Source organism: Shewanella sp. MEBiC00475 (genome assembly GCF_005234075.1).
Classification (GTDB): domain Bacteria; phylum Pseudomonadota; class Gammaproteobacteria; order Enterobacterales; family Shewanellaceae; genus Shewanella; species Shewanella polaris.
The window spans coordinates 2,595,213-2,652,883 of record NZ_CP039928.1 but is presented as its reverse complement, the minus strand read 5'-3'; the positions used below and the strand labels follow the sequence as shown (position 1 = coordinate 2,652,883).

At 41.0% G+C, this 57,671-nt stretch carries 51 protein-coding genes (2 of these 51 cut by a window edge); 26 read left to right on the top strand and 25 right to left on the bottom strand.

The features are described from left to right. Positions 1-208 carry the 5' end (the start) of an arginine N-succinyltransferase gene (locus FCN25_RS11710; RefSeq protein ID WP_137224962.1) on the bottom strand. 524 nt of this gene lie to the left of the window's left edge, so the window shows 208 of its 732 coding nt (coding positions 1-208); its start codon is at positions 206-208; the stop codon falls past the left edge of the window. 246 nt (positions 209-454) lie between these two features. On the opposite strand from FCN25_RS11710, the gene FCN25_RS11705 reads away from it, so the two are divergent. Both FCN25_RS11705 and FCN25_RS11700 read left to right on the top strand, forming a co-directional pair. After that, a complete protein-coding gene (locus tag FCN25_RS11705; protein WP_137224960.1) occupies positions 455-2,032 on the top strand; it encodes a S41 family peptidase in 1,578 nt (525 codons plus the stop codon). Continuing rightward, on the top strand, positions 2,032-2,418 hold the full coding sequence (locus FCN25_RS11700) for a hypothetical protein (protein ID WP_137224958.1): 387 nt from the start codon (positions 2,032-2,034) through the stop codon (positions 2,416-2,418). The genes FCN25_RS11705 and FCN25_RS11700 overlap by 1 nt, the downstream gene beginning before the upstream one ends. 92 nt (positions 2,419-2,510) lie before the next feature. On the opposite strand, the gene FCN25_RS11695 is transcribed toward FCN25_RS11700, so the two are convergent. Continuing rightward, the gene (locus tag FCN25_RS11695; RefSeq protein ID WP_137224956.1) at positions 2,511-3,239 is read right to left on the bottom strand and encodes a hypothetical protein; all 729 of its coding nucleotides are present in this window, start codon (positions 3,237-3,239) and stop codon (positions 2,511-2,513) included. Between the two features lie 169 nt (positions 3,240-3,408). Here FCN25_RS11695 and FCN25_RS11690 point away from each other — a divergent pair, with 169 nt between their 5' ends. Next, complete coding sequence (locus FCN25_RS11690; RefSeq protein ID WP_137224954.1) at positions 3,409-3,660, top strand: DUF2999 family protein; 252 nt, start codon at positions 3,409-3,411, stop codon at positions 3,658-3,660. Positions 3,661-3,869: 209 nt separating this feature from the next. Beyond that, positions 3,870-4,769, top strand: a complete 900-nt coding sequence (locus FCN25_RS11685; RefSeq protein ID WP_137224952.1) for a DMT family transporter — start codon at positions 3,870-3,872, stop codon at positions 4,767-4,769. 175 nt (positions 4,770-4,944) lie between these two features. Here the strand turns inward: FCN25_RS11685 and FCN25_RS11680 are convergent, their stop codons facing one another. Then, positions 4,945-5,466 carry a DUF1993 family protein gene (locus tag FCN25_RS11680; protein ID WP_137224950.1) on the bottom strand — a complete coding sequence of 174 codons (522 nt, stop codon included), beginning with the start codon at positions 5,464-5,466 and terminating at the stop codon, positions 4,945-4,947. Positions 5,467-5,773: 307 nt separating this feature from the next. Further along, positions 5,774-6,289 carry a hypothetical protein gene (locus FCN25_RS11675; RefSeq protein ID WP_137224948.1) on the bottom strand — a complete coding sequence of 172 codons (516 nt, stop codon included), beginning with the start codon at positions 6,287-6,289 and terminating at the stop codon, positions 5,774-5,776. Between the two features lie 347 nt (positions 6,290-6,636). Between FCN25_RS11675 and FCN25_RS11670 the strand changes: the two genes are divergently transcribed. After that, positions 6,637-7,278, top strand: a complete 642-nt coding sequence (locus tag FCN25_RS11670; protein ID WP_137224946.1) for an excalibur calcium-binding domain-containing protein — start codon at positions 6,637-6,639, stop codon at positions 7,276-7,278. A gap of 101 nt (positions 7,279-7,379) precedes the next feature. Here the strand turns inward: FCN25_RS11670 and FCN25_RS11665 are convergent, their stop codons facing one another. Beyond that, a complete protein-coding gene (locus tag FCN25_RS11665) occupies positions 7,380-8,435 on the bottom strand; it encodes an AraC family transcriptional regulator (protein WP_254693634.1) in 1,056 nt (351 codons plus the stop codon). A 103-nt stretch (positions 8,436-8,538) separates the two neighbouring features. On the opposite strand from FCN25_RS11665, the gene FCN25_RS11660 reads away from it, so the two are divergent. The 4 genes from FCN25_RS11660 (at position 8,539) to FCN25_RS11645 (ending at position 12,405) form a co-directional block, all read left to right on the top strand. Beyond that, the gene (locus FCN25_RS11660) at positions 8,539-10,005 is read left to right on the top strand and encodes an NAD(P)/FAD-dependent oxidoreductase (RefSeq protein WP_137224944.1); all 1,467 of its coding nucleotides are present in this window, start codon (positions 8,539-8,541) and stop codon (positions 10,003-10,005) included. Positions 10,006-10,063: 58 nt separating this feature from the next. Beyond that, positions 10,064-10,837, top strand: coding sequence for an SDR family oxidoreductase (locus tag FCN25_RS11655; protein ID WP_254693633.1), 774 nt, complete (start codon positions 10,064-10,066; stop codon positions 10,835-10,837). A 40-nt stretch (positions 10,838-10,877) separates the two neighbouring features. Continuing rightward, on the top strand, positions 10,878-11,927 hold the full coding sequence (locus tag FCN25_RS11650; RefSeq protein ID WP_137224942.1) for an alpha/beta hydrolase: 1,050 nt from the start codon (positions 10,878-10,880) through the stop codon (positions 11,925-11,927). 199 nt (positions 11,928-12,126) lie between these two features. Next, positions 12,127-12,405, top strand: coding sequence for a DNA polymerase III subunit epsilon (locus tag FCN25_RS11645; protein ID WP_137224940.1), 279 nt, complete (start codon positions 12,127-12,129; stop codon positions 12,403-12,405). Positions 12,406-12,490: 85 nt separating this feature from the next. Here FCN25_RS11645 and FCN25_RS11640 read toward each other — a convergent pair whose 3' ends face one another. Next, positions 12,491-13,243 (bottom strand): class I SAM-dependent methyltransferase, encoded by a 753-nt coding sequence (locus FCN25_RS11640; protein WP_137224938.1) that lies wholly within the window; start codon positions 13,241-13,243, stop codon positions 12,491-12,493. Between the two features lie 401 nt (positions 13,244-13,644). Then, a complete protein-coding gene (locus tag FCN25_RS11635; protein WP_137224936.1) occupies positions 13,645-14,049 on the bottom strand; it encodes a hypothetical protein in 405 nt (134 codons plus the stop codon). Positions 14,050-14,332: 283 nt separating this feature from the next. Here FCN25_RS11635 and FCN25_RS11630 point away from each other — a divergent pair, with 283 nt between their 5' ends. Then, a complete protein-coding gene (locus FCN25_RS11630; protein WP_137224934.1) occupies positions 14,333-14,821 on the top strand; it encodes a TIGR00645 family protein in 489 nt (162 codons plus the stop codon). A 169-nt stretch (positions 14,822-14,990) separates the two neighbouring features. After that, entirely contained in the window at positions 14,991-15,302 is a 312-nt protein-coding gene (locus FCN25_RS11625) for a hypothetical protein (RefSeq protein ID WP_137224932.1), read from the top strand. Between the two features lie 127 nt (positions 15,303-15,429). Here the strand turns inward: FCN25_RS11625 and FCN25_RS11620 are convergent, their stop codons facing one another. Continuing rightward, positions 15,430-15,666, bottom strand: a complete 237-nt coding sequence (locus tag FCN25_RS11620) for a helix-turn-helix domain-containing protein (protein ID WP_137224930.1) — start codon at positions 15,664-15,666, stop codon at positions 15,430-15,432. A gap of 220 nt (positions 15,667-15,886) precedes the next feature. Between FCN25_RS11620 and FCN25_RS11615 the strand changes: the two genes are divergently transcribed. Next, complete coding sequence (locus FCN25_RS11615) at positions 15,887-16,912, top strand: nuclease-related domain-containing protein (RefSeq protein ID WP_137224928.1); 1,026 nt, start codon at positions 15,887-15,889, stop codon at positions 16,910-16,912. A 48-nt stretch (positions 16,913-16,960) separates the two neighbouring features. Here the strand turns inward: FCN25_RS11615 and FCN25_RS11610 are convergent, their stop codons facing one another. From FCN25_RS11610 to FCN25_RS11600, 4 genes are all read right to left on the bottom strand, one after another. Next, positions 16,961-17,863: a hypothetical protein gene (locus FCN25_RS11610; protein WP_137224926.1), complete on the bottom strand. Its 903-nt coding sequence runs from the start codon at positions 17,861-17,863 to the stop codon at positions 16,961-16,963. A 67-nt stretch (positions 17,864-17,930) separates the two neighbouring features. After that, positions 17,931-18,086 (bottom strand): hypothetical protein, encoded by a 156-nt coding sequence (locus FCN25_RS20920; RefSeq protein ID WP_167496057.1) that lies wholly within the window; start codon positions 18,084-18,086, stop codon positions 17,931-17,933. 396 nt (positions 18,087-18,482) lie between these two features. Then, positions 18,483-20,123 carry a chaperonin GroEL gene (gene groL, locus FCN25_RS11605; RefSeq protein ID WP_137224924.1) on the bottom strand — a complete coding sequence of 547 codons (1,641 nt, stop codon included), beginning with the start codon at positions 20,121-20,123 and terminating at the stop codon, positions 18,483-18,485. 57 nt (positions 20,124-20,180) lie between these two features. Further along, on the bottom strand, positions 20,181-20,471 hold the full coding sequence (locus tag FCN25_RS11600; RefSeq protein WP_124015245.1) for a co-chaperone GroES: 291 nt from the start codon (positions 20,469-20,471) through the stop codon (positions 20,181-20,183). A 211-nt stretch (positions 20,472-20,682) separates the two neighbouring features. Here FCN25_RS11600 and FCN25_RS11595 point away from each other — a divergent pair, with 211 nt between their 5' ends. Both FCN25_RS11595 and FCN25_RS11590 read left to right on the top strand, forming a co-directional pair. Next, positions 20,683-22,119, top strand: a complete 1,437-nt coding sequence (locus FCN25_RS11595) for an MATE family efflux transporter (protein ID WP_240778396.1) — start codon at positions 20,683-20,685, stop codon at positions 22,117-22,119. 90 nt (positions 22,120-22,209) lie between these two features. Then, positions 22,210-22,590: a hypothetical protein gene (locus FCN25_RS11590; protein WP_137224922.1), complete on the top strand. Its 381-nt coding sequence runs from the start codon at positions 22,210-22,212 to the stop codon at positions 22,588-22,590. 101 nt (positions 22,591-22,691) lie between these two features. On the opposite strand, the gene FCN25_RS11585 is transcribed toward FCN25_RS11590, so the two are convergent. Continuing rightward, positions 22,692-23,312 carry an FxsA family protein gene (locus tag FCN25_RS11585; protein ID WP_137224920.1) on the bottom strand — a complete coding sequence of 207 codons (621 nt, stop codon included), beginning with the start codon at positions 23,310-23,312 and terminating at the stop codon, positions 22,692-22,694. Positions 23,313-23,532: 220 nt separating this feature from the next. Here FCN25_RS11585 and cutA point away from each other — a divergent pair, with 220 nt between their 5' ends. The 6 genes from cutA (at position 23,533) to FCN25_RS11555 (ending at position 30,334) form a co-directional block, all read left to right on the top strand. After that, positions 23,533-23,859, top strand: a complete 327-nt coding sequence (gene cutA / locus FCN25_RS11580) for a divalent-cation tolerance protein CutA (RefSeq protein WP_137224918.1) — start codon at positions 23,533-23,535, stop codon at positions 23,857-23,859. Next, entirely contained in the window at positions 23,856-25,706 is a 1,851-nt protein-coding gene (locus FCN25_RS11575; RefSeq protein WP_137224916.1) for a protein-disulfide reductase DsbD, read from the top strand. The genes cutA and FCN25_RS11575 overlap by 4 nt, the downstream gene beginning before the upstream one ends. A gap of 186 nt (positions 25,707-25,892) precedes the next feature. Further along, positions 25,893-27,557, top strand: coding sequence for a cation:proton antiporter family protein (locus tag FCN25_RS11570; protein ID WP_240778398.1), 1,665 nt, complete (start codon positions 25,893-25,895; stop codon positions 27,555-27,557). A gap of 171 nt (positions 27,558-27,728) precedes the next feature. Beyond that, complete coding sequence (galK, locus tag FCN25_RS11565) at positions 27,729-28,871, top strand: galactokinase (RefSeq protein ID WP_137224914.1); 1,143 nt, start codon at positions 27,729-27,731, stop codon at positions 28,869-28,871. A 25-nt stretch (positions 28,872-28,896) separates the two neighbouring features. After that, on the top strand, positions 28,897-29,931 hold the full coding sequence (locus tag FCN25_RS11560) for an aldose epimerase family protein (RefSeq protein WP_137224912.1): 1,035 nt from the start codon (positions 28,897-28,899) through the stop codon (positions 29,929-29,931). Continuing rightward, positions 29,921-30,334, top strand: a complete 414-nt coding sequence (locus tag FCN25_RS11555) for a DUF2391 family protein (protein WP_137224910.1) — start codon at positions 29,921-29,923, stop codon at positions 30,332-30,334. The genes FCN25_RS11560 and FCN25_RS11555 overlap by 11 nt, the downstream gene beginning before the upstream one ends. A 156-nt stretch (positions 30,335-30,490) precedes the next feature. Here FCN25_RS11555 and FCN25_RS11550 read toward each other — a convergent pair whose 3' ends face one another. Next, on the bottom strand, positions 30,491-30,928 hold the full coding sequence (locus FCN25_RS11550; protein WP_137224908.1) for a hypothetical protein: 438 nt from the start codon (positions 30,926-30,928) through the stop codon (positions 30,491-30,493). Between the two features lie 414 nt (positions 30,929-31,342). After that, positions 31,343-32,347, bottom strand: coding sequence for an NAD(P)H-quinone oxidoreductase (locus FCN25_RS11545; RefSeq protein ID WP_137224906.1), 1,005 nt, complete (start codon positions 32,345-32,347; stop codon positions 31,343-31,345). Positions 32,348-32,541: 194 nt separating this feature from the next. Between FCN25_RS11545 and FCN25_RS11540 the strand changes: the two genes are divergently transcribed. The 3 genes from FCN25_RS11540 (at position 32,542) to FCN25_RS11530 (ending at position 36,460) form a co-directional block, all read left to right on the top strand. After that, the gene (locus FCN25_RS11540) at positions 32,542-33,333 is read left to right on the top strand and encodes an ABC transporter substrate-binding protein (protein ID WP_167496058.1); all 792 of its coding nucleotides are present in this window, start codon (positions 32,542-32,544) and stop codon (positions 33,331-33,333) included. A gap of 167 nt (positions 33,334-33,500) precedes the next feature. Beyond that, positions 33,501-35,954, top strand: coding sequence for a M1 family metallopeptidase (locus FCN25_RS11535; protein WP_137224902.1), 2,454 nt, complete (start codon positions 33,501-33,503; stop codon positions 35,952-35,954). After that, a complete protein-coding gene (locus tag FCN25_RS11530) occupies positions 35,954-36,460 on the top strand; it encodes a DUF6702 family protein (RefSeq protein WP_137224900.1) in 507 nt (168 codons plus the stop codon). Before FCN25_RS11535 ends, FCN25_RS11530 begins: the two co-directional genes overlap by 1 nt. Positions 36,461-36,630: 170 nt before the next feature. On the opposite strand, the gene dauA is transcribed toward FCN25_RS11530, so the two are convergent. The 8 genes from dauA to FCN25_RS11490 form a co-directional block, all read right to left on the bottom strand. Continuing rightward, positions 36,631-38,364 (bottom strand): C4-dicarboxylic acid transporter DauA, encoded by a 1,734-nt coding sequence (gene dauA, locus FCN25_RS11525; RefSeq protein ID WP_137224898.1) that lies wholly within the window; start codon positions 38,362-38,364, stop codon positions 36,631-36,633. A 212-nt stretch (positions 38,365-38,576) separates the two neighbouring features. Further along, entirely contained in the window at positions 38,577-39,830 is a 1,254-nt protein-coding gene (locus tag FCN25_RS11520) for a HAMP domain-containing sensor histidine kinase (protein WP_137224896.1), read from the bottom strand. Next, positions 39,830-40,516, bottom strand: a complete 687-nt coding sequence (locus tag FCN25_RS11515) for a response regulator transcription factor (RefSeq protein ID WP_137224894.1) — start codon at positions 40,514-40,516, stop codon at positions 39,830-39,832. Before FCN25_RS11515 ends, FCN25_RS11520 begins: the two co-directional genes overlap by 1 nt. A 17-nt stretch (positions 40,517-40,533) precedes the next feature. Then, positions 40,534-43,731, bottom strand: a complete 3,198-nt coding sequence (locus FCN25_RS11510; RefSeq protein ID WP_137224892.1) for an efflux RND transporter permease subunit — start codon at positions 43,729-43,731, stop codon at positions 40,534-40,536. A 3-nt stretch (positions 43,732-43,734) separates the two neighbouring features. Then, positions 43,735-44,943 carry an efflux RND transporter periplasmic adaptor subunit gene (locus FCN25_RS11505; protein ID WP_137224890.1) on the bottom strand — a complete coding sequence of 403 codons (1,209 nt, stop codon included), beginning with the start codon at positions 44,941-44,943 and terminating at the stop codon, positions 43,735-43,737. Further along, entirely contained in the window at positions 44,933-46,336 is a 1,404-nt protein-coding gene (locus FCN25_RS11500) for a TolC family protein (protein WP_137227390.1), read from the bottom strand. The genes FCN25_RS11505 and FCN25_RS11500 overlap by 11 nt, the downstream gene beginning before the upstream one ends. A gap of 257 nt (positions 46,337-46,593) precedes the next feature. Next, positions 46,594-47,973 (bottom strand): sigma-54 dependent transcriptional regulator, encoded by a 1,380-nt coding sequence (locus FCN25_RS11495; RefSeq protein ID WP_137224888.1) that lies wholly within the window; start codon positions 47,971-47,973, stop codon positions 46,594-46,596. A gap of 8 nt (positions 47,974-47,981) precedes the next feature. Then, positions 47,982-49,943, bottom strand: a complete 1,962-nt coding sequence (locus tag FCN25_RS11490) for an ATP-binding protein (protein ID WP_137224886.1) — start codon at positions 49,941-49,943, stop codon at positions 47,982-47,984. Between the two features lie 405 nt (positions 49,944-50,348). Here FCN25_RS11490 and FCN25_RS11485 point away from each other — a divergent pair, with 405 nt between their 5' ends. Continuing rightward, positions 50,349-52,139: a flavocytochrome c gene (locus FCN25_RS11485; protein ID WP_137224884.1), complete on the top strand. Its 1,791-nt coding sequence runs from the start codon at positions 50,349-50,351 to the stop codon at positions 52,137-52,139. Between the two features lie 339 nt (positions 52,140-52,478). On the opposite strand, the gene FCN25_RS11480 is transcribed toward FCN25_RS11485, so the two are convergent. After that, the gene (locus FCN25_RS11480; RefSeq protein ID WP_137224882.1) at positions 52,479-53,945 is read right to left on the bottom strand and encodes a DASS family sodium-coupled anion symporter; all 1,467 of its coding nucleotides are present in this window, start codon (positions 53,943-53,945) and stop codon (positions 52,479-52,481) included. Positions 53,946-54,086: 141 nt separating this feature from the next. Next, a complete protein-coding gene (locus FCN25_RS20915; protein ID WP_175405858.1) occupies positions 54,087-54,257 on the bottom strand; it encodes a hypothetical protein in 171 nt (56 codons plus the stop codon). A gap of 307 nt (positions 54,258-54,564) precedes the next feature. Between FCN25_RS20915 and FCN25_RS11475 the strand changes: the two genes are divergently transcribed. Both FCN25_RS11475 and mprF read left to right on the top strand, forming a co-directional pair. Further along, positions 54,565-54,972: a VOC family protein gene (locus FCN25_RS11475; protein WP_137224879.1), complete on the top strand. Its 408-nt coding sequence runs from the start codon at positions 54,565-54,567 to the stop codon at positions 54,970-54,972. Positions 54,973-55,590: 618 nt separating this feature from the next. Next, positions 55,591-57,671: the 5' portion of a bifunctional lysylphosphatidylglycerol flippase/synthetase MprF gene (gene mprF, locus FCN25_RS11470; protein WP_137224877.1), read on the top strand. The gene runs 475 nt beyond the window's last position; 2,081 of the gene's 2,556 nt are visible here — the first part of the coding sequence; the start codon lies at positions 55,591-55,593; its stop codon lies off the right edge, out of view.

Below are 57,671 nucleotides of genomic sequence, written 5' to 3'. Positions count from 1 at the left end.
GAGACAGTTTTTGATCCAATTTTTGCTCTTCTTTAGCATTTAAGCTGACCGGAGTAAGCGGTGACGGGAAGATATAAGTGCGGATAATAAAAAAAGTTAATCCCACAGTTACCAGCATGGTTGCTAAAATAATCAACAACAGTTTGACCCCAGATGCACCACCCTGCAGACGATGCGGCGTGGAGAGATTATTTAATGAAGCTAGCATTGGCTGCCCTTTTTATTTTATGTTTATTCATCATGGTAATGTCCTCATGGGTAAAACAGCAAATATAAACGTAAAGACATAACCGATGATGTTCTATTTCATGGCAATGAAGTTCTAAATATTAACATGAGAAAATATTCACATTTGGTTAAAAATTGAGTTACAAATTGAGTCAATTGTAATAAAGTTGTCAATCAAAAGTACATAAACCAACCCGTTTATTTAGAGTAAAATAAAGGATTATTAATGCAGTTACTCTCAAGCAGTATCTTAACTCCATTCATTATTGGCGCTAGCCTATTGTTAACGGCCTGCAGTGGCGGTGGTTCATCGGATAGCACCAGTTCATCAGATCCAGATGATAGCTCTAGCTCACCTCAATGGGTTGCCGGCCAATTTGCTAGCTACTCGACCTTAGCCGAACAATGCAGTGTGCCATTAACCCAACAGCTATGGTTACGATCATGGAGCAATGATACTTACCTTTGGTACGACGAAATTATTGATCGCGATCCTGCACCATATAGTGTGGCAGAATATTTTGAATTACTTAAAACGGATGAGCTATCTGACACTGGTAACCTCAAAGACAACTTCCATTTCTCAATGTCGACAGAAGAATGGGAATCACTTAATGGCTCAGGCGCCTCAGTTGGCTATGGCATGAGTTTAAGTTTACGAAATGCTTCTAGCGGTGTAACAAGACTAGTGACTGTGGCATATAACGAACCAAATACGCCAGCCAGTGATGCTAATGTTAGTCGTGGAGCCATTATTATTGCTGTTGATGGTGTTAGCGTAGAAGATGCCAATGACACTGACAGTATTGCAATCTTAAATGCGGGGTTATTCCCAAGTATCAGTGGCAAGCAAACCGAGTTTATTGTTCGTGATTTGGATAGCCAAACTGACCGTACCGTAACGCTAACAGCAGACACTGTCGTGTCAACGCCAGTACAAAATACCAGAACTATTGACACAGCTAACGGTAAAGTAGGTTATTTGCAATTTAACTCACACATAGCTACCGCGGAAAAAGGGTTATACGATGCCATCACGACACTCAGCAACGCACAAGTTGACGATTTAGTATTAGATATTCGTTATAACGGCGGTGGTTTATTAGCCCTTGCCAGTCAATTGGGTTACATGATTGCTGGTGACGAAGCCACAAATAACCACATATTTGAACGTACCAGCTTTAACGACAAATACTCGACAATTAATCCGGTTACGGGTGAGGCATTAACGCCGATGCCGTTTTACCCTGAATCAATCGGATTTAATACTTCATTACTGCGCAGCGGGTTATCACTGCCTACATTAAATCTTAAACGCGTATTTGTGCTAACCACTCCAGGTACTTGTTCTGCCAGTGAAGCCTTAATGAATGCCCTTCGCGGTATTGATATTGAGGTCATTCAACTTGGCGATACGACTTGCGGTAAACCTTACGGTTTTTATCCTACAGATAACTGCAATACTACGTACTTTACCATTCAGTTTAAAGGCGTAAACGACAAAGGCTTTGGTGAATATTCTGACGGATTTGTGCCTTCGACTAATCCAACAGTCGACAGCGAGGTTCCAGGTTGTGTGCTAGCAGACGACTTTGAACACGCATTAGGCGATACCAACGAAAGATTATTAAGTGCAGCATTATTTTATCGCGACAATAACAGCTGCCCGGCGACGGCAACCGCCGTAGCGCGCGCACCAGCACGCAACACCTTTGTTGACCCAGGCTTTATGTTACAAGATATACGTAATCAAAATGTGTTAAAAAACAACCGTATTCTAACGCCATCGGCTTTGGAGCAATAATGCTTAAACGGTTAATGGGAGTCATAAGCATATTGACTATAGCGGGCTGTGTTGCCACCGAAAGTGAGGCACAAGCTCCATTGCAAGCTGCAACGCTAACAAACCCGAATAGTCAAACCCATGCTGAATTACAACAAGCAATAGCCAGCTTGCTCAGTGCCAGCGGTGTCATCATTGCCGACAACGCTTTTACTCAATACAGCCAAGAGGTCATTGAACGTGCACCGCACAAAGATGCTAATGGCTTATTGATCATGGGGCGCAGTACCGAGATGCCTGATGCAATACAGATGTTAAAACAAGGCGACAACTGCCTGTTGCGCCATGTACAAAGCGGCAACACCACAACCTTATTGCAAACACGCTGTAAGGTTGAAAAACAATAGTTAACAGCGAATAAACACAATTAAAAAGGCCAGAACACATCGCAATATGTGCTCTGGCCTTTTTCGTTAACATGATGGTTTACAACGCACCTTTAGCCCGCAACACGATAAAGCCACATGCCACCTTGATACAACAAACAAACCCCTACACCCATAGTAAATAAATAGGCATACATAAAACCAATTGCACCAGCAGAACTATCATCATCAGAACGAATTATCACACCACTACTGAGATATAAAATAAACACATTGAGAAAAGTACTTAACACAAAATAATCCGCCATCGCGGGAAGCGCGCCACCAATAAAGCTTAATATAAGTAGCAACACCCCACTAAGCTCTTCCTTTGGCGTAAATTTTTTCTCTAATACGCGGACGAATATCAACACTAACATCGCGGCTAAATAATAAAATGACATTAACAACGCAGAATAAATCCCTTTTGGCGATGTGATTATGTCAAAGATTGATACAACCGATGTAGAACTTGAAAAAGCGTCAGCCACAAGATAACCAAAACCAACCAATATGAACCATGAAACCGTTAATGAAGTTAAAGCACCAAGAGCAATGGGGGGATTAGCCTTATGATTAATCATTTTGGCCAACACAATACCAACGAGAGCCACCCCAATCAACAAGCCTAACGCAGACCAATATTGGTCTGTGTAAAATAAAGACAAGCTAGGAGGAAGTACAAGAAATGATTGATAAAATTCGTTATATTTAGTGGTAACAGCAATATTTTTGAAAAAAGCGAAATACACAATTATCAGCTGCAAAATAATAAGAACAATGCAAAGGGTGACAATATCCATATAAAAATCCGGGTAAATTAACCAAACATACAGCAATGCACTATATCGAGATGCGTACAAACATCAATGGCTTAAATTCAGAGAGTAACTACGACAGCCATCTTGCACCATAGAGTGCAAAACGTGATAAAATATTGCGTTTCTCACATCAACCATACAAGGTAACGTAATGAATCCTATTCTTGCCATCTTCAAAGAACACAATATCAGTGACGTACAAATTAATGAGCTGTTCCAGACGTTAACTGAAAACCCATTTGCAGCAATGGCGACGATTGGTCAATTAGGCATTCCTGCGGATAAATTACAAGAGTTGATGGGCATGGCGATGCAAAACCCTGCCTTAATCAAAGAAGCTGTTGTAGAACTTGGCTTAGATTTTTCAAAAGTTGAAGCAGCAAAAGCCCAGTTACAACCATAGTTACAACCATAATTACAATTATGATAAAAAGTGTTACTACGAAAATAAGACGACATTATTGAATAATACACGCACAAAAACGGCCAGCGTCTTAAAAGACACTGGCCGTTTTAATCTATCTACCAACTATCGTTATTGATTATTTTCAAAAATTGCATTTATCTTTAAATGAAGACAATAAATGTAATAGGTAGAACGCTAAGGTTTTTATGAATATTTTACTTGCCATGATCCCTGCATTTTTTTGGGGTACCACTTATGCGATGACTCAGCTAACCTTGCCTGAGTGGCCAGCATTGTTACTCGGTGCTATTCGTGCGCTGCCTGCAGGGCTGATTTTACTGGCAATTAAACCTAGCCTACCGAATAAAGCTGACTGGTCGATTTTGATTAAGCTCGGCACCATTAACATTGCCATATTTTTCAGTTTAATTTTTATCATGGCACTAACGCTACCGTCTGCTATTTCTGGAATAGGGATGATTTCAGTGCCAGTTTTCGCGATGTTATTTCATTGGATAGTCAGTAAAAAACGCCCCAACCTGCTACAAGCACTTTCTGGAGTGATATTAATTGGTTTAGCTTGGATGCTGTTTGACCCAAGATCCATCAGCTTAAATCCCATTGGATTAGTCGCAATGCTTGCTGCAATCAGTTGCATTATTATCGGTAGCACAATGACTAAAGCGTTAGGTTCACGCATTCATTGGTGGACGATACTCACTTGGCAATTGATTATCGGCGGCATATTACTATTCGTTTTTTCTGGAGTTCAGGCACTATTTTCACCGGAACAATATATCAATGTTGTCAGCCAATTTAGTCTGACTAATGGTTTCGGCATTAGCTGGATAATCTTGCTCAACACTGTACTGGGTTACAGTATGTATGTGTGGTTACTGCAACGTATGTCAGTAGTCGACTTCACTTTTGGCGGCATTGCCAACCCGATAGCGGGCATAGTCTGCGGCCTAGTATTAATGGGGGAATCATATACTCCAAATCAATATTTATTGATGAGCGGAATGATTTTAGCCTCTATCGCGCCAACATTAATTCAGTTGTTACGCCAAAGAATTATCACATCGAATGCCGTTAAGATTAAATAAAAAAGTGGTTATTCAGCAGAATCATAGACAATGAAATAAAACAACAATGCCCAAAAGCTAACGTAAAAAGCAGGTCAATATATTGCTTAAACGGTGGCTTCTGGGCACAGATATAAAAGGATAAAAACGCTATATAAGCTTATTTATCCTCAATAGCCGCTAATGGGTATCTTTGTTAAATCACCGGGACTTTATAAGGCATCGCGCCTAAGTAGTCTTTTTTGCCCACTTCAACACCGTTGTGGCGTAATATCGCGTAGGCCGTAGTGATATGAAAATAGAGATTAGGAATGGCATGCTCAATAGCAAATTCATAACCTGTTAAGTATTTACCTGCCCAACGAGGTTGTGACACATGGATAGTGGCAGCATGAGCGAAGTCGGCCTCGCTAAAACCATTAAGATACTCAATGACTGAAGCAATGCGTTGGCGCAACTCTTCAAGCGTCATTTCAGTGTCATCATGCTTAGGCATAGTGTCTAGCTGACCTGTTAATCTGGCAACACCGACTTTAGCCGTGTCACAGGCGATCTGGATCTGACGAATAAGATTAAATTGATCTGCCGCTAAGCGAGAGTTCAGCAATACAGCCATGTCGACCTTTTTAAAAGCGGCAAATGCCTCGGCCTTATCAAGAATATTATTTAAATTATTCAGCATCTTGCTGAATTGCACTACAGTTAAATCGTACAGCATGGCAAAGTCCTCAATGAGAGCTGCAAATTAGCAGCGCTTAGATAGTTAGTGATAACGCACAAAATGACAACTTAATTGGCACTATTTAAGCCTCGTTAGACCATTAAACCCTGCCCAGAGACTTTTGCCAACAAAACTACAACGGGGCAAACTCAACAACACACTTAGCAAATAATTACAGGCCATCATATTGTTGATATTTATCAGGTCATATTTTTTCAAGATGTAACTTACTGGCCTCAAATATGACAGTAAAAAGGCTGTCATAATTCATATCTCGACCGATTTATACTCAACATTTTCGCGATTAAAGCAAGGCTCTTAACTTATTTAATGCATCAACAGAGAAGCCTTGGTCATAAAAGTAAATTACTTTACCTTGGGCATTTATGAGCACAACTCGAGAATTATTGGGATTTTGATTGCCGGTAAAAGCTTGTACTTGTTCGCCATCTTGGTAGACAGTAACAACGCCTTTCCAAAGTGGTTTAGGTATGCCTGCACGCATGCCATTATTAATCAAGGTACTAAACATTCTAGGAAACAATCCCTGTATTGTCGGCACCTCATAAACCGCTACTTGAGTTTGGGTCATATCTAAACCAATCAACCAGCGATCAATATCAAACTGTGAATCTTGCTTGTAACCAATCAATAATAGCGCCATTTCTCCTTTTAAGTCATCAGGCAAGGTCATAGACTCTTTTTCAAGAGTTTGGCCAGACACAGACGGAAAAACTTGTCCCGTAATAGCCTGATTAGGATAACTGGTACTGCAAGCACTCAGCAGCAATAAGCTGGTAATCATTATTAAAAAACGCATGGTTAAGTCCTTTTGATAAATAGTCGATCTCTTTATACGTAGCCAAGTTGCTAAAGGATTTTTTATAGCAATAACTTATCGCTTTATTTTCAGGTTCAAATAAACAGCTGACATAATGGCCTAATTAAGTACGCCTATATCACCCTAAAAACTGGCTTTGAGTTTGGCCGATATAGACTCACTAGGCTTACTTAATTGAGTTAATCGTTAGCCAATTTTTATCATCCTACTTATGGTTAACTTAATCAAATAACTAGCTTAAATACTGCAAAAATAGTTATTATAGAGCCGATTTATGAAGCATGATTTTTATTCACCATAATTACCATCAAGGAAAAAATATCGCCATGGAAAGAGGCACCTTAGTCCGCTGGAACAATGATAAAGGTTTTGGTTTTATCAAACCAGAAACCGGCAATAATCAAGATGTGTTTATTCATATTTCAACCCTAAAACACATGGCAAGAAAGCCCATTGTTGGCGATGAGATACTGTTTCATCGCGAGAACCAGCCCGATGGCAAAGTCAAAGCCGTAAAAGCCAGCATTGAAGGTGTCGCCGTTATTGCTAATCGTCAACACTCATCAACAAATAACACCACTAGCTCCCCGCATAGACGCAGCCAAAGATATAATAATCATAGCACCAGCAGCCCAATACTCGGCCGTTTACTCATGTTGATAATCCTGCTTGGGGTTGGTATTTTCGGTTATAAACAATATGAGAAAATGACCACTGCCCCGATACAGCAACCCGAGACGACTCGAGAAGTCTTTCGGGAAACCGAGCAAGATGTGCAATATACACCAGTTTGGCGAACCAAAGAGCCTGATTCAACACAGCAGAACTTTCGTTGTGAAGCAGGTAAAATACACTGCAGCCAAATGCGCTCATATGAAGAAGCAACCTTTTATAACCGTAACTGCCCTGGCACAAAAATGGACGGTGATCATGACGGAATTCCGTGCGAAATGCAGTTCAATAAATAAATATTAAAGAATGGAGTCATTGAAAACAGATTCTGGTTTAACAGCCGCTTGTTCTAAATTATTGGTATAAGTCTTTAGACTTCTAGGCCTAAGGCTTGAGGTTATCGCGAGCCTTTACCTATATTACACCAGTGGCTATAACTGTTTTTTTCTTGTTTACGATACTGGCTTGGGGTCATATTTTTACAGCGCTTAAAGCTATGGCTAAAATTAGCCCCATCACTAAAGCCTAAGCGCTGCGCAATTTCATCAAGTTGCATCGGCGTTAATAATAGCGCTTCTGCAATACCAAAACGTACATCGTCACGCACTTGGCGCCAACTGGTTTGTTCTAGTTTTAGTTGGCGATGCAAGGTGCGAGTCGTGCGAGCTAAATGATGTGCTATATCTTCCATTGATGCTGTTAAACCTAAATGTACTAAGGTGTCTTTTACTAACTTAGCGTTAGGTTTCCAATTTTGCTTTTGTTGCAGTAGCTGGTTGCATTGCGCTTCACATAGTCTGGCGGTGGCTTCATTGGCTTTTATTAAAGGCAAATCTAATAGCGGGGTTAATCCAGAAAAGCCGTTATAGCTGGCATTGAATTGGATCTCAGCACCAAGCTTTTGTTTTATATCCTCGATTAACAAACCTGCTGGCTGAGGCGACGTAAACTGCAATTTTATCGGCAAGTTGTTACTGTCAAAAACTTCTCGTTGGATCATGGCAGCGCCCAACATGTCTCTGACTAATACCAGTTCGCCTAACTCTCCGGGAATGTCGCATGCAAACCTTAAGGATAAATCATCTTTACGCTCAGTGAGTGTTATTTGCGAAAAAACATAGGTTAAATCTAAATAACGAAGTCCTAGCTCAAGCGCCTTTCTCACTGTGCTACTCGCCAGTAGGGCATAGCCCATGATGCCATAACTGGTCAGGTGATAACGGCAACCTAATTCCATACCGACCTTGAATGGGCATGCAGTATTCAGCATTAGGTTATTTAATATCTGTAATTCTTGTTTCTCTTCAACCTGTTGCTCGTGATCGGCTAATTGGCTACTCGCCAATCCTGACCCTTGCAGCAAAACATCTTCGATAATACCTTGCTCAATGCCATAGGAAACAATAATTTGCACACTGCTAATACTGCGAAATGTCATTACTACGGCTGCCATGTCTTAAAATCACAAATATACGTCTATTTAGCGCGTAGATCAATCAAGCCTTATTTCCTATGCTGGATAGGTAAACAATTTGTTAACAATAATTGAGGGCCTTATGACCCAAATAAAAAGAAACCCTTCAGTTGTCATCATTGGTGCAGGTATGACGGGTATCTTAATGACCATCAAACTGCGTCAAGCCGGTATTACTGACATTGTCGTGCTGGAGAAAAAAGACTGCGTGGGCGGCACATGGCGAGAAAATACCTATCCAGGGGCGGCCTGCGATGTACCTGCTCACATGTATACCTATTCATTTGAACCCAACCCAAATTGGAGCCGTTTTTTTGCCCATGGACCCGAAATTAAACAATACTTCGAACACGTGGCAGATAAATATGATGTTAAACGAGACATTCGTTTTAACGAAGCAGTTACCGATGCACACTATGCCAATGGCAAATGGACGGTAAAAACCAGCCAACAGCAAACTTACATCGCCGATTTTATTGTGTGCGCTACCGGTATTTTGCATCATCCGCAATTTCCAGATATTCCCGGATTAACCGATTTTAAAGGCGCTACATTTCATACTGCCCAATGGAACCATAACGTTGACATATCGGCCTCAACTCGGGTTGGGGTAATCGGTACTGGGTCAACGGCCGCACAAGCTATACCCGAATTGATTAAGACTGGTGCTAAGGTCTCGGTTTTTCAGCGCACACCACAATGGTTAATGCACCTCCCCGATTTTACCTTTTCAAAAACCAGCCGAAAACTGATGACTCGCTTTCCTATCATTACCAAAATTCATCGTAATACGGGTAAATTTTTTCTAGAACACTTTTTTACCAAAGCCGTCACTGGACACTTTATCCAAAAGCATGTGTTAAATTTTTTATGTAAAGCCAACTTACGATTAAGTATTAAAGACAAAACCTTACGCGAAAAACTGCGACCTCATTATCAAGTGGGTTGCAAACGGGTCATTATCAACACCACCTTTTATAAAGGTATTCAAAAACCCAATGCAGAGTTAATAACAGAGGGTATAGAGCGCATTACTGAAACGGGCATTATCACTAAAGACGGTAAACACCATGACCTCGATGTGTTGGTGTTATCGACAGGTTTTAATGCATTTAATTTTATGCGCCCCATGAATCTCATTGGCCGCAACAATCTGCATATTGATAAAGCTTGGGCCCATAAAATCAAAGCCTATCGGTCTATGTTACTTAGCGATTACCCCAATTTCTTTTTAATGCTCGGCCCCAACACACCTATTGGTAACTTCTCCGTTATCGCCATGAGCGAGGTTCAAACTGACTACGTGATCAAATTGATTGATAAATGGCGAGACCATGAATTTGATGAGTTTGAAGCCAAGCAACAAGCCATTGACGAGTTTAATGCCTACGTAAAGGAAGGGTTAAAAGGCACCAGTTGGGTTGGTGGATGCCAAAGTTGGTATTTAGATGCCGATGGCGACCCAATTTTATGGCCCTATACCTGGCAGCAATGGGTTGATGAAATGAAACAACCGCAAATGGAACACTTTACTACCCGTTCATTTTAGTTGGCTTATCCACCTTTTCACCCGTACTGATTAACTCATACTAGAAATAACCAGGTTTATGATGAATAAAAACACTATATTTATTACCGGCGCAGCTTCCGGCATTGGCTTAGCGACTGCAAAACACTTTCATAAAAAGGGTTACTGGGTCGGCATGGCCGACATCAATTTGGCGCAATTAACACAAGCCACCGAAATATGGGATAGAACTCGAGTACGGTTGTTTCAGCTAGATGTCAGTGATTTTTCACAAGTACAACACGCTATGGCTAAATTTTGTGCTGAACATAATGGTTGCTTGGCAGTATTAGTTAATAATGCCGGCATATTGAAAATAGGTCCCTTTGAAGAAATTTCTATCGAGCATCATCAGCGCACGTTAAGTGTCAATGTCATCGGTGTGATGAATCTATGTCATGCTGCATGGCCATATTTAAAAAATAATGACACCAGTACTATTATCAATATGTCTTCAGCCAGCAGCGATTACGGTGTACCAGAATTGGCCAGCTATTCCGCCAGTAAATTTGCCGTAAAAGCACTGACCGAAGCACTGGAACTAGAGTGGAAAAAGTATGGCATAAAAGTATGTGATGTTATGCCTCCCTTTGTGGCAACCAATATGCTTAAGTCACAGAAAAACACCGCTAACGTCATGCAACGACTCGGCGTTAATATCACCGCTGAGCACGTGGTGACAGTAATTGATAAGCAAGTAAAACACCCTAAAACCCATAGAACGGTCAGTATGGTCTATGGGTTATTGCATCGCCTAAGCAATGTGTCACCGGCTTATATTAATCGCCTAGCGATGAAGTTTTTAAGTCGATAAAGCATGTGGTTCTAATAAGATACTAAAAAGGCCATAGATAATGGACAACACCAACAAGCCAGCAGCACAAGATGAACAACTACAAGGCGAACAGCTACAAGCGCCTAAGCTTGAAGCTAAACAATTACTGGCCGCCAAGTTGTTGTCATTAGCGCCGTTATACCAGTTGCCTGTAACATTATTCAGATATGTATTTCTAGCCATGGACCGAATGCTTGGGCTGACTAAAATTGAAATGGATAAGGTGATTAATTTAACGGTTCCAGTGGGCACTGGCACGTCGAATATGAGCACTCAAAACACCAGCGATAGCAGCAGCTATACGACAATAAAGCTTCGCATCTACCATCCTAGCGCCAACAAACCGCAAAAAACCTTAGTGTACTTTCATGGTGGCGGCGGCGTTATTGGCAGCATTAACACCCATGATCGCTTTTGCCGCTATCTGGCTAAACATAGCAACATGAACATTATCTCCGTAGATTACCGACTGGCCCCCGAACATAAATTTCCAATCCCGATTTGTGATGCCATCGAAGCGTGGAACTATATCAATACCAATCATCAACAACTTAATATTAATCCACAACACATAGGCGTAGGAGGTGACAGCGCAGGTGGATATCTAGCGTGTATTCTCGGTTTACATTCACTGCAAACATCACTGCCAGTACAGGTAAAAGTAAAACCTGCATTTCAGTTTTTAATCTACCCAATGGTAGATTTACAAGGCTTAACCGAGTCTTATCGCCGTTTCAATAAGCAGTTAATACTCACCCGCGATTTAATGGATTATTTCAGGCTGCATTATTTACATTCTCTCGACCAAGTCACTCTGCCATTAGTGAGTCCACTACTAGCAAAAGACATTAGCGAATCGCCAAAAAGCTACATACTAACCCTAGGTTACGATCCATTAAGGGATGATGGCATTGCATATGCGCAGCGCCTAAAAGCGGCAGGCATCAACACACAACACCAGCATTATAATGATTGCATGCATGGCTTTATTTCAATCACAAAACTCAGCGCGCGCGCCAAACAAGCCACTCATAATATAGCTATGGCATTAAACAGCTTTAATGATTAATCGTAACAAGTAGCGGGAAGCACAACCGGCTCTATAACTTGCCAACAGAAGATAAAGTTTACTCCGACGCCATGTATTACAGGCTAACAAGCCAACTTATGCTAAAATGCGCCGATCAGCTTTATAAATGTGCATTAACACTCATTTGTTTGACTGAGCGTAGTGAACCCTACCGTGATTAACTAATGAGGATACAACAATGAGTAAGTTAAATGCCGAAGAGCGTAAAGCTCGAGATAACGAACGTTTTTCACAGCGTGTTGATGAGCGTAGAGTAAAAGGCGAAGATGTCGTTGCATACGCACTGGCCAATGATAAAGCGTTTAAGTTTCTGACCAAGACAGAAAAACACAGCTTTAAAGAAAGAAAAATAGAACTTGAAGAACAAGTAAAGGTTAAAGCCCAAGAACGACTTGAGCTTAAAAACCAGCAAGAATTAGAAAAGATTGAAGCAGAGTTTACTGCTACTGAAGAGTAAAACCCATCAACAGCCATTGTTAATAATGATGGCTATTCAAATGAGTTTACTCTGCCCTATTCTGCGGCTAATCGCAAAAACCTAATCACTCAATCTCGCGTTTCACACACACAAACAATGCATTGCCAGAATCCAGATCCCACGGGATGATTTTGTCGTAATCGTGCTCAAATATATGAATATCGAAATACGGACTTAACAATGCGTTAAGTTCAGTAAAGCTAGTGGCAACCATCGCATGAGAATCTTGCCATAACTGCGTTGCATCAAACTGGGTTTTACCAATGCTTAAATTGAGCGATTGCATGTCACCTTCACCGCTGTAATGCCAACCCGATTCAAACACAAACTGACTACCATCAAATTCGGCACTGTGTTTCACCAACGCCTTGTTATTGATTTTATGTTTATCAACAGAGTTAAAACAAAACAATCCGCCAGAATTTAATGCGTTATGCACACTGGCAATACAAGCTTTAAGTGCCTCGGTTCCCGCAGAGTAGTGAATGGAGTACAAAAAGCAGGTAATCAAATCGAGTTTTTCTTCAACATAAAACTCAGTCATATTTTGTAAACTAAACTGCGCCTCAGGACAACGACGCATAGCAATATCAAGCATAGGCTGATTAATATCGAGCCCACTGCTTTGAAAACCTAAATCGATAAAATGCCTAACATGTGGCCCAGTTCCACAAGCTAAATCTAAATGTTGTTTACCATTGTTTCCCAAAAACTGGTGTAAGCGCGCTACGCTATTGCTTTGTTGTTGGTAGTTAATATCGCGACACATTAAATCGTAATAACCGGACAAGTCGGTATAAAGGGCATTAGTAGACATAAAGTTGAATCTAAGGCTTAGGCAAATTTAGGGTGGCGCATCATATATCAAAACGCACGATTCCGGAATGAGAAATCGCTAGCAACTAATAAGGACTTAAACAAATTAGAAAATAATTTATTCTGCCTCCGCATGTTCTGTCGTATAAACCACTATGTAGAAGTGTAGCAACATACACTTTTTGCGGGAATAAGCCTCAAACCAACCATGAAGTGTAACTTCATACACTATTTTCTGCTGCAGGTATTAAAAAGCCCCGATACTATTAAGTATCGGGGCTTTCTTAAATGAGGGGCAAAACAACGCAATTATCACCGATGTCGACCCAATAAAAGTGGGTTCTCACTTACTAAATCACTGAATCGCTCACCTAATCACTGATAGCAATCACGCTAAAATGACTAACGTACCCATCGCATAAGCTCATTCGCATCTATCACCGCAGGCTGTCTTTTAATTAGGGTTCCCGCTGAGTCAAACAATAATAGCTCTGCAGCACCAGCACGATGTTTAGCAATGAACGCATCTCCCTCAGGAGTCGCTACACGTGCAAGCAGAAAAAACACATTATCGCCAAGATGATCTCGAGCTTCATTCATCTGCTCAGTCTGACTGATACTCGAAACAAAGTTAGGATCATAAACAAATACCACCGCAGGTTTACCCGTACCGATTTGTTCGTGGGTCGCTTGAAACCCCTTGGGCATCATAGTTAGCAGCAGTCCAAACAACAACACTATGGCTGCAATGACACTTATCGTAATCCAAGGCATTTTACGAGGCGCGTTTGATTTATGTTTATCCATGATGATAGGTCTTCCTTTTAAATGTTTAATTACATAACCAAGCAACACAGTGTAGTCAACCAACCTGAGGCCTAGATTAAAAATTGCCGAGACAAATAGACAACATATTATTTTAATAGCAATTTAGTTATTCTGACCACTATACATCATACAAAGTATACAGATGGCACATCATCAAGCTTGCCACAGTATCTTAGTGCAGTTAAAGTTCATTTTGTTATTATATTAAAATAAGTAGATCAATTGATTTATAACGTATTTTATCTGAAGGGTTAAATTTTTTATGGAAAAAGTGTTTGAACGATTGATGTATGCATCGCGCTGGATCATGGCGCCTATTTATTTAGGATTAAGCCTAATCTTATTCGCCTTAGCCGTGAAGTTTTTCCAGGAGATTTTTCATGTGCTACCTAATATCTTCACGATAGGTGAAGTAGATTTAGTACTGATCACACTATCACTCATCGACATTACTTTAGTCGGTGGCTTGCTTATCATGGTGATGTTTTCAGGTTATGAAAACTTTGTATCACAGCTTGATGTGGGTGAAAATAGTGAAAAACTCAACTGGCTGGGCAAGATGGATTCAGGCTCGCTAAAAAACAAGGTAGCAGCGTCAATTGTCGCGATTTCATCCATTCACCTACTTAAGATATTTATGAATGCCGAAAATGTCTCAAATGACAAAATCATGTGGTATCTACTCATCCATATCACGTTTGTATTATCGGCCTTCGCCATGGGATATCTGGATAAAATTACCCGCAAGTAATAACTGATTGAGTTGTGCTGACGACATAGATGAATAGTGGGGGAAAGTTTATTCTGGCCCCACTTATGCCACTTATGATTACGAGTATCAGTTGATATAGAGGTTAAATAAGCAGGTAATAAAGTTGAACTAGTCCCTGCTGATATTAAGTTTTTTAGGAGTTATTAAGATGTTTTTTTGGATAATATTATTTGCTGTTATTTATTTCGCTATGAAGGCTGTTTTTAACAATAAAAAGAAGAACGACCTACATTTAGCAAAATCTACAGTACAAAAATGCCGTATTTGTCCTGAATGTGCTGAAGGCATAAAAGTAGAGGCTAAAAAGTGTCGCTACTGTGGTTGCTCACTAATGCCATGTACAGAAGAAGAGTTGACTAAAATTGAGGAAGCCTATTCTAATGAATTACACAAACTAGAACATGGCGATATAGAGCAACCAGTTAATAAAAAATATCAAAATCCTGATGTTTGGAAGTAGAGCAAAATAGTAGCATTATAAACTATTTGTGAAATCACTGAATTCCCAGACAGAAAGTTTACACTGACCCCACTACTTACAAATAAAAAGCCCTGATACAGCATCAAGGCTTTTTGTTTACCATTGATTAGTACCACACTTTAGGATCAGCGTCATTATTCTGCTCTACATTAATACGAATCCCCAGACCATAAAGAATTTTGAACACTGTCGAGATATAAACATCATTACCTTTTTCGGCACGGATTAACGTCTTTTTGGTCACGCCACACAGCATCGCCGCCACATCTTGAGTCAATGCCGCGTTGTTTCTGGTTTCTTTAATGAGTAAACCCAAGGATTGTTGATTGAGTGGAGATGTCATAACGTCAGTCCAAAGTGCATTTTGCTACACTTTAGCTATGAATGCTTTATATCTCAACAGAAAAGTGTAACAACCTACACTTTATTGTGATTTACCATATTGTCACAAGTAAAGGTGTAAAATTGCACCCTGCTTTTAAAAATAACACTGGCTTTTTTATCAGCATCATAGATATTATGAGATTGATTATTATCAAGTTATGAATGGATGCTGTTGGTAAATGATTCTTAAAACTAAAACACTGCAAATGACCAAAACACCGCAAACGATTGCGGGTCAAAAACAAGAACAGGATGTGGCCTTCTTCTTACGTCGCGCATTTAAAGATCATCCCGAAGTTCTGGTTATCAACGACTTCAAATTCAGCTTTAACGATGAAACGGCTCAAATCGATCACTTGATCGTGTATACCTATGGCTTCGTGCTAATTGAATCAAAAAGCATAAAAGGTCACGTTAAAGTAAACAACCAAGGCGAATGGACACGCAGCTATAACAGCCAATGGTCAGGTATGTCTTCGCCCATTAAGCAAGTTGAGCTGCAACAAGCCTTGTTGAAAGAAATGCTCATGCATCATAAGAGTGAAATATTAAGCAAGTTACTGGGTATAAAACAACAAGGCTTCAATGGACGTTGTTGGCACTATTTATGTGCAGTATCCAGTAATGCTGTCATCGACCGGAAAACCATGCCCAAAGAGATTTCGGACAAACTGTATAAAACCGAATTTTTGGTCGATGAACTCAAAAATATCATGAAGCTTAAACACAAACTGATCCGTTTGGTCAGCGTCACCGACACTCGACCAGACTTTAGTCAGCAAGAACTCGATTCAATTGGCCAATTTCTTATTAGCCAACATATCGATTCAAATATTCAGCAAGTTGACGGTGCACCGGCACAACTAAAACAAATCCAGCCGATACCAAAAAGACCAGAGCTTAAATCAGCGTTAGCGCCGACTAATCATCTAGCTCAATCTAATGCCACAATACTTGCACCGGTAGCCGCATTAGCACCAGACCAACACCCCATACTAAGCTGTAAATATTGCGGTGAATCAACACTATATACACCGATGCATGGCAAATTCGGTTACTACATCAACTGTAACCAATGCAGCAAAAATACATCGATGAAACAACCATGCCCACAATGCCAGAGTAAAAATACCAAAGTCACTAAGCGCAAAGAAACCTACACATTGAATTGTGTGGATTGTGGGTTTGAAAAGCAGATTATTTAAAGGATAAAAAGTTAATTCTTACCTAACTAAATCTTAGAAATGATTAACCTAACGATTCCTATTCAAGAAAGCTTTCTTCACTTTTTTCCTTTGCTCATACTTCTTATTTAATGAACGAATAAGATTGGGACCATCAAATTCATAATACTTTTCACTGCCGCCTGGCGTCTTCAGAACAATATTAGCAAAAACAGATCTATAATCAACATCGTATTCTGTGAACAATCGTATTGAATCTTCTGTTAGTAATAACTTGTGTAAAACGGTGATATGTTTTCTTACTTTTCGAAATGGTTCCTCTGCTGCTAAGTCTTGAAAAAAGTAAACTAGAGGATATTTAAGACTTTCGATTCGTATTAATTCTATACCCTGTTGCTTAGGGCTATGAAACAAATTACCTACTCTGCTTTTAAAACAACCTATCGGATTTAAAATTAATATTTTTTCGTTTGGTTGAATATCGAAAGCTGTTGAAAATTGAAAGAGAGATGTGAGAAATTTTCGTTTTTGAACATCTTTCACGTCTTGAATATTAAAACCAGCAGGGGCATCTATAAAATCAACTAAATTTGGCTCATCAAAACCAAGCTCCATTTCATCTACATCAATAAAATTACATCCCTCAATCGATTTGATCTGTTGGGTATCTTTATCTTTAAGATATGCAATAGCGATAGAGGGTGGACCAACATCTATGCCGGCCATTTGCACATCGACATTCCATGCTTTTACAATCTTACTTATATCGTCTTTTTGTGCGATATAATCAATATCCACGCTTGCAAGCGGGATCATGTCAAAATGCGGAATACTTTCTTGGTAATATGAATACCAGTACGATACGCTCTGCCCACCCACAATAATAACCGGATTAGCGAGTGAATCTGCAATACTTAGCAACTCGGCGTTGAGAGCTTCTAATTGCTCTAAAGGTAGTAAATATTTTTTCATAAGACACAAAAAAACCTCTATAAAAGAGGCTTATTATATCGAAAAAAACATTTAAATCTGTGTTTACTTAGAAAATAGGTACAACTAACTTAACTTTGGCTTTTCGCGACCCAACCAAAGAAATACGACTAGAAAGCGAATATGATCCAGAATTCACCTTACTCGCATAACGAGCTTGGCGTTGGCTTTTAACAGCTTTAATATCTTTGAAGTTACTTTCCATATCTAACTGCCTATTTTCTTTTGTGCTTAAATTATACGCTTCAACTTAAGGATTGCAAGTACGTTAGGTATATTGTGGTTTTGCTGACGGTATCGCCATCAGCTTGATAGAGTGATTATTACTGTAAGTGAGGTTCTTTGGTAAGCGTCGATTAATTAATGGCTTCAGAGTAAACTAATTCTGAAGCTCTACAACTAAAAAGCCCCGATACCGTTAGGTATCGAGGCTTTCTCTTTTCTTTTACAATAAATTCAGCTCTAAGCTTCTAGGCTTTAGAACGACAAGCAATATAGCGCAGGATAAATCGGGTTAGAACAAGGCGCTTTACCACGACGTTTAGTTTTTCATAAACGAGTGGTGAAGCAACGCAGTTATCACCGATTTAGACAAGCTAGATTACATCATGCCGCCCATACCGCCCATACCACCCATTCCGCCCATATCTGGAGCAGAAGCGTCTTGAGGTACTTCAGCAATCATAGCTTCTGTAGTAATCATTAAGCCTGCAATAGATGCCGCGAACTGTAGCGCGCTACGAGTTACTTTAGTTGGGTCTAGGATACCCATTTCTAACATGTCACCGTAAGTGTCGTTGCCAGCGTTGTAACCGAAGTTACCTTCACCGTTTTTAACAGTGTTAGCGACAACTGAAGCTTCTTGACCAGCGTTAGTTGCGATTTGACGTAAAGGCGCTTCCATAGCACGTAGGGCAATAACCACACCGTGTTTTTGGTCTTCGTTAATCACTTCAACGTTTTTAATTTTGCTTGCTACGCGAACAAGGGCTACACCACCACCGGCGACCACACCTTCTTCAACTGCTGCGCGAGTTGCATGTAATGCATCTTCTACGCGCGCTTTTTTCTCTTTCATTTCAACTTCTGTTGCTGCGCCAACTTTAATCACTGCAACACCGCCAGCTAACTTAGCCATACGCTCTTGAAGTTTTTCTTTGTCGTAGTCTGAAGTTGATTCTTCAACTTGTTGTTTGATTTGCGAAACACGTGCTGAAATCTGCGCTTGGTCGCCGCTACCATCAATGATGGTGGTGTTATCTTTAGTGATGATAACGCGCTTAGCAGTACCTAAATCTTCTAGCGTCGCTTTTTCAAGCTCTAGGCCGATTTCTTCAGCGATAACAGTACCGCCAGTTAAAATAGCAACGTCTTGAAGCATTGCTTTACGACGGTCACCAAAGCCAGGAGCCTTAACAGCAGCCACTTTAACGATGCCACGCATGTTGTTTACAACTAATGTTGCTAATGCTTCGCCTTCAACGTCTTCTGCAACGATAAGCAATGGCTTACCTGTTTTAGCTAGACCTTCAAGGATTGGTAGCAATTCACGAATATTAGAGACTTTTTTGTCTACTAATAAAATGAACGGGCTGTCTAATTCAATGCTGCCAGTTTCTGGCTTGTTGATGAAGTATGGTGATAGGTAGCCACGGTCAAACTGCATACCTTCAACAACGTCTAATTCGTTTTCAAGCGCTTGGCCTTCTTCAACTGTGATAACGCCTTCTTTACCGACTTTTTGCATTGCTGTAGCAATGATTTCGCCGATAGACTCATCAGAGTTTGCAGAGATAGTACCAACTTGAGCAATGGCTTTAGAGTCTGAACATTCTTGAGAAAGCAATTTAAGTTCAGCAACGGCTGCAATAACCGCTTTGTCGATACCGCGCTTAAGATCCATTGGGTTCATACCCGCTGCAACGGCTTTTAGGCCTTCAACAACAATAGACTGAGCTAATACTGTTGCAGTAGTGGTACCGTCACCGGCTGCATCATTGGCTTTAGAAGCAACTTCTTTCACCATTTGTGCGCCCATGTTTTCGAACTTGTCTGTTAGTTCGATTTCTTTCGCCACTGACACACCATCTTTGGTGATCATTGGTGAACCAAAGCTTTTATCTAAAACAACGTTACGACCTTTAGGGCCTAAGGTTACTTTAACTGCGTTGGCTAGGATATTAACGCCTGCAAGCATTTTTACGCGTGCGTCATTACCAAATAAGACTTCTTTAGCTGCCATTTTTGATGTTCCTTTAAATTTAATGATTAATTGGAAAGTCGAGTTGATGTGTGAGGCTTAGCCTACTACTGCCATCAGGTCAGCTTCTGACAGGATTAAGACTTCTTCACCGTCAATTTTTTCTTTCTTCACGCCGTAACCTTCGTTGAAGATCACCACGTCGCCCACTTTAACGTCAAGTGGTGTAACTGTGCCATTTTCTGAAATACGACCGTTGCCTACAGCAAGGATCTCACCGCGAGTTGATTTTTCAGCTGCGCTGCCTGTAAGCACGATACCGCCTGCTGATTTAGATTCAACTTCTAAACGTTTAACGATAACGCGGTCATGTAATGGACGAATATTCATCTATGAACTCTCCTAATGATTTGATGCCCAAAAAACGAGGCTATTAACTAACATAAAAGGGCTTTTCCCTTGTGCATGAGATATGGGGGTGATTGATCACAGATCCAAGGGGAATTTTAAAAAAAACTCCACTTTTTTTAAGTCTGATTTATTAATGGCGCACTAATCCTGATAGAATTCTATTCCTTTGAAATACTTAAACCGAGAATAGATGAAAGACAGACATGGGTTGCTCACCGCCCCTATTGGTCGTGTGCTGCTAAACATGACGTTGCCTAACTTGATTGGCATTATGACCATTCTTGGTGGCAGTCTGGTAGACATCTTTTTTATCAGTAAGTTAGGCACTGAAGCTCTGGCTGCGGTGAGCTTTACTTTCCCTGTCACCTTAGTGATTACCAGTATAGGTATTGGTATTGGTGCAGGCGTGTCGACCAATCTTGGTCGCTTAATTGGTTCTGGGCATGCGCCGGAATCAAGAGTGTTTTTATATGACACCTTATGGATAACCTTGGTGATTATTTGGGGCTTATCCATACTCGGTTGTGTCTTCATTGAACCTACTTTTAGTTTACTGGGCGCTAACAGTGCCAGTTTGCCATTAATTAATGATTACATGTGGTACTGGTATTTAGGTGCCCCTGCATTGGTATTATTAATGGTGGGTAATCAGGCATTACGTGCCACGGGAGACACTCATTCCCCGGCTAAAATTATGATGCTAGCCGCCATTGTAAACTTGATCCTCGACCCATTACTTATCTTCGGCATTGGCCCTTTTCCACGTTTAGAAATCCAAGGCGCTGCCATTGCAACAACACTCTCTTGGGTGGTGGCAATGTCATTAGCGGGTCACTTGATTGTAGTTAAACGTAAATTGGTGAAGTTTGCTGAGTTTGATTTTGGTCGATTGATTTTGCATTTTAAAGTGTTATCCCATATCGCCCGCCCAGCAGCATTAATGAATGTGATTAACCCTATTGCTAACGGCATTATTATGGCGATGTTAGCCCGTATTGATAATAGCGGTGTGGCCGCCTTTGGTGCGGGTATTCGCCTTGAGTCAGTGTTACTGATTGTGGTGATGGCCTTGTCGTCGAGTTTAATGCCGTTTATTGCGCAAAACTTAGGTGCTGGCCAACATGACCGAGCGAAAAAAGCCTTATTAATGTCGTTGCGATTTGCGTTTGTATTTCAAACATTATTGTTTATTCCACTGTATTTTTCCGCTGATATAATTGCCGGATGGTTTACTCACGATCCGCTGGTTATTGAGTGGCTGAGTTTTTATATTATGGTGTTGCCTGCCGCATATGGGCCGCTGGGTATTTTAATTATTTTTGCGACGAGCTTAAATGCTTACCACAGACCGCTGAGTTCTCTGGTGATTAACTTGTGTCGCTTACTATTATTAATGTTACCGCTGGCGCTGCTGGGTTCTTATGTGGGCGGTGTAAAAGGTATTTTACTTGCATTGCCTATCACCAATACCTTAATGGGAATTGCTTGTTACTATTTAGCGACCAAGATTAGCGAACCACAAAACATGAATCATGCCGTGCCTTACCCCAAAGCGACTGATACTGATGAACCTAACCAACAAGCCGATGAAAAAGACTCCATGACTCATCATCTCCGCGAATATTAAACTGTGTTAATAATGCCCGTCACACTTGCTTTTTAAGCAGTGTCGGGGGATTAATAGCAGCACCTTAATGGCAAGTACAGTGACTTTACGATGAAAAAATCCATTTATGCCGCCATGCTTTCTGGCATTATTTGCCCTGGCAGTGGTCAACTCTGGTTAGGTAAAAAATTACTCGGCTGGGGATTTATCAGTGTCAGTGTGGTGTGTATTTTAGTATTAATGAATCAAATTATTAGCCGCGCCCAAGTGATTGCAGAGCAAATTTTGGCAGGTAATATTGGCAATGATTTAGGCTCTATTTATGCGGCAGTCTCTAATGTCGCACTCGACACTGGCAGCTCAAGCATGGCAACACTCACTTGGATATTTTTAGCCAATTGGGGACTCAGCATTATTAGTGCAATTTGGCTCGGAGCTCAACAAGACAAGCAGCTTCAACTCCAATCAGAATCAAAAACAGCCGAATTGTAGTGATCAAGTAGTGCATCAGCATCAGTCGGCTGTTTTGTGTTCTCTATAGACTAATAGCCTAATAGCGGCATTAGCTCCGAAATCGAATTGCCTTCAGGTTACTACGATGGTTTGTTGTCATCTTTAGGCTGGGTCGGTTCAACATCAATAATGTCGTCATCCTTGTCAATATCGCGATCGGCATCGGCATTGTCATACTCGATTTGATGGCTGCGCGGTTGTTCATCTTTACTCTCAAAATCACCGTCGAACGTATTTCCCTGTTGATCAAATGGGCCTTTACCTGCAAATGGGCCTGATTGTCCGAATGGACTCTGCCCACCGCCAGCGCCAAATCCTGGAGGAAAACCACCATTTGCGATAACGCGAAGTTGCATACGTTTATATAAAAATGCAGCAATGGGCGCTCGGGTAAACGGCGTTAATAACACTAAACCGATAAAGTCAGTAACAAAACCTGGAATAAGTAATAATACTCCTGCGGCTGCTAACATCATGCCTTCAACAATTTCTTGTCCGGGTGCTTCACCACGGGCTAACTTCTCTTGCACCGACATTAAGGTACTTAATCCTTGGCTGCGCACCAGTGACACACCAACAACGGCTGTAAAAAGTACCAAGCCCACAGTTGCCCATGAGCCAATTGAACCCGCAACTTCTATCAGTACATTGAGCTCAATGACGGGAACTAAAACAAATATTAACAATAAAATAAAAAACATATTGGCCTCTAAGGATCGCTTTTTGATAGAGTGACGACTTACTAAGATAACAGAGTGGCGACCGATAAAATAACTGTTGCCGATGAAACTTTAATGGGGGTTAACGGGTCTCTTTTCAAGACGCGTCACGAATATCGCCCCCGTTTAATGAAAATATTCGTAAAACATCGTACTGTGCTCACTCTAACACCGTTAACTTAAGTAAACTTTAAGACAACTTATGTATAAACCTGAACAGCTGCTCATTTTAACCACCTGCCCAGATGCAGAAACAGCGTCACGCATTGCAGCTGCATTGGTTGAGGCGAAATTAGCGGCTTGTGTGCAAATTGGCCAAGTCGTTGAATCAGTTTATCGATGGGACAATAACATCTGTCAGTCGTATGAAGTACCAATGCAAATAAAATGTATGACGAGTGATTATCATGCCATTGAACAACTCGTGATCCAAATGCATCCTTATGAAGTACCAGAATTCATTGCCACTCCGATTATCGGTGGTTTTGGCCCTTATTTACAATGGATAAAAGACAACTCACCATCATGAAAAAAATCGTCGCACTTTGCCTGACATCATTTTTACTGATGTCATCAATCATACTCTCACCAGTGGCACACAGTGCTAATTCGTCGAGCAGTAAATTCAGCTTTTTAAGCAGCGAACCGGAGTTAATGAAGGTTAACGATGCTTTTGTGTTTGATTATCAACAACAAGGTAATCAGCTCAAAATCAATTTTGTCATCGCCGAAGGTTATTATCTATATCGCGACAAATTGCAGTTTTCTGTTGATGGTGCGGTAATAGGTGATATTGAATTACCTCATGGTAAAAACCATCATGATGAGTATTTTGGCGACCAAGAGGTATTTTACTCGTTTGTAGAAATCCCGATTGCTTTTAAAGAAGCGCAAGCCGATGCCGTGTTTCACGTTACCTTTATGGGTTGTGCGGAAGGTACCTTGTGTTATCCGCCCACCAAACACGATGTCACTTTAACCGCCATTGCTGCAAATGATGGCACGTTAACCAATAAAGAAGTGATTGGCGCTGCGGATCAAGCTGAAGCAACAGATACCGCAACCGCTCCAATTACTCAACAAGACACCTTAAACCAAATGCTACAAAACGATAGCCTATTATGGACCTTAGTGATTTTCTTTGGTTTAGGTATTGGCTTAGCATTAACGCCTTGTGTGTTTCCGATGTACCCTATTTTGTCGGGTATTATTGTTGGCCAAGGCAAAAAGCTGTCTACTGCTAAAGCTTTCACGCTATCAATGGCTTATGTACAAGGAATGGCAATTACTTATTCCTTATTAGGATTAGTAGTTGCCTCTGCCGGACTTAAGTTTCAAGCGGCCTTACAACACCCAGCCATTTTAATATTTTTGGCCGTTATGTTTGTACTGCTGAGTTTGTCGATGTTCGGCATGTATGACTTGAAATTGCCATCAAAATGGCAAGAAAAAATGAACTCGATGTCGAACAACCAAAAAGGTGGCAACCTTATTGGCGTGTTTATGATGGGAGTGATTTCGGGCTTAGTGGCCTCACCTTGTACCACGGCACCGTTATCTGGCGTGCTTATTTACGTGGCGCAGTCTGGTGACTTACTGCAAGGCTTTTTAGCCCTGTATGTATTAAGCATGGGCATGGGCTTACCGTTATTAATTATTGGTACTTCGGGTGGTAAGATATTACCGCGAGCTGGGGCTTGGATGGATATTATTAAAACCATCTTCGGCTTCTTGTTGATTTCTGTATCGATTGTGATGATTGGTCGTATTTGGCCAGGTTTAGTGTCCGATTTACTTTGGTCTGTATGGGCAATAAGCTTAATCGCTTACTTAATGCATCAAAACCGGTTGTCAGAATTTAACTGGAAACAAAGTACTCGTGGGGTATTGTTATTACTGGCGTTGATGGCAAGTTTCTCATATGGCTTCCAAGCATTAATGACAAGTTTTGGTCACCAAAACCCAAACATGACTCAAACGAGTATAGATGGCAAAGCCAATACCGAAGCCAATCACTTTATCCGCATTAAGTCGCTACAAGACTTAGATCTTGAATTGGATAAAGCCAGTGTTAGCGGTAAAACCGTGATGCTAGATTTATACGCCGACTGGTGTGTGGCCTGTAAAGAGTTTGAAGCCATTACTTTTAAAAATGATGAAGTCGCCAAGCGTATGAACCAAATGGTGTTATTGCAAGCCGATGTCACCGCCAGTGACGACATTGATATTGCCTTACTTGAACACTATGGCGTACTGGGTTTACCGACGTTATTGATGTTTGATCAAAACGGTAAACAACGTGAAGACCTACGAGTAACTGGTTTTATGGGCCCAAAAGATTTTGCAGCTCATTTAGATTTGCTATTAGCAAAGTAAGTTAGCGAGCGATATTTAGCGGGTTCATTGGCTAAAACGCTATGTAAACAACACTCAATAAACATTATGTAAAACAGCATCTTTAGCGACTAAAGATGCTGTTTTTGCATTTAACGCATTAAAGTCATCGAAAGTTAACTTTTTTCTTATACAATATGATTTTATATCCCTCATTCAAGGCGCTTTATGGAACCCGCTATCCTGATTATCACCCTACTTTGCGGAATGCTTGTCAGCCGAGTAGGTTTACCGCCACTCATTGGTTATCTTGCAGCTGGTTTTGTATTATTCACCTTAGGCATTGAAGACACTAGCTTACCTATTTTGCAGCAACTTGCTGACTTAGGTGTCACCTTACTGTTGTTTTCTATTGGCCTAAAACTTGACCTTAGAAGTCTGTTTAAAGCCGAAGTATGGGCCGGTTCAAGTTTACACTTAATCGGTTCGATTCTATTTTTTGTACCAATCCTTAAGCTTTTGGGCTTTTTAGGTATCGAACAGCTAGACGGATTTAGCTTTAACCAGCTGATGTTAATTTCGTTTGCACTCAGTTTTTCCAGTACCGTATTTGCTGTAAAAGTCCTCGAAGACAGTGGTGATATGCAGTCACTTTATGGCCGAGTGGCGATTGGTATCTTGATTATGCAAGATATCTTTGCGGTGGTGTTCCTGACTATTTCAAAAGGTAATATTCCTTCCGTTTGGGCCTTTGGCTTATTATTACTACCATTAGCCCGACCACTTATTTATAAGATATTCGACCGCGTTGGTCACGGTGAAATGCTGGTATTATTTGGTTTAGTCATGGCATTGGTGGTGGGGGCATGGTTATTTGAAGCTGTGGGGCTAAAACCCGATTTAGGTGCATTGATTATCGGTATTTTATTGGCTGGGCATGCAAAATCGTCTGAGCTGGCCAAGTCAATTTATTACTTTAAAGAGCTATTCTTAGTCGCCTTTTTCTTAACTATTGGCTTAAACGGACTGCCCACTTTAGCTGACATTGGTTTAGCCGCTATTTTAGTGGTGCTAATACCCGCTAAGATTTTGATGTTTGTTTACCTATTGACTCGTTTTAAACTTCGTTCGCGTACTTCATTACTCGCCTCATTTAACTTAGGAAGCTACAGTGAGTTTGGTTTGATTGTTGCGGCGGTTGCTGCACATAAAGGCTGGTTACCACCAGAATGGCTAATCATTATCGCGGTCGCCTTAAGCATTAGTTTCTTATTTGCGGCACCATTCAATAAAAGCGCCTCAAAGATTTATTTGCGTTACCAAGCCAAACTAAAAAAGCTAGAGCGCCATCCTTTACACCCTGAAGACAGGCAAATTCCTATTGGTAATCCGCGCTTTTTAATTTTAGGTATGGGGCGAATTGGCTCCGGTGCCTATGATGAGTTACGTTCAAAATACACTGGCGAAATTTTAGGAATTGAGCATAAACAAGAGTTAGTTGATTTCCACCGCAGCCAAGACCGTCATGTCGTACAAGGTGACGCTGGCGATACTGACTTTTGGTTAAAGCTTGAACGAGCACCACATTTAGAATTAGTGTTGCTGGCGATGCCAAATCACGTCGGTAATTTATTTGCGGTGCAACAACTGAAAAAGCTTAATTACGAAGGAAAAATCAGTGCGATAGTGCAATATTCAGAAGATGCCGAGTCATTAAAAGATTCTGGCGTGAACACTGTATACAACCTATATGAAGCCGCAGGCGCTGGTTTTGCTGATCATGTCATTAAAGAGTTACTTGATTCGCCACCAGAATTGAACCCCGAACTCGTCTCTGCCAATACGGCAGAATCTGATGTATCAGATATTGAGCAACCTCAAACACCATTATAAAACTAATGGTTATATACAGACGCCTAGATAACACTCTAGGCGTTTTTGTTTACTACAAAGTATTTTCAATTTTACTTCGGATAAACAAATCTCAGTTACAGACACAGTTAAGTCATGCTATAACTCATTAATAAGACTTTTCTTGTCACCCTTTTTTGGATTTTTTGAAGTATGTCAAACCCTGCTCAACGCGCGACTAAATTATTTGTTCAAACATTTGGTACTAAAGCTGACGACTTATACCAAGCACCCGGACGAGTGAACATTATGGGTGAACATACTGACTATAACGAAGGTCTCGCACTGCCCGCAGCAATTAACTTTCATACTGTTATTGCCGTTAAACATCGCGATGACCATTTATTTCGTGCCGTCACCACTGCTTTTCCTGGCCAAATCAAACAATGGCAATTTGGTGAAGAAGGTGCAGTCGCTGCAGATGATGATTGGGTTAATTACCTAAAAGGTGTGACAGCGGCTATGAACCAATCAGGTTTACGCGCAAAAGGCTTAGACTTGGCTATTGTTGGCGACGTGCCACTCGGCGCAGGATTATCTTCATCAGCAGCGCTTGAAATCGCTTTTGGGACAGCAATCAGTTATGCCAGTCAATTAAACTTATCACCTATGGCCATCGCCCAATTAGCTCAACGTGGCGAAAGCCAATTTATGCAATTAGATTGCGGTATGATGGACCAAATGATCAGTGCTATGGCCGTACCTGATCATGCTTTACTGATTGATTTTTTAGAGTTAGAAAGTGAACCGGTGTTATTGCCAGAAGAACTAAGCTTAATCGTAATTGATTTGAAACAAGACCGTCACGGATTTATGCAACAATTTGAACAGCGTAAACAAGAATGCAGGCAAATCACTAAGTTGCTTGGACTCGATTCGTTACGTGACTTGTCATTAAGCTTATTAACTCAACATAAAGAACTACTCAGCGATGAACAATTCCGCCGTGCTCGTCATATCATCAGTGAAAATCAGCGCACCAGTAATACAGCTCGAGCGTTACAACAAAATAATATCCCTCGATTTAGCCAGTTAATGGCGCAATCTCAAATATCTATGCGCGATGACTTTGATATTATCACGCCTGAAATAGACATCTTAGTCACCATGATTTCGACACTTATCGGTGAGCAAGGCGGTGTACGCATGAGTGATGGTTGTGTGTTGGCGTTGGTTAACCATGACCTCACCGATAAAGTGATCAATTTAGTCGAAAATCAATTTTTTAAACAAACGGGTATCGAAGCAGCTATTCACTTGTGTGCAGCCAGTGGCGGTGCCGGCCGCATTGGTTAATACGTTACAGATTAGAGAGGCATAAATGGTACGTTTTAGTGTGTTGGAACCTTGGCAAGATCCCCGTGGTGGTGAGATTGAACGGGTTAGAATTGATAATGGCATCATCGCACTTGAAGTATTAAGTTTAGGCGGAATTATTCGCTCGTTATGGACTCCAGATCGTAATGGTGAACGCAAAAACATTGTCTTAGGTTGCGACAGCGCCGAAGATTATTTAGCCCAAAAAGCCCATTTAGGTGCCATTGCCGGACGTTATAGTAATCGAATTGCTAATGGTAAAATGCAATATAATGGCGAGCAATACCAACTTAGTGTTAACCAAGCGACCAATTGTTTACATGGTGGCACAGAAGGTTTTAATCGAAAATTATGGCAGCTAGGGACCTTAAGTGACGGCGTACGCTTAACCTTAAAAAGTCCAGATGGTGACATGGGATTCCCAGGTAATTGCACCGTGCAATTAGACTACCGTTTAGTGGGCAACAATTTGTATATTGAAATGCTCGCCAGTACAGACAAAGCTTGCCCAATTAGTTTAACCCAACACAGCTACTTTAATTTAGACGGTAATCGTAGTGACACCAATGCTAAACATACCTTACAAGTCGATGCAAAAACCTACCTCTGCATGAATGATGTTGGCATACCAACCGCAATGCAACCCACTGCTGGCAGTGATTTAGACATGAAAGTGCCCACACCTATGTCGGTACAAACTTCACGCGCGGCATTAGCTGCCACCAAAGGTTTTGACCATTGCTATGTGCTCGATAATCCGGGGGCTGATTTACAGAGGTTTGGTTGTTTAGCCAGTGAACAAAGTGGTCGCAGTATGACGATTTACACCAATCAACCTGGGGTTCAAGTTTACGGCGCTAACTTTTTACAAGGCACTATAGGCAAAAAGCAACGAGTATTAAACGACCATCAAGCTGTATGTATAGAACCTCAAATGTTACCAGACTCGCCTAATCAGCCGGATTTACCCGGCGATGTATGGCTAACACCTGGTAAGTTGTATCACCACATAACTCGATACCAGTTTGATGCTAAATAATAAGCCAGAACAAACCACTTTTAATGCTGAAGATATTGGTCAAATTGCCGTCGGGGCTTTTGCCATGTCGGTGCCGATTGCGTTTTCTGAAGAAGCATGGCGTTTATCTGCCAGTTTGCCGACAGTAAACTTAGTACTTGTAGTGCTATTGTCGTTGGCGTTTATTACCTTATTTGCTTACCAAAGTGTATTTCAGGCAAATATCGTTAAGCGTAAACAAGCGTTTTTATTACGGGTAATTGCGGCGTACATATTGACATTATTAGTGGTGGGAGTTGTGCTATTGGCGTTAAATAAATTACCGTTATGGGACGATCCCATTTTAGCATTAAAGCGGATTATTTTAATCGCGATGCCCGCGTCTATGGGTGCGATTATCGTCGACAGTTTCGATAAAGAATAAACGACATAAAGAATTCCGAATGATTCTTTATGTCATTAACATCAATACTGATAGACGATTAATTAAGCTCGACTAACATTAAGCTCGACAAACTAGGTTAATAGATGAAGTGTGTACAGTGAATATTAAGTTGGTGAGTTCATATTATTAACACCATTAATCATCTTCATTCTCACCCATATCATCAAAGCTTTCATCATCATCTGAATCATCTAATTCTGGAATGTCATCATCATCTGTGTCAACTATGTCATCTGGTTCTGGCACGGGTTTTGCCTTACGTGGTGGCGCTGTGTCAGGTACTTTTGACAAATCGATACGTGATTGGTGCTTTAACATAAACTCAGCACGTGCAGCCTCCCAAGCACCGCTATACTCAGCTTTTGCTGCTTTTGTTTGCTCATCATCCAAGTCGTGTAAGTTAACTTTAACGATGTCTTCTACATACTCCACTATCGTATTACGGATGGTGTTATACAAGAAGATGCGTCCTGGTGACGCATCTGGTAGCTGGTTATCATGAACAACAATAGTGTTGCCTTTCGATGTTCTTAATTCACCAAACCAAAGTTGTTTTTTTGCAGTGTTATACATATATGCTAACGCCCTTAAATCAACACATATTCTAAAAATAATGCAGGATTATTGAAGATAATAGCTTCATACCGCACCACGATATCTGTTCTGTATTTCTGTGAGTATTTAAACAGAATATTTCTGAGAATCAATGCCTAAAATGATGAAATTTTGCGAAAATGCATAAAAATGTCTGTTGTGAGCACTTTTTAACGATTCCGTGTCATTTGTTTTACAAAATAATGTCCTAACAACAGTCATTGACCATCTTTAGCCAATGACTGTGTGATAACGACTATCTCATCAAGACGTTATCTTCAAGACTATCTCATCAAGACTCTAGCTTAAAAAAAACAAGCTTCAAGTTTTTTATCAAAATATATCGCGATTAGCATCTGGGTGTTAACCAAGATAGAAACAACCATTCATCATTTAGGCTTGCAGATCCAATACAATCTTGCCTTTATGTTGTCCCGACTCCATTCGCTTATGTGCTTCAACCACCTGCGAAAAAGCAAATACGCTATCAACAGGGATACTCATTTCACCACTATTGAGTAATGGCCAAACATACTCCGCTAAGCCATAAGCAATTTGGGCTTTACTGTCCACACTTTGTGGTCGTAGGGTTGAACCAGTCCAAATAACCCGTTTGGCCATAATTCGGAAAATATCCACAGTGGCTTGGGGACCTCGAGCCGTAGAAACCGACACCATGCGTCCATCTGTGGCAATGGCTTTGAGGTTTTCATTAATAAAGTCGCCACCTGCGATATCCATAATGACGTTAACACCTAAGCCATTTGTCGCGGCTAAGATTGGTTCAACAAAGTGCTGCTCATTATAGTTAATCGCTACGATAGCACCTTGGTCAAGACAGTATTGGCATTTCTCTGCAGTGCCAGAGGTTGCTAATACCGTTGCACCTAAACGACTCGCCATTTGAATAGCGGTAGTGCCAATGCCACCAGACCCCCCATGAATAAGGACAGTCTCACCTTCTTTAAGTCCGCCACGAATAAATAAGTTACCCCAGACAGTAAAAAAGGTTTCAGGAAGAGCGGCAGCTTGAACATAACTGTAGCCTGTAGGGATAGGTAAGCAATGAGCTGCGTAAGTGTTTACTAACTCGCCATAGCCGCCACCTGGCACTAAAGCGCAGACTTTGTCGCCAACTTGCCATTGAGTAACATCATCTGCCACATCAACAATCTCACCCGCTACTTCTAAACCAAGGATCGGACTGGCGTCTGCCGGCGGTGGATAAGCCCCTGCACGCTGTTTAATATCTGGACCATTAACGCCTGCGGCATAGACCTTAATCGTCACTTGACCCGCGGTTGGTGTCGCAAGGGTTGATTGTGTCATGGTCATAGCATTCGGTTCACCGGGTTGCTCAACAACCACATGGGTAAATTGTCTATTTAATGTTGCCATAAAATATTATCTCGGTTAATTGTTAAAGGTAAGATCCTAGCGTTAACGTTCTGTTGGTTTTTCGCAATATTCATTCACAATATTGACCAGTTTGTTAGCAAAGCCTAAAGTAGAGCATTTTTTAACCTAAAAAGGTTGCCTATACATTTTAAACAATTACTATACCCGCCCGTTCAAAACATGGAGCAAAATACTTGCTAAAGTACCTGTTGGTTTTACTGTCTATTTTCAGTATTCAAGCCCATGCTACGCCTATCCGTATCGCCTCAGATATTTGGTGTCCATACATCTGCGAAAATCAAACTGGCTACGTTGTAGAGCTCACTCGTCGAGCCTTTGAAATTCAAGGTCAATCAGTTGAATTCCAAACAATTCCTTATAAACGCGCCCTAGTTGAACTACAAAAAAACAACATTGATGCTGTATTAGCATTGACGCCCCACACCATTACCGAAAATCAGTTGATAAATGCTGATGTGATTGTGGGCTATAAAAGCACCGACTTTTATACCCTTGTTGGTAGTAATGAAACATTCGGGAAAATTACCGACCTCAATCAATCTCAACAAATTGCAGTCGTAAGCGGTTATAGTTATGGCGTAGAACTAGATGCTTGGTTTAATGCTCATACTAATACTTATTTTGCTACAGGTCGCGATCCATTAGCAATGAACATTATACGTCTAGTAAAAGGTCGCCATTCGGTAATTGTCGGCAACAAAAATGTCATTGAGTACACCACAAGTCAATTAAACTTAAGTCAGCAACTTCGCTATGCGGGCACCATGGGTAAACAGGTCCCCTTATATGTTGGTTTTAATCAGCAAAACAAGGCCGGTTCAATCACTTTTACTAATGGCATCAACATGCTAAAAGCCAATGGTGAATATCAAAAAATAATCTCGAAATACAAAGTATTACCTGATGCAACCTCTGACAAAGCCAGCCACAGTAATCTGCAAAAATTTCTGCCCATCTTTAATTAATCTTGCTTGCTGTTGTTATGCCATACGGAATTGACAGCAAGGTGTAAAACTTCGTAACACTCTTCTCACTGCATAACCTTAGCAAGTTAGTTACACTGCTCTAAAAAAGATAACAATCATCATTTTGGGTTTATTGGCATCGGTTTTCTGCTGTCAAAGGAGTGTTTATGCGCGCGTATCGTCAACTGCTGTTATTGGTATTAACCAGTTCAGTTATCTTTTCAAGTTTGGCTTCAGAAATAGTGCAAAGTAAAGGCCATTTCGACGACAAGTTTCGTCAACTTGAAGAAAGTCTGCCCACCCCAAATGATTACCGTAATGCCGCTGGCGAGCCGGGTAAAGATTATTGGCAACAACAAGTGGATTATCAAATCAAGGTCACTCTTGATGAACAACAACGCAGTATAAGTGGCGAACAAGTGATTACTTATCACAATAACTCACCTTACACGCTTAAATATTTGTGGTTGCAACTAGAACAAAATCGCTTTAAGTCAGACTCTATAGCTGAACGAAGCGCTACCTTTACAGGTGTAGATGATAGTGTTAATGCCAGTAATACATATGGTGATAACGCCTTTGCTAAAATAGATTTACACACCCTACGTCGTCAACAATTTTTAGCCGATAATGAAATGGGCTATCGCATCAATGGCGTGACAGACACAAGTAACAAGCCATTAAAATACACCATAGTGGGTGCGCAAATGCGGGTTGATTTACCGCAACCACTAAAAGCCAAAAACACCACTAAATTAAAAATTAGCTACGCGTACAATATTTTAGAAGAAGATGCTGTAGGCGCGCGTTCAGGTTATGAGCATTTCCCTGATGACGAGCGTGAAGACGGCAATGACATATTCTTATTGGCGCAGTGGTTTCCTCGTGTTGCCAGTTATTCCGACTACGAAGCTTGGCACAACAAAGAGTTTTTAGGCAGTGGTGAGTTTACCTTAGAGTTTGGTAATTACGATGTCAGCATGACAGTACCCAGTGACCATATCGTCACCGCCACTGGCGTTTTGCAAAACAGCAAAAAAGTGCTTTCATCTCAACAACTACAGCGTTTAGATAAGGCTAAAACAGCCGACAAACCAGTATTTATTGTCTCGGCAGACGAAGCGCTAGCCAATGAATCCAGTACAGAAAAAGGTACTAAAACGTGGCATTTTAAAGCCGAAAATGTGCGCGACTTTGCTTGGGCATCATCACGAAAATTTATTTGGGACGCGCAAGGCTATCAGCAAGGTGGTAGTAATCCGCAAGTAATGGCGATGTCCTTCTACCCTAAAGAAGGCGGCGAACTGTGGCAACGTTATTCAACCGCATCCATAATCCACACATTAAAGGTCTATTCACGCTTTACCTTTGACTATCCCTACCCTACGGCCAACAGTGTCAATGGCCCAGTGGGCGGCATGGAATATCCGATGATTAGCTTTAATGGTCCGCGCACCATTTGGCATGAAGATGAAAGCCGCACGTATACCTTGTCTGAAAAACAATTCTTAATCGGCGTGGTGATCCATGAAGTGGGCCATAATTATTTCCCGATGATTGTAAACTCAGACGAGCGCCAATGGACCTGGATGGACGAAGGCTTAAACAGCTTTTTAGACGGCATAGCAACCCGCGAATGGGACCCTAACCTATCGTGGGGACGTGAGCCTAGTGACGTACTTGAGTACATGAAGTCTAACGTACAAGTGCCTGTGATGACCCAGTCAGACAGTGTATTACAGCTTGGGCCAAATGCTTATATTAAGCCTGCGGTGGCATTAAACATTTTACGCGAAGTGGTTTTAGGCCGTGAGCTATTTGATTTTGCCTTTCAAGAATACAGCCGCCGCTGGATGAATAAGCGTCCAACACCAAGCGACTTTTTCCGCACCATGGAAGAAGCCTCAGGAGTCGACTTAGATTGGTTTTTCCGTGGCTGGTTTTACACCACAGATCATGTGGATATTTCACTCGACCGTATATACAAATTACGTTTAGACACGAATAATCCTGATATTGATTTTGAACGCCGTCGTCAGGCATACCAAGAAAAACCGATGCCATTGTCTGTTGAGCATAATCAGCAAAGTGGTCAAAAAACTTGGGTTGAATTAAATGCTGACAATACCGATTATCATGATCAGCATGATCAATTTAGTGTCACCAATAAACAACGTAATAAGTACAACAAGAAGCACGCGGAACTCGATCCATGGGAGCAACAAGCTCTGGCACGAGCATTAAAAGAAGATAAAAATTATTACGTGTTCAACTTTAGTAATCTTGGCGGTTTGGTGATGCCAATATTACTCGATCTCACTTTTGAAAATGGTGATACTGAGTCCATGATGATTCCGGCTGAAATTTGGCGTCGTTCACCGTTTGAAGTCAACAAACTGATTGTGACTGACAAAGATAAGATATTGGTGTCTGCGGTAGTCGATCGTCGTGGTGAAACCGCCGATGTAGACATTGAAAACAACTATTATCCTAGACAAATTATTCCATCGCGCATTGAAGCCTTTAAAGAAGAGGAGCGTAAAGGGAATAAGTATCGCGATATCATGCACGATAACAAAGAAGCGTTAAAAGACCCTGACATTAAAGTGAAGAAAAAATAATGCGTATTTCAATATTATTTTGGCTCAGTCTGGTGGGTTTATTATGTTTCGCTGGTGCGGCTAATGCCCACCAGCAAAAAGAAGCTTATACCAGTATCGTGTTTAATCAGCACAGTGGAATGCTTGAAATTCAGCATCGGTTTTATCTGCATGATGCTGAACATGCGGCGCAACAGGTGATTGATAAAAATACCGATATTATTAGCGATCCCGTTAGCCGCGAAGCTTTTGCTTACTATGCTATTTCAACGTTTTCGATGCAGGATCAACAACAACACCCATTAACCTTGACCTATGTAGGTACGGAATTACAAGGTAAGTATTTATGGGTTTATCAAGAAACACCGATAACGGCTGACATGGAAGGGTTTTATTTAAAAATGACCACCTTGCAAGAATTGTGGTCAAAGCAAGTTAATCATATAAATGTTGAGCGCGACAAAAAAGTGAATTCTGTCAGGTTACATGTTGGCGAAAATTGGCATTACGTTGAAGTGGCAAAGTAACTCTTAACCTTGCATGGCTGAAAGACTCTATCCATTTAAACTCACACGCATAGCTGCGTGTGAGTTTGTAAGTTAGTCATTCATACCAATTCCACTAGTGATAATAAACGGCTATCAAACAGACTTATATCCTGCTGTTATCCATCGATTATCTAACCTTATGGGGTAAACTATTTGGGCTCAGGTACCGCCACAGCATCGAGGGCGTCAGCTAAGGTAGAATAAGTCACACATTGTACACCATCGGGCTTAAAGCCTGCTTTAGCTAAGGTTTTAAGCGGTTGAAATTGAAAGTCGGCCAGCAATACCCTAGTATTATGGTGCTGACATTTATTGATAAATTTATATAAAGCAGACACGCCACCAGAGTCGAGTATAGACACCCCATCAAGATATAAAATCACCCCATCTTCGTCGGTACTTAAATAGCCTAATTCGCCAAAAGCACTATCTGCTGCGGCAAAAAATAATGGACCATTAATTTTAAATACTTTCCAGCGTGGCGGTAAGGTGACATTAACCAACTTTTTATGTTCGCTAATATCACGCACCTGAGTCATATCGGCCACTTGCTTCATAAACAATAATGACGCCAAAATAATCCCAAAGCTTATCGCGATGACCATGTCGAAGAAAATCGTTAATAACAAGCACACCATTAAAACAAGTATTTCACTTGAAGGGGCTTTTTTAATTAAATGAACAATTTTAGGTGCTTCGCTCATGTTCCATGCCACCATAAGCAACAATGCTGACATACCAGCCATGGGAATATAAGCCAAAATAGTAGTAAGAGATAACAATGACACTAATACCACAATGGCATGGATCATTGCCGCAAATGGCGTGACCGCACCGGCTTTATAGTTAGCAGCCGAACGAGCAATAGCCGCCGTAGCGGTAATACCACCAAAAAACGGTGCAATAATATTACCAATACCTTGGCCGAGCAATTCGCTATTAGCGCTGTGTTTCTGCCCCGACATACCATCTAGCACTACTGCACATAATAATGATTCAATGGCGCCTAACATGGCTATGGCAAACGCTGCAGACAATAAATCACTGGCTAATTGCCAACTGAACACCAATGGCACGTCGTCGACTTGAGTACGTAACCAAGGCCATTGAAAATCGGGTAACATTGATGGAATACCCGCCCCAGTGGTGCCATCGGCCAAGGTAAAGCTAAAAGTGGAACCTATGGTGGCCACATTAAAGCCTTGCTGATTCAATACCAAGGCGACAAGACTAGCAACAATAACGGCAGGAAGATGGGCTGGAACGGGCAACTTAAATTTAGGCCATATGATAAACACCAATAATGTGCTTACCCCCACAACCACTGTTGGTAACGACAATTCAGGTAACGCTTGGGATAATGCCACCACTTTACCCACAAAGCTTTCGGGCATTTCCTCAATACTTAGTCCAAAAAAGTCTTTTACTTGCAACACCGCAATCACCACACCAATACCGCCGGTAAAGCCTAAGGTGACTGGCTCTGGAATATATTGAATATATCGCCCTAGCCGAAACAGCGCCATGATGATCAAGATAATTCCAGATAAAATACTGGCAAGCAATAAACCAGACAGGCCATATTGGTGAACAATGGGATATAGAATCACCACAAACGCGGCAGTAGGACCCGATACGCTATAACGAGAACCACCAGATAATGGAATAATAAACCCGGCAATAATAGCGGTATATAACCCATATTGAGGTGCAACACCAATGGCAATGGCCAACGCCATCGACAAGGGAATAGCAATAATGCCAACCGTTAAGCCAGCTAATAAATCTTTAGAAAAAGTACTGGCTTTGTAAGGGGCGTCTTTAAAAGACTCTCTAAGCGCATTGCCAATACGAAGTGAAAATAAATGTGAGCGGTATTTCATTGAGGCGATCCCATAACCAAGTAGGTCGAAAAGATACCCCTCATTATAGGCCGATTGCCTCACAGTACAATCAAATTAAATTAGCATTAAGTGATAATTTAATTATCATCATATTATAATGTTTTTCTGCATTTCAATAACCCAATATTGGCACCAAACTCTACCGACAAAAAAGCCACCTAATAATAGGTGGCTACTATCGTTATCCTAATTTAACGGCTAAAGTTAATGGTCACTTTACGGCCGCTATTAGTTTCTATATTTTGGTAATCCCAATCGTAATGGTTAATTAAACGAGTGGTTAGCTCAAGCCCTAAACCAAACCCTAATTCTTCACTGTGATGATGACCAGAATCAGACTCATTAATCATGCTAACAGATGTTGTCGATTGCTTAATAATGACACGACCTTCAATGGTGTGTTGCAGCGCATTACGGATTAAATTATTCAACACAATTCGACATAACGTTATTGGTAATTGATGAATTGAGTCATCTGTTTCGATACTTAATTGAATATCTTTTCCCTTGGTTAAATAGCTCAACTCTTGAACCAATTGACGGATAAGCTGGCCTAAATTGACTTCTTCCATAGGTAAGCTTTGATCTTCATGTCTTGTTAACCATAGTAAGGTTTCAGTAAGATCTGTCATGGTCAGGCCTGCACGCTCAATGCGATGAACTACTTGAGCTTGTTTTTCTGCACTTGCCCCTTTGCTTATCAGTTTTTGCAATAATTCTGTATTCGTTCGAATAACCGCAATCGGTGTACGCAGCTCATGGCTGGCATAACTTAAAAACTGTTGCTCGCGGGCTAAACTGTCTTGGACAGAACGTAAACTGGTTTTAATAATATTGCCTAAGATATTTAATTCACTGTAATGAAAGTCTGGCATTGGTTGCTCAAGTTTTTGAGTATTGAGTCCTTTAGCCCAGTTCTTCAATCTCTCAACCGGAACCGTCACTCGGCGCATCACTAAAATGAGTACCACTGCAAACGCCAAAATACCTAGCAAGCCAGTTAACACTATGACGAGAAAATACGGCGGCCCATCACCCTTAAACATACTGTGGCTATTGCGATCGAATACCGTTGATACAAAACGTATTTCATCTCCAACTTTCATTTTCATAACGAAATAACCAGCGTCTGGTGGTGTTATAAAATTACCGCCAACAATTTTTTTATTCAGCACATTTAACTCGCTTGGCGGCTCAACCATTATTTGCTTTACGCTTTCGGGTAGATCTTGCCAACGAGAAGCCACCGTAAAGACTTCAAACTGATAAGGCTTACCATCTGTAACCTGTTGCTGTCCTTGGGCATACATAGCAACCCGCATTGACGAATCCATGCCAGATATAAAATAATGTAGGCTTAAAATCGACAGGATCAAAATAGTGCTGATACCGGTGATCAACATAGCCAGCAGTACATATAATCGAATACTGGGGATTATTTTCATTAGCAATGAGGTTCCTTTATTGCAAAACCATAACCGCTAATGGTGTGCATCAATTTATGTTCATGCTCGGCATCAATTTGTTTACGTAAATTAAAAATATGCACTTTTAAGCTGTTACTGTCTGGTTGTTCGTCGCCCCACACGGTTTGCATTAATTTTTCGCGCGATACTGGATTAGGGCTAGCATTCATTAACACGGTTAAAATTTTCAACGCTGTTGGCGACAATTTTAACTCCACATTGGCCCGATAAGCCTGTTTTTGCTGTAAGTCGATTGATAAGTCGGCGACGGTAAGCTTTTGCACTTGGCCACTACGGCGCTTTGCCAACACTTTAATACGCACAATCAATTCTTCCATGGCAAACGGTTTAATTAAGTAGTCGTCAGTGCCATTGGCAAAACCATTAAGTTTATCATCTAGCGTATCGCGGGCTGTGAGCATTAATACTGGCACATCAATGCCGTCGGCGCGTAAAGATTTGCACACTTGCAAGCCATTCATCTTAGGTAAATTTAAATCCAAAATGACCACGTCGTAATAATTTTTCTGAATTAAGCCAAGCCCTGCCAGTCCATTGGCGCTGTGATCGCAAAGAATATCTTCTAGTTCTAAATACTCAATCACCGCCGTCGCTAAATCGAGATCATCTTCAACCAGTAGTAACTGAAATTTATCGGTTGTCATCGAGCGGGCTCCTTATTTTATACTGGCGCTGTCGCGTCGTGATTCGGGCGTAATTTATTCATAACTTTAGTCATAAAGTCTTTTGTTTCACATTGAATCAATAACAATGACGGTGTTAGCAACAAGGTAATAACTGTGGCAAATAAAATACCATACCCCAGCGCTGCTGCGGCAGGAATTAAAAACTGCGCTTGCAGTGAAGTTTCACCTAGTAATGGTGCTAAGCCAGCAAAGGTAGTCACCGAGGTAAGCAATACCGCTCTAAGTCGCCCTGTGCATGATTCTACAATGGCATCGTGTACCGATAATCCTTCTTCTTTAATTAACTCGTTAAAGCGCGATACTAACAACAAGCTGTCGTTTACCACGACACCACTTAACGCCAAAATACCGTTTAACGATAAAATACTAATGGTTAAGTCATTCCACCAATGGCCTAAAATAGCCCCAACAATACCAAACGGAATGGCGGTCATAATGATCATAGGTTGCACATACGACTTTAACGGGATTGCCAACAAGGCGTATATGGCAATTAACGCTAACACAAACATTGATTCAATTGAGCTTGTGGTTTCCGCTTGTTGCTCTGCTTCACCAGCAAAGTTAAAGCTCACACTAGGATATTGCACCTCTAACTGTGACACTACTGTGCGCTGAAGTTGACTAACAAGCTCGTTTGAAGCAATTTTGTCTTTGTCTAATACTGCACTAATATACACAGCCCGTTGGCTGTCTATGCGCGTAATACTCGACGGTTGATAATCATTAAAAATGTCCGCAACGTGACTTAATGGCACTATGGTGCCGTCGATGGTTCTTACATTGGCAAGCTGAATATCTTCTATGGTTTGACGATCTGCATCTGGGTAACGCACCCGAACTTTCACTTCATCTTTGCCGCGTTGAAAACGTTGCACAACGCCGCCACCAAATGATTGCAATACTTGAGCAGATAAAGTTTCAGTATCAAAACCTAACGCGCGGCCCTGCTTAGTTAATTCAAAACGATACTGTGGTTCGCCAAAATCTAAGTTATCGTCAATGCCGCTAACACCATCCATTGCTTCTAATACAGCTTTTAACTCGGTTCCAGCAGCAAAAACAGATTCACTGTCTCTCGCTTTAATTTCCACTTTAAAGTTATCGAGCATCTCTTTTTTCGACAAGATTTTAAGCTTTTTAATGCCTTCCATTTGACCCACTAGCTCGGTCCATTTTGTGGTGAATTCTTTAAGGGTATACGGACTATTACTGGCAAGCTCAACTTGAACTTGGCCTGAGTCACTACTACTTGCCATCACATGTAAACTGGTTAAATAGCTGTCTTTGTTGTCATCATCATTTTGTTGTACCGATGGCTGTGCTAATGATTGCGCCAATGATAGTGCTGAAAGCTGAGCATCAACTTGCTTAGCGGCATTTTCTAAGGTCATTAAATTTTTATAGGTTTGACCAAAGCTGGCGTCGTTTTGCATCGAAAAATCTGCCACCACAGTATCACCAGCAATATCAGGGAAAAACGCTACCCGCACACCACCCGTAATCGGCATACTGGCAACGACAATAAATACCGTAATAAACAGCATGACGACTGCGTAACGGAAACGCAGTGCAAGTTCAATTGATGGTTGATAAATCTCTCGACTAAACCACTTTAAGCCACTGTCGGCAGCATGTTGAATATGATTAAACCATGACTTTTCAACCCGTTTTTTGGTATCAATATGGGCTAAATGCGACGGTAAAATAAATTTCGACTCAATCAATGACAACATTAAACAAATGGCAACAACAGTACCAAACTGGGCATAAATCTGCCCTAAACGACCTTCAACATTAGCCAAAGCTACAAAAGCCACTACCGTCGTTAGCACACCAAATATAGTCGGCGTGGCCACCTTTAACGTGCCTTTAATGGTGTTATTGATGTTATCGCCGTATTTTTGTCTGGTGCTGTAAACACTCTCTCCCACCACCACGGCATCGTCGACCACAATACCCAGCGCCATAATAAAGCCAAAGGTGGTCATTTCATTTAGGGTTAAGCCGGCAAAGTTGTTGGTCATAAAAAATAAGGTGCCAAAAAATACAAACGGTAGCCCTGCTGCAACCCAAAATGCCACTCGTAAGTTTAAGAATAACGCTAAAATGATAAACACTAGCGCGATACCGCTTAGGGCATTTTTAACCAATAAGCTTAACCGTTCGGTAATAAGAGTACTTTTGTCATGCCAAGAAGCGATGCTCACATTAGCGGGCAACATTGTTGAATTACGCCATTTTTCGATAACTTGTTTTGCTTGATCGACAATATCAACAATATCGCCGTTTTCATCCATAACAATTTCAATCGCACTGGAATTAGCTTTGTTGTATCGCGACAATACAAAGGTGTCGTCGGCAAATTCGTCTTTAACGGTGGCAATATCACCCAGAGTAATAAGCGAACCTTGGCTATTGCTGATAATCGGAATAGCCATAAAATCTTCTAATTCATAGGCTTGTTCTGATACTTTTAAGCGTACGGTTTTGTCATCGTTATATAAACTGGTCGAAATTGATGCTGACGATTCGGCATTCACAGCATCAGACACTGAGGTTAATGTGAGTCCGTAGGCTTGCAACTTAGCTTCGTCAACTTCGATAGAAATCATTGGCTCAGCTTTGGCCTTAATTTCTAAATCATGAATAGCAGACTGACTTAATAAGTCTGATTTAAGCTGTTCGGCTAACGCTTGCAAAGTTGCACGATCGGCATCACCGTATATTTCAATCCATAAGGCATGATCTTGCATGCGCATTTTATCGATAACGGGATTTTCCGCTTCGGTTGGAAAGTTATAGATAGCGTCGACATTGGTTTTAATGTCGGTTAACAAGGTGTCTAAATCATAAGAACTGGTTTTCTCAATCATCACACTACTGCCACCGGCATTAGATGTTGATGTAATACGTTTAATACCTGGGACAGTTTCTAATGCATCTTCAATTTTAATCGCAATGCCTTCTTCTGCCAGCACAGGATCACCACTGTCGTAAGTGACTGACACGGTAACTCTGTCGGGCTCTAAGCTAGGAAATGCTTCTTTGCGCAAGCTGGTTAACGAAAACAAGCCTACTATTATCATGCCTATTAACAGCAAGTTAGCCGCAACTGAGTTTCTAGCAAACCAAGATATTGCCCCAGTATGTGTTGATTGCTCGTCCAACATAACTTACACCTCAACCTTAGCAAGCACCTTAATGCCCACTTTAAAACTGCTTAAAGGGCGCTTAATAATCTGCATTAAGCCTGACTGGGTTTGCTGTTCGTTAGCGATAGGTGACACATACACAAAACCCTCTTTCTCAAATGCAATGGCGGCCGCTGATTTAGCAAGAAGTCCATTATCATCGACAAACCAAATATCACCTTGTTGCGAAATAGCCGATGAAGGTAATTGCCATAAATTGCTTAATGTTTTACCGTTGATTTGTGCTTTTACAAAGGTGCCAGGGTATAAGTCAGCTTGTTGTGCAAGTGGATTATCAACCACCACAATTAATGACCGTTGACGACTGGTTTGGGTTAAATGTTGCTCTACACGCTCAATATAACCTTGCCACTGGTTATGCCCATTAGCACTGTACAAGGTGACATTCCAAGGGGTTTTAGCCAGTTCAGCATTATCAAAATCGGGTAGGTTTTGCCATTGTAAATCAGACAATGGGACATTAATTTCCACTTCTGCAATACTGTATAAGGTGCCAAGCTGAGTGCCTGCTTGAACATAACTGCCAGGTTGAATATCACGGCTCACCACCAGCGCATCAAACGGTGCGGTAATGTTGGTGTACGCCACGTCTTGCTTGGCTTTTTTAAGCGCTAACTTGGCATTTTCTAATGCTGCGGTGGCTTGAGCCAGTTGCGGAGTTCTTAGTACTAATGGAGAGGCTGGCTCGCCAGACAAACCTGAACGTAACCATTCTGATTTAGCTTGCTCCCCTTCACGTTGTTCTTCTAATAAATCAAGTTCAGCTTGAGCAACATCGGTTTGCGCTTGGGTTAAAGCTTGTTGGTAACTGATGTCATTAATCTGGCCTAATACAGTGCCTTTTTTAATAACCTGACCGGATTCAAACTGACGTGAAACACTGTCAATCTTGCCACTTATTTCGGCACTCAAGGTTAGCTCATAGCGCGGTGTTGCTTCACCAAAACCAATCACTTCAGCTTGATATTCTTGTCCACTTACAGCCACTACACCCACTTGTGGTAATAATGATACCGCTGTAGTTGTGGCTACTGGCTTTTCAATTTTCTCTACCTCTGGCGCTTTTTGATTAGGCGACGGCGGTAAGTGCGATGCGGTATACCCTACTGCAACAAAAATACTGCCCAATGATAATACAGTGACAATAACGTTTAGACGATTAAGCTTCATGCGATACCCCTAAGCCCAACGCTAGGCCTAAATCAATTCGGTTTATAAGACGGTTATAAATAGTGTTGGCAAGCTGTGCTTCAACATCAAAGGTTTGTTGCTGTACCGTAAGTAAATCAAAAATATCAACTAAGCCTTGGCGATACTTTTGCTCATAACTCACAAAGCTACGTTGAGCACTGAGTCGAGCGTCGGTTAAATGCTGTTGTTGTTTAGCAAGGGAGTACTCTTGGCCAACGGTGTTTTCAACTTCGTTAACCGCATTTAATAAGGTTTCTTGGTATACCCAATAACGCTGCTCAGTAGTTAACTGCGCTAACTCCGCTTGTGATGTTAACTTTCCTCCTTGAAACAAAGGTGCAGATAACTGCCCAAGCACACTCCATAATGGTCCCGTTAATAAAGCATCACTTGGCGACTCGGCCATGTCGGTTAAACTGGCCGACAAACTGATCGAAGGCAACATGGCTTTATAGGCGGCATCAGTACGTAATGCTTCGGCTTCAATATTGTAAAATGCGGTTTTAATGTCAGGACGTTGACTCAGGTTTTGTTGCCCCAGCGAGCTAATAGGATTTAATACAGTAGGAAATGCTGCGGCAATATTTACGGCTAAATCGTTACCGGTCCATTGTCCGGTAAGTAAGGTTAAATCACGCTTACTTTGGGCGAGTTGTTCTTGATAGTCCGCTAACGTTGCTTTTGTGCTGGCAGCACTGGTATTGGCATTATCAAGGTCTTCTAAACTGCCTAAGCCAACACGGTAACGCGCCAAAATCAGTGCTTGGTTGTTTTCTAATACCGCTAAACGCTGGGTTTCAATCGCCACAAGTTGTTGCTTAAGGCTAATGTCTAACCAGCTGCGCATCACGTTGGCAGCCACTAAGTCTTGCGCACTTTGTAGACTAGCTTGCGTACTGGCAATGTCTTTTAATGCAGCGTTGCTGCTGTCAGCTATTTTTTGCCATAAATCCAGCTCCCAACTCACGGTAATATCAGTAGTGTAACTGTCATCACTATCTTCTGTTGACGATCCACTAAAGCTAGCATCCACTGTTGGTAAGCGGCTTGCAGAGGTAATACCGTGTTGAGCATAAGCCATATTTAATGCCACCACGCTTTGTTGCAAGCTAGGATTGTTCTCTAGCGCCGTAGTAATAAATTGCTGTAACTCAGGCACATTAACCAAGTCAGTAAGTTGTGCTAGCGATTGCTCTGGTACCTCGTTAGCATTTGATGTCGCCAATAATTGTTCAATTAAGCGTTGACTAATATCGGTTTGATTTTGACTGGCTTGGTCGGCGTAATTGACATTATCGACAGCGCTGCAGCCCAATAAGCTCGCCACGAATAGTGCAAGCATTGCTTGTTGTACAGCGGGTTTTGCTTTCATCAAATACCTCTCCAAACTTGTGTCTTGCACAATAATGGCTACAGCATACAGATGAGTGGGTTAAGACGAGGTTAAGGTGGGGATAAGCTTTCTCTTGAATAAGCGTTTGCAACATGGACCACTTTCTAGTGGTATGTTCATCAACTCGAACGGATCACCTTAGAACAACTCAGCAAAGATCACTGAGCAGTTCTCTATTGAATACACTAAAGAACCGCAAAAAACGGCGTTAATTCTTAATAAAGGGCATTTTTGCTCTAATGCCCCTTCAACCGCCGACTCAATGCACTTTGACTGATACCGAGTATCTGCGCTGCTGCGGTTTGGTTATTGGCTGTTCGACTCATTGCCTCGTCCATTAAAGCCTGATTCATTTGTGCAATTGTGGGTAAGGATTTAGGAAAGATAATTCTGTCTTGTGGGGGTTCAGTCAATGACTTGTGTTCGTTGATGGCTTCCATAAAAGCTGAGGTATTAAGTGCTATGCCATCGCTGCGACTGACGGCATCAAATACCATTCCTTTTAGCTCGTGTAGATTGCCGGGGAAGTCATAGTTAGCTAATTTAGAGGCTAAATCTGCCGGTTGAATTGGCGCAGGTAGATTCATTTCAGCTGCTGCTAAAGCGATAAAATGATTGATCAACATAGAGATATCTAACTTGCGCTCAGCTAATGGCGGTAATTTAATTTTATGGGCGCGTAAACGGTAGAGTAAATCGCTCCTAAACTCACCTGCTTGATGAAGTTTTAGTAAATCATCTTGAGTCGATACGACAAACTTACATTTTACTGGGTAAGCAGTGTCGCTACCTAGAGGATAATATTTTCTAGTTTCAAACACATCTAAAAGCTTAACTTGGGCATCAAGTGACAAGGCGCCAATTTCGTTAAGATAAAGCACTCCTCTACCCACTTGATGTAATAACCCAGCAACGGCTTCTAATTCACCATTATTATGGTGATACAGTTGGCCACACATTTTTTGTTCAAACACCTCGCTACTAATGCCCGCTAAATTAATACTAATAAAGGGTTCATTCGGGCTGTAAAGTGCATGGCAAGATCGAGCAAATTCGCTTTTACCTGTGCCGCTAGCACCATAAATTAATAACGGTTCAGAACTAAATGATACTGCTTCAAGATAACGGAATTGATCTAATAACTGTGGCTCGCAAGTAAGAATATTATTGAATGCTTGTGGGTTATCTAAAGTGCGACTTAAAAACTTCTCTTTGATATAAAGGTAGTTTCTTTCAAGTCCGACAACTTCAAGTGCTCGGCGTACTGTGCGTGCAAGGTCATCGACATTATCTGTTTTGATAAAGTAGTCGTAGGCACCATTTTTAATGCAACGTACTGCTGTATCAACCTCATTAACCCCCGTGACAATTATGACGCGAGTATTGGGGAAATTACTGCGGATCATGCCTAATAACTCTTCACCAGAGTGAAATGGCATAGTGAGATCAACTAGCACTAGCGCATAATCACCCACTTGTAAGCGACTTTCTACCTGGCGACTATCAACACAGGTGTCAATCTCGGCTTCGGGAACCAAACGATTAAGGGTCACCGCTAGCGTGCGTAACCAAGGGGCTTCATCGTCGACTAAGAGAATATTTCTAGCGAGTTTCATTTATTATCCTATTGTACCAATGCGAAAGTCAGGCGAATTTGTGTACCTTTGCCAATACTCGACTGTATCTGCATTTCTCCATGGTGTTCTTTAATTATTTTACTGCATACCGATAAACCTAAGCCACTGCCACCTTCGTTTCGCCGAGTGGTAAAGAAGGGTTCAGTTATACGTTTTAACGTTGCACTGTTCATCCCGCAACCATTATCTTTAATACTCAATATGGCAATATCGTCTTCTATACTTGTCTCGATTACTATCGCGCCTTGCTCTGCAAGACAGGCATTACAGGCATTTTGAATAAGATTAATTAACACCTGATGTAATTGTTGAGCGTCGCCTTTAATCATAGGGCTGGATTCACTTAGCTTTAAGGTAATTTGATGATATTTGGTTTGATTAGCGGTAAGACGCTGGGCGACTTGAACCACATCATTAAGACAAACTTGAGTATATTCATCAGCAATATGAGGCATGGCATAACGCTTTAAATCATTAACTATTCGGCTGATGCGTTTAGAGCCCTCTTCGATAGTACCGCAACTATGTTGCAGCTCATCTATAGCGACATCTGGGGGTAAGCCTGCAATAAGCCAGAAAGGATTTTGTTTCTGGTAATGAGATGCCGCTGGGGTTAAATCTTTTATTGCGGCGGTAAAAAGAGATACCGCGTGTACAATTAAGCCGGTTGGATTATTGATTTCGTGGGCAATACCCGCAGACAACTCACCTAACGAGGCTAAACGGCTGGCTTCTTCATTGGCTTGTCGCAATCGATGCTGCTCTGTTGACTCGGCAAGTAGAATAACTACCTGCTCTTGAGCAATAGGGTGAATTTGTAATTGCCAAAATTGTTGTTGATACACCATATCAGCAGTAAGTGATTTTTGGCTAGTTAACACATCAAGCACTGCCATTCTAAGTATAAAAACATCATGATCGATATAGTAAAATTCATCAGAAACTAACAAATGGATATTGTTATCATTACTCCACAAATGCTGGAGCTCTTTATTGACTATGGTTACTCCGTCGGGGATACCATCAAGCACAGATTGGAACTGCTTCGACAATTCGGATATCTCAGCTTCAATACGCTTACGTTGAATTAATTCAGCATCGAGCGCTTTTGTATGGCGACGTAAACTGGCGCTAATAAATCCTGTGTATACCAAGCCTACAGCCGAAATAATGGCGACCAATATCACGAAAGCAAACAAGCGATTATCGGTAGATGTTAAATCCACTTTTTCACGCCCAGTGCCAAACCATTTGTTAACCAATTGGTCGTATTCACCTGATATTTTTAGTTGTCTAAGCGCTTCATTAATTTGGTACATCTGTTTGGCTTTTGTACCATTAGCGACAAAGTTAAATGCACCATAAATTAATGCATCACTTGAACTACGAACTGACGGATAAAGCGGAAGTAAACGTCGTGCAACAAAGCTTTCGGCAATAACCACATCGACTTGGTTTTTAGTGAGTAATTTAAAGCCCGTTTCATATAAGTCTACATCTACACGATCAAAATTTTGCAGATGATCTGATAAAAAAACCTCAACAAAAGCCCCTTTTTTAATGGCAACCCGCTTACCCACCAGATCTGCCCAATTATTAATGAGTGCCTTACCTTGTAAGGTATACGCTTTAGCATGGGTGGCATAAATGGGATCTGACTGCGCTAATTGGCGGTCTATATTGACAGGGCTAACAACGGCAATAACGTCAATATCACTATTAGGATTATGAACATCTTTTACTAACTGCTGAAAACTTTTGCGCCGAACAATGATCCGCTTATCAGTAAGTTGACCAATTCTATTCATCAACTCAACGTTAAAGCCTTGGTCCACGCCGTTGTTGCGCCACTCTAATGGTGCGGTATTTGAATGCACGCCAAATACGATGCTTTCTTGAGCCAGCACCGGTAAGGATATCGTGATAAGTAAAAGGAATAAAAATCTCATGGAGAGATGATACACACCAGCCTCAGGTGAAACTGTGCTGCATTGCTCGAATTAGCAAATCGTTAAGTACGTTTTGCCTATAACACTAACTTAATGTGATCTAGCTCTACCTACGCTATGCAAAATTGCATATACCCCCTTAGAGTTATGCATCTTTGCATGGACTGTTTATATGCTTGTGATTGAGACGCCATTTCCGCACCTCTTTGTGGTTATCTTATTGCGGGTATGAACACCATAGGTAAAACTGCTTGTGAGCAAAAGTAATAGCTGATCAAATCGATACTTAATTTGGACAGCACCTTATTTAAAGTGAAGTGATTGTCATTTCACCTTGGTATAACAACGAGAGTGCTTCTATAGTTAATGCACTAAGCGTCACTAACTATAGAAGGGGGAGCAAAAATGAAAAAGATGAAACTTGCAGTCTGTCTTGCCACATTAATGGGCACAGCAGGCCTAATGGGCAATGCTGTTGCGGCTGATAATTTAGCCGAATTCCATGAACAAAACCAAGAGTGTGATAGCTGTCACCAGCCAGATGGTGAATTATCAAATGATAGCTTAACCTATGAGAATGCACAGTGTGTTTCTTGTCATGGCACATTGGCTGAAGTAGCAGAGTCTACCAAACATGAACATTATAATGCTCATGCATCCCATTTTCCTGCCGAGCCAGCATGTACTACATGCCACAGCGCTCACGAAAAATCTATGGTTTACTGTGATTCTTGCCATAGCTTCGATTTCAACATGCCATATGCTAAGAAGTGGGAACGTAACGAACCTACAATTGCTGAATTGGCCAAAGATAAATCAGAACGTCAGGCTGCTCTTGCTAGCGCACCTCACGATACTGTTGACGTAGTGATTGTCGGTTCTGGCGGCGCAGGTTTCTCTGCTGCAATATCTGCAACTGATAATGGCGCTAAAGTTATTCTTATTGAGAAAGAGCCAGTTATTGGTGGTAATGCTAAATTGGCCGCTGGCGGTATGAACGCGGCTTGGACTGACCAACAAAAAGCGAAAGACATTAAAGATAGCCCAGAGTTAATGTACAAAGACACCATGAAAGGTGGTCGCGACTTAAACGATCCAGCATTGGTTGAAATTTTAAGTTCACATTCTAAAGCTTCTGTTGATTGGATGACTGGAATGGGCGCCGATTTAAATGATGTTGGCCGTATGGGTGGCGCATCAGTTAACCGTGCACACCGTCCAACTGGTGGTGCTGGCGTTGGTGCTCATCTTGTTCAAGTGCTTTATGATAATGCTGTTAAACGCAATATCGACTTACGCATGAACACTCGTGGTATTGAAGTCCTTAAAGATGATAACGGTAAAGTTAAAGGTCTCCTCGTTAAAGGTATGTACAAAGGTTATTACTGGGTGAAAGCCGATGCTGTTGTATTAGCAACAGGTGGTTTCGCTAAAAATAACGAGCGGGTATCTAAACTTGATCCTAAATTGAAAGGCTTTATCTCTACTAACCAACCTGGTGCGGTAGGTGATGGTCTAGATGTTGCTGAAAATGCCGGTGGCGCATTGAAAGACATGCAGTATATCCAAGCTCACCCAACACTATCTGTTAAAGGTGGCGTAATGGTCACTGAAGCGGTACGTGGTAATGGTGCCATTTTGGTTAACCGTGAAGGTAAGCGTTTCGTTAACGAAATCACTACTCGCGATAAAGCATCTGCAGCAATCTTAGGACAAACTGGTAAATCAGCGTTCTTAATCTTCGATGATTCTGTCCGTAAATCATTGTCTAAAATTGATAAGTATATTGGTTTAGGTGTTGCACCAACTGCTGATAGTTTAGTTAAATTAGGCAAAATGGAAGGCATTGACGGTAAAGCATTGACTGAAACCGTTGCGCGTTACAACACCTTAGTTGCTAGTGGTAAAGACACTGATTTTGAGCGTCCTAACCTACCTCGTGCACTAAACGAAGGTAACTACTATGCAATCGAAGTGACTCCTGGTGTTCACCACACTATGGGTGGCGTGATGATCGATACTAAAACAGAAGTGATGAATGCTAAGAAACAGGTTATACCTGGTTTATATGGTGCTGGTGAAGTTACCGGCGGTGTTCATGGTGCTAACCGCTTAGGTGGTAATGCCATTTCAGATATCATCACCTTCGGTCGCTTAGCGGGTGAAGAAGCAGCTAAATACTCTAAAAAGAACTAATCTTCTTTAGAGACTAACTTACTGACTAGTAACATATTATGTGTAAAGTAGTGTAGATAAGTTCCTCAAAGGTGTTATCACGAACACCACTAAAAGCCACAGCCAAGCGCTGTGGCTTTTTTATACCTCATAATTTATAAATAAGTCTTGTCGCTATCACATTACTGATTTGAGCAGCTCAGAACATCTGAGGTTTTACAATTCAAAGCGTATTAACATACGAGAAAGGTTACTCTCCTTTTCGTTAATACCATGCGGAAATGGAATATAAAAAAGGTCACGCTATGGTGACCTTTTCATTTTTAACTGTTTATATAATGCTATAAATTGATAGGTAAATTACCAGTATCCCAACACCTTCCACCAAAGCCCACCAACCACACCCCAAACGGTTAAGTTAACAATACTCATAATGAAGCCCATTACCCACCAATTTTCCATCGACACATAACCAGAGCCAAAAATAATCGGTGAAGTACCTGTAGCATAATGGGTTAATGACATCATTAACGATGAGGCACCCGCTAATAGCAAACCAAGATACAATGGCGGCGCGCCTAGCGCTAAACCGGCAGCATAAAAGGCAGCAAACATTGCAGTAATATGAGCCGTTGTACTAGCAAAGAAGTAATGCGCGTAAAAGTAAACCACCACTAATATAATCGCAGACACCATCCAGCCAACACCAAGTTGATCAATATTGCTCTCAACAACCCCAGAAAACCATGCCACTAAGCCTAACTTACTCAAAAAGGTCGCCATCATTACCAATGCTGAGAACCAAACAACGGTATCCCAAGCTGACTTTTCTTTAAGCACATCTTGCCAATTTAAAACACCACTGATTAATAAAATAGATAAGCCTAAAAAAGCCACCGCGGTAGTATTAACCGCATAATCAGCGCCCAATATCATTGCTGGCACACCCGCCCACAAAATCAACAGAAGTGAAAAAACACTAATCATGACTTTTTCACCGTAGGACATAGGCCCCATTTCAGTTAATTTAGACTTAGCAAAGTCTCTTGCGTTTGGGGTGCTTTTGATTTCTGGCGGGTAGACGGCATATACAATCAACGGCACTAGCCCAATACAAACCAAACCAGGTAAAAGTGCTGCAAGCGCCCATGTTCCCCAAGTAATACTGATATCAGATCCAGTAGCATCTGCAATAAGCTTAACGATTAATGGATTGGGCGCTGTCGCAGTAATAAACATCGCCGAGGTAATAGGATTTATATGGTAGTTAACCAAAGCAAGATAATGACCAATTTTACGCGATGTGCCTTCTTCTGGAGATGAACCAAAACTGGTGGCGATAGACTTCATAATGGGATGAATAATCCCGCCACCTCGAGCGGTGTTACTGGGTGTTACCGGCGCAATGACGAGTTCCGACAGCGCCAATGCATATCCAATACCAATGGTTTTTCGACCAAATAGTGAAATAAAGTAATAACCGATGCGATTTCCTAAACCGGTTTTAACCAAACCACGAGAGATAATAATCGCAATACCAATCAACCAAATTAATGAATTAGAAAAACCACTTAACGCATCTTTAATCGCATCAGAAGGGTTATCATTTGTTACCCCTGTTAGTGCTACTAAAGTGATCGCCAAAATGGCAATAGCACCAATTGGCATAGCCTTGCCAATAATGGCCACAACAGTACCAATAAATAACGCCAGTAAATGCCATGCATTTGCTGTCACCCCTTCAGGGGGAGGCACAATAAACCAAAGCAATAAGATAATTGCAATTGAGATCAACCCAGGAACCACTCGAGTATCAGCGCCTTTCATTTCTACATCCTTAAATTTGAGAAAACACACTACTGCGAAACAGCGCAGGGATATTAGCCTCATACTAACTCACAATGAAAGAGGCCGTAGTGAATATTATTAGCATTACTGGTATAAGCCTTTCTGATAGCTGAATATTTTTTAGACAAAATGTAATAAGACTACAAAAATAATTATGCTTGCAACGGATGCTGCTACATCTTGTTCAATTTGGTCATAATCCCAATTGCTATTTTTTCTTTGAACAGGATATTCAGCTGGCTGCTTTACTCCATTGTTGGTGCTGGACTGAACTCCGCCAGCAAGCAGCATCTATATACCATCAGTGCCATGCTGTTAAGTGACTTATAAAACTTGCTGCGTAATATCGTTAGGCATCGCAAATAGCCAATAAAGAAACAGTAAAATACTGCTAATAAATATTCTTACTGGCTAACCATATGATTAAGTGGAGATAATTAAAGGTACGATTAATCACATAGCCAAAAGCCACAACCAAGCGTGGTGGCTTTTTTATTCATAAATGTCCTCATGTCTATCGCATTAATTAACCATCGATGGCAGAGTGAGTTTTCGAATAAACGTTCTGGTTAACTTGTTTCGATTTCAAAGGATAATAATGAAACAGTCTATAGTTCATATCGCGCTAGTGGTGAATGATTACGATGAAGCCATCGATTTTTATGTCAATAAATTGAAGTTTGATTTGATTGAAGACACCTATCAAGCAGAACAAGACAAGCGATGGGTCGTGGTGTCACCTCCAGGATCAAACGGGGTGTCTCTGTTGTTAGCTCGAGCATCTACACCAAAGCAACATAATTTTATTGGTAACCAAACTGGCGGACGGGTATTTCTTTTTTTGAATACTGACGATTTTTGGCGCGACTATAACCGCATGCAACTTGAAGGGATTAAGTTTGTGCGCCCGCCTCAAGAACAAGACTATGGCACAGTAGCTGTATTTGAAGATTTGTATGGCAATCTTTGGGACTTACTGCAGTTAAACGATAAACATCCCATATAGATAATTGAAAGCTACAGTATTCCAATAATGAGATTGCTAGTATTGATACTGATTTCCTACAACACAATACGTTTAGAAATGGCAACCATTGCAACAGAACTTAAAGTCGAACCGTTGTGAATATACTTTATCAATGCATTGTACTTAATTCCAGATGAGTTTATTTTTCAGTGATGGCCCAAGCCTAGGAACAATCCCTAAAAATCTCAAGATAATGAGATGAAATGGTAAATGGCTAATTTTACTTGAACAAAGGAAAAGAAAATTTTATCCGAAGGCGGTACTCAAACAGACGATAAAATGTCATTCACTATTAAGCGAATGGCATTAAGTTAATTAGCATTATTTTTGCCTGTACTGAACGAGAATAATTGCTGAATTAAAATTAATTAGCACAAAAATAACTTAAGGCGTAACGTAAAATGCAGAAGTAAAAATTGGCTTATATCATGCAAAAAATGAAACCAGTTTTGAACAAAATTTAGTGTTAACAAAATAACAGAATCTAGCTTAAATAAGCTAGCAAAATACCAACCGTTGGGTATGAATAGATACTAATACGCCAATTGGTAAAGTCTTTTGAGGGCAGTAGCAAACTACTTATTACAGGTGCTCAAAATGTTACAACTGGTTAAAAAAATCATGCCATTTTTAGGTGTGTTTTTATTTATTGTAGCGATACTTGTTGTCCATTATGAGCTTGATAACGTGAGCTATGCCACCATAGTTTCAACGATTAACCTCACCTATCTCAGTACATTTTTATTGGCCCTCTTCATCACTTTAATCGATTATTTAACCCTTACTTGTTACGATTTTTTAGGGTTAAAGTACTTAGGTAAACAACTCCCTAAAGGCAAAGTGGTTTTAGCGTCGATGATTGGTTTTTCAATTAGTAATAATATTGGTCACGCCCTTATTTCAGGCCCGTCAGTCCGTTATCGTTTTTATAGCATATTAGGCATTACTGGTATTGAACTCATAAAACTATCCATTTTTATTAGTATCATGTTTTTTTTAGGCACATTAACACTCGCAGTGCTTGCTTATATAATACTGATTAATCAGGATATTGTTACAATAACCACCAATAATGCGGTTAACTGGGTGATTTATCTTGCGGCGGTAAGTCTCATTGCATATTGGGTGCTGATACTCACAAAAAAAACACCTTTCTCTTTTAAAGGTTTTGAAATTACCTTACCAAGCATCAACATGACACTCGCTCAAACAGCTATTGCTGCTGTAGATTTGATTTTAGCTTCTAGCGTGCTGTTTATTTTTCTACACCAACACATTGATATTTCTTTCATTACTTTTTTATTGGTTTTTCTAATCGCTCAGGCTGTAGGTTTGTATAGCCAAGTACCCGGAGGTTTGGGCGTTTTTGAAGCGGTATTTATCTCTTTATTAGGCCACGCATTCCCTGCCCAAGAATTAATATCAGCGATGATCTTGTATCGTATTACTTATTATTTCATACCACTGTTATTATCTGGCATTGCCATTCTTTGTTTTGAGTTTTCTGTCCGCTTGAAAAACATCAATAGTGCTGTCGGAAATGCATCACGCCTAATCACCCAAAATACTCCACAAGTCTTTGGGTTATTGATGCTGCTTGCTGGCGGAATAATGCTATTTTCAGGTGCGACGCCAAGTGATAGCCAAGTGATGAATGGATTGCGAAAAATTATTCCGCTTTCTGTGGTTGAAATATCATACATATTAAACAGTATTGTGGGGATGTTGTTATTACTGCTGGCTGGGGCTGTAAGACGGCGCGTAAATGCCTCTTACTATGCATCTATTACACTACTTTGCGCCGGCGTTATATTGTCATTAACTAAAGGAGGCGATTGGCAAGAAGCACTCATTATTGGCACCATGTTATTGTTGATGTTACCCACGCGATCACATTTTTATCGAGAGTCTACACTTATCGACTCCGCCTTTTCTAACTCGTGGTTTATTCTTATAATACTGATAGCTGTATCAACAATTTGGATCGGTTTTTTTTCATTTAAACACGTCGAATATCATAATAGATTATGGTGGCAGTTTGCATTTAGTAACGACGTATCACGCTTTTTGCGCTCAAGCATTATTATTATTGCTATTTTAATCGCTTATATAGCCTTAAAATTATTGCGTAGCCCCAAAGCTAGATATGTAGCCCCTCGTCCAGAATTGCTTCAAACATTGTTGCCTCTAATAAAAGGCGCCAATGACACTAACCCTCACTTAGCCTTACTTGGCGATAAACTCATTTTAATCGGTAAGGATAACCAATCGTTTCTAATGTATGGCGTGACGGCTAAATATTGGATCGTCATGGGTGATCCAGTCGGTTGCCCAATACAACAACAAGATCTGTTATGGCAGTTACGAGATATGGCGGATAAAAAATCGGCTAAGTTGGCATGCTATCAAATATCTAAAGTTAACCTACCTTTTTATTTAGACATGGGATTAGTGATCATCAAACTAGGAGAAGAAGGTAAGGTAAATCTTACTGAATTTAGCTTAGAAGGCTCTTCCCGTAGTCGTTTACGCCAAGCCGATAATAAGATGAAAAAACTGTCAAATATCAGTTTTGAAGTGTTAAATTGCTCGCAGGTTTCTGAACATTTAGTGGAGTTAAAAAACGTTTCTGATCAATGGTTAGAAAATAAATCGACCCACGAAAAACAATTTTCGCT

Bases quoted from the DNA above. Each gene is read 5' to 3' on its own strand.
- FCN25_RS11705 (WP_137224960.1), top strand. From the start codon at position 455: ATGCAGTTACTCTCAAGCAGTATCTTAACTCCATTCATTATTGGCGCT.
- FCN25_RS11700 (WP_137224958.1), top strand. From the start codon at position 2,032: ATGCTTAAACGGTTAATGGGAGTCATAAGCATATTGACTATAGCGGGC.
- FCN25_RS11695 (WP_137224956.1), bottom strand. From the start codon at position 3,239: ATGGATATTGTCACCCTTTGCATTGTTCTTATTATTTTGCAGCTGATA.
- FCN25_RS11690 (WP_137224954.1), top strand. From the start codon at position 3,409: ATGAATCCTATTCTTGCCATCTTCAAAGAACACAATATCAGTGACGTA.
- FCN25_RS11685 (WP_137224952.1), top strand. From the start codon at position 3,870: ATGAATATTTTACTTGCCATGATCCCTGCATTTTTTTGGGGTACCACT.
- FCN25_RS11680 (WP_137224950.1), bottom strand. From the start codon at position 5,466: ATGCTGTACGATTTAACTGTAGTGCAATTCAGCAAGATGCTGAATAAT.
- FCN25_RS11675 (WP_137224948.1), bottom strand. From the start codon at position 6,289: ATGCGTTTTTTAATAATGATTACCAGCTTATTGCTGCTGAGTGCTTGC.
- FCN25_RS11670 (WP_137224946.1), top strand. From the start codon at position 6,637: ATGGAAAGAGGCACCTTAGTCCGCTGGAACAATGATAAAGGTTTTGGT.
- FCN25_RS11665 (WP_254693634.1), bottom strand. From the start codon at position 8,435: ATGGCAGCCGTAGTAATGACATTTCGCAGTATTAGCAGTGTGCAAATT.
- FCN25_RS11660 (WP_137224944.1), top strand. From the start codon at position 8,539: ATGACCCAAATAAAAAGAAACCCTTCAGTTGTCATCATTGGTGCAGGT.
- FCN25_RS11655 (WP_254693633.1), top strand. From the start codon at position 10,064: ATGATGAATAAAAACACTATATTTATTACCGGCGCAGCTTCCGGCATT.
- FCN25_RS11650 (WP_137224942.1), top strand. From the start codon at position 10,878: ATGGACAACACCAACAAGCCAGCAGCACAAGATGAACAACTACAAGGC.
- FCN25_RS11645 (WP_137224940.1), top strand. From the start codon at position 12,127: ATGAGTAAGTTAAATGCCGAAGAGCGTAAAGCTCGAGATAACGAACGT.
- FCN25_RS11640 (WP_137224938.1), bottom strand. From the start codon at position 13,243: ATGTCTACTAATGCCCTTTATACCGACTTGTCCGGTTATTACGATTTA.
- FCN25_RS11635 (WP_137224936.1), bottom strand. From the start codon at position 14,049: ATGGATAAACATAAATCAAACGCGCCTCGTAAAATGCCTTGGATTACG.
- FCN25_RS11630 (WP_137224934.1), top strand. From the start codon at position 14,333: ATGGAAAAAGTGTTTGAACGATTGATGTATGCATCGCGCTGGATCATG.
- FCN25_RS11625 (WP_137224932.1), top strand. From the start codon at position 14,991: ATGTTTTTTTGGATAATATTATTTGCTGTTATTTATTTCGCTATGAAG.
- FCN25_RS11620 (WP_137224930.1), bottom strand. From the start codon at position 15,666: ATGACATCTCCACTCAATCAACAATCCTTGGGTTTACTCATTAAAGAA.
- FCN25_RS11615 (WP_137224928.1), top strand. From the start codon at position 15,887: ATGATTCTTAAAACTAAAACACTGCAAATGACCAAAACACCGCAAACG.
- FCN25_RS11610 (WP_137224926.1), bottom strand. From the start codon at position 17,863: ATGAAAAAATATTTACTACCTTTAGAGCAATTAGAAGCTCTCAACGCC.
- FCN25_RS20920 (WP_167496057.1), bottom strand. From the start codon at position 18,086: ATGGAAAGTAACTTCAAAGATATTAAAGCTGTTAAAAGCCAACGCCAA.
- groL (WP_137224924.1), bottom strand. From the start codon at position 20,123: ATGGCAGCTAAAGAAGTCTTATTTGGTAATGACGCACGCGTAAAAATG.
- FCN25_RS11600 (WP_124015245.1), bottom strand. From the start codon at position 20,471: ATGAATATTCGTCCATTACATGACCGCGTTATCGTTAAACGTTTAGAA.
- FCN25_RS11595 (WP_240778396.1), top strand. From the start codon at position 20,683: ATGAAAGACAGACATGGGTTGCTCACCGCCCCTATTGGTCGTGTGCTG.
- FCN25_RS11590 (WP_137224922.1), top strand. From the start codon at position 22,210: ATGAAAAAATCCATTTATGCCGCCATGCTTTCTGGCATTATTTGCCCT.
- FCN25_RS11585 (WP_137224920.1), bottom strand. From the start codon at position 23,312: ATGTTTTTTATTTTATTGTTAATATTTGTTTTAGTTCCCGTCATTGAG.
- cutA (WP_137224918.1), top strand. From the start codon at position 23,533: ATGTATAAACCTGAACAGCTGCTCATTTTAACCACCTGCCCAGATGCA.
- FCN25_RS11575 (WP_137224916.1), top strand. From the start codon at position 23,856: ATGAAAAAAATCGTCGCACTTTGCCTGACATCATTTTTACTGATGTCA.
- FCN25_RS11570 (WP_240778398.1), top strand. From the start codon at position 25,893: ATGGAACCCGCTATCCTGATTATCACCCTACTTTGCGGAATGCTTGTC.
- galK (WP_137224914.1), top strand. From the start codon at position 27,729: ATGTCAAACCCTGCTCAACGCGCGACTAAATTATTTGTTCAAACATTT.
- FCN25_RS11560 (WP_137224912.1), top strand. From the start codon at position 28,897: ATGGTACGTTTTAGTGTGTTGGAACCTTGGCAAGATCCCCGTGGTGGT.
- FCN25_RS11555 (WP_137224910.1), top strand. From the start codon at position 29,921: ATGCTAAATAATAAGCCAGAACAAACCACTTTTAATGCTGAAGATATT.
- FCN25_RS11550 (WP_137224908.1), bottom strand. From the start codon at position 30,928: ATGTATAACACTGCAAAAAAACAACTTTGGTTTGGTGAATTAAGAACA.
- FCN25_RS11545 (WP_137224906.1), bottom strand. From the start codon at position 32,347: ATGGCAACATTAAATAGACAATTTACCCATGTGGTTGTTGAGCAACCC.
- FCN25_RS11535 (WP_137224902.1), top strand. From the start codon at position 33,501: ATGCGCGCGTATCGTCAACTGCTGTTATTGGTATTAACCAGTTCAGTT.
- FCN25_RS11530 (WP_137224900.1), top strand. From the start codon at position 35,954: ATGCGTATTTCAATATTATTTTGGCTCAGTCTGGTGGGTTTATTATGT.
- dauA (WP_137224898.1), bottom strand. From the start codon at position 38,364: ATGAAATACCGCTCACATTTATTTTCACTTCGTATTGGCAATGCGCTT.
- FCN25_RS11520 (WP_137224896.1), bottom strand. From the start codon at position 39,830: ATGAAAATAATCCCCAGTATTCGATTATATGTACTGCTGGCTATGTTG.
- FCN25_RS11515 (WP_137224894.1), bottom strand. From the start codon at position 40,516: ATGACAACCGATAAATTTCAGTTACTACTGGTTGAAGATGATCTCGAT.
- FCN25_RS11510 (WP_137224892.1), bottom strand. From the start codon at position 43,731: ATGTTGGACGAGCAATCAACACATACTGGGGCAATATCTTGGTTTGCT.
- FCN25_RS11505 (WP_137224890.1), bottom strand. From the start codon at position 44,943: ATGAAGCTTAATCGTCTAAACGTTATTGTCACTGTATTATCATTGGGC.
- FCN25_RS11500 (WP_137227390.1), bottom strand. From the start codon at position 46,336: ATGAAAGCAAAACCCGCTGTACAACAAGCAATGCTTGCACTATTCGTG.
- FCN25_RS11495 (WP_137224888.1), bottom strand. From the start codon at position 47,973: ATGAAACTCGCTAGAAATATTCTCTTAGTCGACGATGAAGCCCCTTGG.
- FCN25_RS11490 (WP_137224886.1), bottom strand. From the start codon at position 49,943: ATGAGATTTTTATTCCTTTTACTTATCACGATATCCTTACCGGTGCTG.
- FCN25_RS11485 (WP_137224884.1), top strand. From the start codon at position 50,349: ATGAAAAAGATGAAACTTGCAGTCTGTCTTGCCACATTAATGGGCACA.
- FCN25_RS11480 (WP_137224882.1), bottom strand. From the start codon at position 53,945: ATGAAAGGCGCTGATACTCGAGTGGTTCCTGGGTTGATCTCAATTGCA.
- FCN25_RS20915 (WP_175405858.1), bottom strand. From the start codon at position 54,257: ATGCTGCTTGCTGGCGGAGTTCAGTCCAGCACCAACAATGGAGTAAAG.
- FCN25_RS11475 (WP_137224879.1), top strand. From the start codon at position 54,565: ATGAAACAGTCTATAGTTCATATCGCGCTAGTGGTGAATGATTACGAT.